17 protein-coding genes and 1 pseudogene (2 of these 18 cut by a window edge) are annotated in these 57671 nt (G+C 74.0%); 13 read left to right on the forward strand and 5 right to left on the reverse strand.

Translation table 11 applies throughout. The features are described 5' to 3' along the window. Positions 1 to 9231 (forward strand): annotated as a pseudogene (locus tag RVR_RS38800) (SDR family NAD(P)-dependent oxidoreductase); its annotated part reaches 12762 nt to the left of the window's first position; the annotation flags it as partial. Between the two features lie 342 nt (positions 9232 to 9573). Beyond that, complete coding sequence (locus RVR_RS35945) at positions 9574 to 10344, forward strand: 4'-phosphopantetheinyl transferase family protein (RefSeq protein WP_430393206.1); 771 nt, start codon at positions 9574 to 9576, stop codon at positions 10342 to 10344. Positions 10345 to 10461: 117 nt separating this feature from the next. On the opposite strand, the gene RVR_RS35950 is transcribed toward RVR_RS35945, so the two are convergent. Then, complete coding sequence (locus RVR_RS35950) at positions 10462 to 11220, reverse strand: thioesterase II family protein (protein ID WP_202238187.1); 759 nt, start codon at positions 11218 to 11220, stop codon at positions 10462 to 10464. Between the two features lie 443 nt (positions 11221 to 11663). Here RVR_RS35950 and RVR_RS35955 point away from each other — a divergent pair, with 443 nt between their 5' ends. The 4 genes from RVR_RS35955 to RVR_RS35970 all read left to right on the forward strand — a co-directional run bounded on the left by RVR_RS35955 (position 11664) and on the right by RVR_RS35970 (position 19012). After that, positions 11664 to 13400, forward strand: a complete 1737-nt coding sequence (locus RVR_RS35955; RefSeq protein ID WP_202238188.1) for an ABC transporter ATP-binding protein — start codon at positions 11664 to 11666, stop codon at positions 13398 to 13400. After that, positions 13397 to 17194: an ABC transporter transmembrane domain-containing protein gene (locus tag RVR_RS35960; RefSeq protein WP_202238189.1), complete on the forward strand. Its 3798-nt coding sequence runs from the start codon at positions 13397 to 13399 to the stop codon at positions 17192 to 17194. Before RVR_RS35955 ends, RVR_RS35960 begins: the two co-directional genes overlap by 4 nt. 308 nt (positions 17195 to 17502) lie before the next feature. After that, a complete protein-coding gene (locus RVR_RS35965; RefSeq protein ID WP_202238190.1) occupies positions 17503 to 18072 on the forward strand; it encodes a phosphatase PAP2 family protein in 570 nt (189 codons plus the stop codon). Further along, positions 18065 to 19012, forward strand: coding sequence for a decaprenyl-phosphate phosphoribosyltransferase (locus RVR_RS35970; protein ID WP_202238191.1), 948 nt, complete (start codon positions 18065 to 18067; stop codon positions 19010 to 19012). Before RVR_RS35965 ends, RVR_RS35970 begins: the two co-directional genes overlap by 8 nt. An 83-nt stretch (positions 19013 to 19095) precedes the next feature. Here RVR_RS35970 and RVR_RS35975 read toward each other — a convergent pair whose 3' ends face one another. Further along, positions 19096 to 19779 carry a response regulator transcription factor gene (locus RVR_RS35975; RefSeq protein ID WP_202238192.1) on the reverse strand — a complete coding sequence of 228 codons (684 nt, stop codon included), beginning with the start codon at positions 19777 to 19779 and terminating at the stop codon, positions 19096 to 19098. A 186-nt stretch (positions 19780 to 19965) separates the two neighbouring features. Then, a complete protein-coding gene (locus RVR_RS35980) occupies positions 19966 to 20850 on the reverse strand; it encodes a hypothetical protein (protein ID WP_202238193.1) in 885 nt (294 codons plus the stop codon). A gap of 423 nt (positions 20851 to 21273) precedes the next feature. Between RVR_RS35980 and RVR_RS35985 the strand changes: the two genes are divergently transcribed. Next, complete coding sequence (locus RVR_RS35985) at positions 21274 to 22188, forward strand: transcriptional regulator (RefSeq protein WP_202238194.1); 915 nt, start codon at positions 21274 to 21276, stop codon at positions 22186 to 22188. Between the two features lie 162 nt (positions 22189 to 22350). Here RVR_RS35985 and dprE2 read toward each other — a convergent pair whose 3' ends face one another. Both dprE2 and dprE1 read right to left on the reverse strand, forming a co-directional pair. After that, entirely contained in the window at positions 22351 to 23106 is a 756-nt protein-coding gene (gene dprE2 / locus RVR_RS35990) for a decaprenylphospho-beta-D-erythro-pentofuranosid-2-ulose 2-reductase (protein ID WP_202238195.1), read from the reverse strand. 76 nt (positions 23107 to 23182) lie between these two features. Beyond that, complete coding sequence (gene dprE1, locus RVR_RS35995) at positions 23183 to 24526, reverse strand: decaprenylphosphoryl-beta-D-ribose oxidase (protein WP_202238196.1); 1344 nt, start codon at positions 24524 to 24526, stop codon at positions 23183 to 23185. A 267-nt stretch (positions 24527 to 24793) separates the two neighbouring features. Between dprE1 and RVR_RS36000 the strand changes: the two genes are divergently transcribed. The 6 genes from RVR_RS36000 to RVR_RS38805 form a co-directional block, all read left to right on the forward strand. Beyond that, positions 24794 to 25273 carry a cold-shock protein gene (locus RVR_RS36000; protein ID WP_202238197.1) on the forward strand — a complete coding sequence of 160 codons (480 nt, stop codon included), beginning with the start codon at positions 24794 to 24796 and terminating at the stop codon, positions 25271 to 25273. 270 nt (positions 25274 to 25543) lie between these two features. Next, positions 25544 to 25768, forward strand: a complete 225-nt coding sequence (locus RVR_RS36005) for a DUF5988 family protein (RefSeq protein ID WP_237405175.1) — start codon at positions 25544 to 25546, stop codon at positions 25766 to 25768. Positions 25769 to 26421: 653 nt separating this feature from the next. After that, complete coding sequence (locus RVR_RS36010; protein ID WP_237405176.1) at positions 26422 to 27315, forward strand: ParB/RepB/Spo0J family partition protein; 894 nt, start codon at positions 26422 to 26424, stop codon at positions 27313 to 27315. 113 nt (positions 27316 to 27428) lie between these two features. Continuing rightward, positions 27429 to 28331, forward strand: coding sequence for a metallophosphoesterase family protein (locus RVR_RS36015; RefSeq protein ID WP_202238199.1), 903 nt, complete (start codon positions 27429 to 27431; stop codon positions 28329 to 28331). A gap of 831 nt (positions 28332 to 29162) precedes the next feature. Continuing rightward, positions 29163 to 43751, forward strand: a complete 14589-nt coding sequence (locus RVR_RS36020) for a type I polyketide synthase (protein WP_202238200.1) — start codon at positions 29163 to 29165, stop codon at positions 43749 to 43751. Positions 43752 to 43793: 42 nt separating this feature from the next. After that, on the forward strand, positions 43794 to 57671 hold the 5' portion of the coding sequence (locus RVR_RS38805) for a type I polyketide synthase (protein WP_202238201.1). 5571 nt of this gene lie beyond the right edge of the window; the window shows 13878 of its 19449 coding nt (coding positions 1–13878); it begins with the start codon at positions 43794 to 43796; the stop codon falls past the right edge of the window.

Genomic DNA, 57671 nt, shown 5'->3' on the forward strand with positions numbered 1-57671 from the left:
TGGAGGCGTGGTGACGAGGTGTTCGCCGAGGTCGCGCTGCCGGAGGCGGCGGCCGCGGACGCGGGCGGGTTCGGGGTGCATCCGGCGCTGCTGGACGCGGCGCTGCACCTGTCCGAGCTGGTGCTGCCGGAGGGCCGGGCGGGAGAGGTGCGGTTGCCGTTCGCCTGGACGGGCGTGGACCTGCACGCGTCCGGCGCGAGCGTGCTGCGGGTGAAGCTGTCCTCCGACGGCGCCGGGGGTCTGGCGCTGGTGGCGGTCGACGGTGCCGGCTCGCCGGTGGTCTCGGTGGATTCCCTGGTGCTACGGCCGGTCGCCGCCGGCGCGTTGGGCGGAGCCGCCCCCGTGGTGCGGGACGGGCTCTACGGGGTCGAGTGGGTGCGGACGTCCGCCGCCACGGAGCCGGTCCCGTCCTCGGTCGCCGTCGTCGGCACCGGTCTGGACGAGGTGGACGGTGCGGCGTGGTACGCCGATCTCGGGGCGTTGGTGGCTGCGGTGGGGTCGGGTGCGGGGGTGCCGGACGTGGTGGTGGTCGCCGCGGGGGTCGGTTCGGCTCGTGGGGTGACGGCGGGTGTGCTGGGTGTGGTGCAGGGGTGGTTGGGTGCGGTGGGGTTGTCGTCGTCGCGGTTGGTGGTGGTGACGCGGGGTGCGGTGTCGACGGGTCCGGGTGAGGGTGTGGTGGATCTGGCGGGTGCCGCGGTGTGGGGGTTGGTGCGTTCCGCGCAGTCGGAGGAGCCGGGGCGTTTCGTGCTGGTCGATGCGCCTGGTCTCGGGGCGGGGGCTCTCGGGGTGCTGGTGGATGCGGTGGCCTCGGGTGAGCCGGAGGTGGCGGTCCGGGGTGACGCGGTGCTCGCGCGGCGCCTGGTGCGCCCGGCGGGCGGCCTGGTGCTGCCCGCGCGGGACGGTGCGACGGGCTGGCGGCTGGACGCGGAGCGGCCCGGCACCCTGGAGGGGCTGGCGATCGTGGAGCGCCCGGACGGCGGACACACCGTGGAGCCCGGTGAGGTGCGGATCGCGGTGCGTGCCGCCGGGGTCAACTTCCGCGACGTCGCGGTCGCGTTGGACCTGGCGCGGGTGCCCGGTGCCGGCATCGGCAGCGAGGTCGCCGGTGTGGTCGCCGAAGTCGGCGCGGATGTGACCGGGTGGGCGGTCGGGGACCGGGTGATGGGCATCGTGGAAGGCGGGTTCGCCGACCACGTCGCGGTGGACGCGCGGGCGTTGGCGGTGGTTCCGGCGGGGTGGTCGTTCGCGCGGGCGGCGGGTGTGCCGGTGGGGTTCTCGACGGCGTGGTACGGGTTGGTGGATCTGGCGGGGGCGCGGTCGGGGCAGCGGGTGCTGATTCATGCGGCGACGGGTGGGGTGGGGATGGCGGCGGTGCAGATCGCGCGTCATCTGGGGTTGGAGGTGTTCGCGACGGCGAGTCCGGGGAAGTGGGGCGTGCTGGCGTCGATGGGTATCGACGAGGCGCACATCGCGTCGTCGCGGGACGCGGGGTTCGAGGAGAAGTTCTCCGGTGGCGTGGACATCGTGTTGAACGCGCTGGCGGGGGAGTTGACGGACGCGTCGCTGCGGTTGCTGCGTGGTGGCGGGGTGTTCCTGGAGATGGGCAAGACCGATCTACGGGACGCCGAGGACATCGCCACGCGGTACGAAGGAGTCCGCTACCGTGCGTTCTCCACGGGTGAGGCGGGCGCGGAACGCCTCGGGGAGATCCTGGCCGAGGTCAACGGCCTCCTGGTGGACGGCGTGTTGGCGGGGGTCCCGGTGCGGTGTTGGGATGTGCGGCGGGCGGTGGACGCGTTGCGGTTCATGAGCCAGGCGCGGCATGTCGGGAAGATCGTGTTGACGGTTCCGGCGCCGGTCCGCGCTTCCGGGACGGTGCTGGTGACCGGTGGGACGGGGATGATCGGTGGCCGGGTGGCGCGTCATCTGGTCGAGACCGGTCGTGCCGGTCAGGCGGTGCTGGTGAGTCGTTCGGGTCCGTCGGCTTCCGGGGTGGCGGAGTTGGTGGCGGGGTTGGCGTCGGCGGGTGCGGACAGTCGGGTCGTCGCGTGTGACGCGGCGGACCGTACGGCGTTGGCGGGTCTGCTCGGGGGGCTGTCCGGGGATCGTCCGGTGACGTCGGTGTTCCATTCGGTGGGGGTGTTGGACGACGGGGTGATCACGTCGCTCGACGCGGGTCGGGTGGACGCGGTGATGCGTCCGAAGACGGACGCGGCGTGGAACCTGCACGAGCTGACGGCCGAACTCGACCTCGATCTGGACGCGTTCGTGCTGTTCTCGTCCGCCGCCGCCACCTTCGGCACCGGCGGTCAGGCCAACTACGCCGCCGCCAACGCCTACCTGGACGGCCTCGCCGCCCGGCGCCGCGCCGACGGCCTGCCCGCCGTCTCGCTGGCGTGGGGCTTCTGGGCCGAGGCGAGCGGCATGACCGGTCACCTCGACACCGGCGACAAGGACCGGCTGGGCCGCGACGGCATCGGCGCGATGAGCAACGGCGACGGGCTGGCCCTGCTGGACGCCGCGCTCGAACGGGACGAGGCCCTCTTCGTCCCGGCCGTGCTGGACCTCGCGGGCGTGCGCGCCGCGGCGGCGCGCGGCGAGCAGGTCCCGGCGCTCTGGCGCGCCCTCACCGGCGCGACCGGACCGGCCCGTCCGACCGCCGGTGGTGCGGGCGGAGGCACCGCAGCAGCGGCCGGCGGGACCCTCGCGGACCAACTCGCCCGGCTGACCGTCGCCGAGCAGGAGCGGGCCCTGCTGGACCTCGTCATGGCGCACGCCGCCGCCGTCCTCAACCTCGGCACGGCGAGCACCGCCCTCGGCCCCGACCGCGCCTTCCGCGACGTCGGCTTCGACTCGTTGACCGCGGTCGAGTTGCGCAACCGGTTGAACGCGGCCGCGGGTCTGCGGTTGCCGTCCACGTTGGTCTTCGACTATCCGACGCCGGTGCTGCTCGCGGGGTTCCTGCGGGTGTCGCTGGTCGGTGACACGGTCGACACGGCCACTGCGGCTGCGGAGCCGGCGGTTCCGGGCGGCGCGCCGGCGGCGGGTGCCGACGGAACCCCCGAACCGGTGGCGATCGTGGGCCTGGGCTGTCGCCTGCCGGGCGGTGTGGACAGTCCGGAGGACTTCTGGGCGGTGCTCTCCGAGGGCCGGGACGTGATCGGCGCGTTCCCCGACGACCGGGGCTGGGACCTGGAGGCGCTGTACGACGAGGATCCGGATCGGGTGGGTCGGTCGTATGTGCGGGAGGGTGGGTTCGTCGAGGACGCGGGGGGTTTTGACGCGGGGTTCTTCGGGATCGCTCCGCGTGAGGCGTTGGCGATGGATCCGCAGCAGCGGGTGTTGTTGGAGGTGGCGTGGGAGGCGTTGGAGCGGTCGGGTATTGATCCGGGCGGTCTGCGGGGTTCGCAGACGGGTGTGTTCGTGGGCGGGGCGGCGTCGGGCTACGGTGCGGATCTGCCGGAGGACGCGGCCGCCGAGGGATACCTGATGACGGGCACCGCGGCCAGCGTGCTGTCCGGCCGGCTCTCCTACACCCTGGGGCTGGAGGGCCCCGCGAGCACCGTCGACACGGCGTGCTCCTCCTCGCTGGTCGCCCTGCACATGGCCACCCAGGCGCTGCGCAACGGCGAGTGCTCGCTCGCCCTCGCCGGCGGCGTCACGGTCCTCGCGGTGCCCGACACCGTGGTCGACTTCTCCCGGCAGCGCGGGCTGGCGCCCGACGGCCGCAGCAAGGCGTTCGCCGAGGCGGCCGACGGCATGGGTATCGCGGAGGGCGCGGGCATGCTCGTCGTCGAGCGGCTGTCGGACGCCCGGCGCAACGGCCACCCGGTGCTGGCGGTGGTGCGCGGCAGCGCGGTGAACCAGGACGGCGCGTCGAACGGCCTGACGGCCCCGAACGGTCCGTCCCAACAGCGGGTCATCCGTTCCGCGTTGGCGAACGCGCGGCTGACCGCCGACCAGGTGGACGTGGTGGAGGCCCACGGCACCGGCACGAAGCTCGGTGACCCGATCGAGGCGCAGGCGCTCATGGCGGCCTACGGCCAGGGGCGTCCCGAGGACCGTCCGTTGCTGCTGGGTTCGGTGAAGTCGAACATCGGGCACACCCAGTGGGCCGCGGGCGTGGCCGGCGTGATGAAGATGGTGCTGGCGCTGCGGCACGGCGAGTTGCCGCGGTCGCTGTACGCGGAGGAGCCGTCGTCGCGGATCGACTGGTCGGCGGGGGACGTGCGGCTGCTGGACGAGGCGGTGGAGTGGCCCGCGAACGGTGAGCGGGTGCGGCGGGCGGGTGTGTCGTCGTTCGGGATCAGTGGCACGAACGCACACGTGATCATCGAGGAGGCGCCGTCGGAGGCCGGGGCAGAGGTGGCCGAAACCGCTCCCGGGGTGGTGTCGGGTGTGGTGCCGTGGGTGGTGTCGGGGCGTTCCGAGGGGGCGTTGCGCGCGCAGGCGGGGCGGTTGCGTGAACTGATGGTGGCGAAGGCGGAGTTGGCGGCGCGGGATGTGGCGTGGTCGTTGGCGGTGTCGCGGTCGGTGTTCGCGCATCGTGCGGTGGTGGTGGGAGACGGTGGTCTGGCCGGGTTGGGTGCTGTGGTGGCGGGACAGCCGGCGGCGGGAACCGCTGTGGGTGTGGTGCCGGCGGTGGGTGTGGGTCGTTCGGTGTTCGTGTTTCCGGGTCAGGGTGCGCAGTGGGTGGGGATGGGGCGTGAACTGCTCATGTCCTCAGCGGTGTTCGCGGCGCGGTTCGCGGAGTGTGGTGGGGCGTTGGCGCCTTATGTGGAGTGGTCGTTGGAGGAGGTGCTGGGTGATGCGGTGGCGTTGGAGCGGGTGGATGTGGTGCAGCCGGTGTTGTGGGCGGTGATGGTGTCGTTGGCTGCGGTGTGGGAGGCGGCCGGAGTACGGCCGGATGCGGTGGTGGGGCATTCGCAGGGGGAGATTGCTGCGGCGGTGGTGGCGGGGTTGTTGTCGGTGGAGGACGGTGCGCGGGTGGTGGCGTTGCGTTCGTTGGCGTTGCGGGCGCTGGCGGGCAAGGGCGGCATGGTGTCCGTCGCCCGGTCCGCAGGGGAGGTGAAGGAGCGGATCGCGGAGTTCGGAGATCGGTTGTCGGTGGCGGTGGTGAACAGTGCCGAGGCGACCGTGGTGAGTGGTGATCCCGAGGCGCTGGGGGAGTTGGTCGCCGGGTGTGAGGGCGAGGGGGTGCGGGTGCGGCGGCTTCCGGTGGACTACGCCTCGCACAGTGCTCAGGTGGACGGCCTGCGGGAGGAGATCGTCCGGGCACTCGATGAGGTGGCGCCTTTGGTCGACGGGTCGGGGGTGCCGATGTTGTCGGCGATGTCGGGGGAGTGGCTGGGTGCCGCGGATCTGGGTGCCGGGTACTGGTTCGACAGTCTGCGGGCGCCGGTGGAGTTCGACCGGGCGGTGCGCACGTTGGCGGAGGCGGGCCACGGGGTGTTCGTGGAGATGTCGGCTCACCCGGTGTTGACCGGTGCGGTGACGGCGACGTTGGAGGACGCCGGTGTGGCCGCTCCGGTCGTGGTGGGGTCGTTGCGGCGTGACGAGGGCGGACCGGAGCGCCTGTTGACGTCCATGGCCGAAGCCTGGGTGCAGGGCGTCGAAGTGGACTGGGCGGCGGTGATCGGTTCGGGCGAGCGGGTGGACCTGCCGACGTACGCCTTCCAGCACCAGCGCTACTGGCCGAAGGCGGGCGTGGGCGCGGGCGACATGGCGTCCGCCGGGCTGAGCAGCCTCGGCCACCCTTTCCTGCTGGCTTCGGTCGAGCTGGTGGGGGACGGCGGCCTGGTGACGACGGGCCGGCTGTCGTTGCGCGGCCAGTCGTGGCTGGCCGACCACGCGGTCGGCGACACGGCGCTGCTGCCGGGCACCGCGTTCGTGGAGATGGCCGTGTCCGCCGGCGAGGCCGTCGGGTGCGGCCGGCTGGACGAACTGACGCTGGAGGCACCGCTCGTGCTGCCGGACGGCCCGGTCCAGGTGCAGGTGGTGGTGGGGGCGGACGAGGGCGGCGTGCGCAGTGTCGAGGTGCACAGCCGACCGTCCGGCGCGGACACCGGTGCGCCGTGGACCCGGCACGCGAGCGGCATCCTGTCGGCCGCCGCCGCGACCGCCCCGGGCTTCGGCGATCTGGTGGTGTGGCCGCCGCGTGACGCGACGCCGCTCGCGGTGGACGGCTGGTACGCGCGTCTGGCAGCCGAGGGATACGTGTACGGGCCGGTGTTCCAGGGCATGCGGGCGGCCTGGCGGCGTGGTGACGAGGTGTTCGCCGAGGTCGCGCTGCCGGAGGCGGCCGTCTCGGACGCGGGCGGGTTCGGGGTGCATCCGGCGCTGCTGGACGCGGCGCTGCACCTGTCGGGCCTGGTGCTGCCGGAGGGCCGGGCGGGCGAGGTGCGGTTGCCGTTCGCGTGGACGGGGGTCGATCTGCACGCGTCGGGCGCGAGCGTGCTGCGGGTGAGGCTGTCCCCGGACGGTGCGGGCGGGCTGGCACTGCTCGGAGCGGACCCGACCGGTGCGCCGGTGGTGTCGGTGGAGTCCCTGGTGCTGCGGCCGGTCGCCGCCGGCGCGTTGGGCGCAGCCGCCCCCGTGGTGCGGGACGGGCTGTTCGGCGTCGAGTGGACGCCGGTCACCCCGCCCGCGGCCGCGGAGGAGCATGCCGCGACGGTGGCCGTGATCGGACCGGACGTGCTCCGGATCGCGGACGCGGAGGTGGCCGCGGACGTTGCCGTGTACGAGGACCTTGGCGGGTTGGTGGCTGCGGTGGGGTCGGGTGCGGGGGTGCCGGATGTGGTGGTGGTGGCCGCGGGGCCGGGTTCGGCTCGTGGCGTGACGGCGGGTGTACTGGGCTTGATGCAGGGGTGGTTGGGTGCGGTGGGGTTGTCGTCGTCGCGGTTGGTGGTGGTGACGCGGGGTGCGGTGTCGACGGGTCCGGGTGAGGGTGTGGTGGATCTGGCGGGTGCCGCGGTGTGGGGGTTGGTGCGTTCCGCGCAGTCGGAGGAGCCGGATCGTTTCGTGCTGGTGGACCTGCCGGACGGGGACGCGCTCGGCGTGGGACCGCTGGTGGCCGCCGTGGCGTCGGGTGAGCCGGAGGTGGCGGTCCGGGGTGACGCGGTGCTGGCGCGGCGCCTGGTACGTCCTGACGCGGGGTTGCGGCTGCCGGAGGGTGGTGGTGCGTGGCGGGTGGAGGTGGAGCGTCCGGGGACGCTGGAGGGTCTGGGTGTGGCCGGGTACCCGGAGGCCGGGGCGGCACTCGCGCCGGGGGAGGTGCGGGTGGCGGTGCGTGCCGCGGGGGTCAACTTCCGCGACGTGCTCATCACGCTGGGCATGTATCCGGGCGCGGCGTTGCTGGGCAGTGAGGTCGCAGGTGTGGTGACCGAAGCAGCGCCGGACGTCGACGGGTTGGCGGTCGGGGACCGGGTGATGGGCATCGCCGCGGGCGGCTTCGCCGACCGGGTCGTGGTCGACGCGAGGACGCTGGTCGCGATGCCGGACGGCTGGTCGTACGCCCGGGCCGCCGCCGTGCCGGTGGGGTTCTCGACGGCGTGGTACGGGTTGGTGGATCTGGCGGGGGCGCGGTCGGGGCAGCGGGTGTTGATCCATGCGGCGACGGGTGGGGTGGGGATGGCGGCGGTGCAGATCGCGCGTCATCTGGGGTTGGAGGTGTTCGCGACGGCGAGTCCGGGGAAGTGGGGCGTGCTGGCGTCGATGGGCATCGGCGACGACCACATCGCCTCCTCGCGGGACGCGGGGTTCGAGGAGAAGTTCTGCGGTGGCGTGGACATCGTGTTGAACGCGTTGGCGGGGGAGTTGACGGACGCCTCTTTGCGGTTGCTGCGTGGTGGCGGGGTGTTCCTGGAGATGGGCAAGACCGACCGCCGCGAGCCCGAGCAGGTCGCGGCCGCCCACCCCGGCGTCACCTACGTGCCGTTCGAGACCGGCGAGGCGGGCCCCGACCGGATCGGCGACATCCTCGGCGAGGTGGGTGCCCTGCTGGCGGAGGGTGCCATGAGCCCTGCTCCGGTGCGGTGTTGGGATGTGCGGCGGGCGGTGGACGCGTTGCGGTTCATGAGCCAGGCGCGGCATGTCGGGAAGATCGTGTTGACGGTTCCGGTGGCTCCCCGGGCGTCGGGGACGGTGCTGGTGACCGGTGGGACGGGGATGATCGGTGGCCGGGTGGCGCGTCATCTGGTCGAGTCGGGGCGTGCCGGTCGGGCGGTGTTGGTGAGTCGTTCGGGTCCGTCGGCTTCCGGGGTGGCGGAGTTGGTGGCGGGGTTGGCGTCGGCGGGTGCGGACAGTCGGGTCGTCGCCTGTGACGCGGCGGACCGCAACGCGTTGGCGGGTCTGCTCGAAGCGACGCGGGTGACGTCGGTGTTCCACTCGGTCGGTGTGTTGGACGACGGGGTGATCACGTCGTTGGACGCGGGTCGGGTGGACGCGGTGATGCGTCCGAAGGCGGACGCGGCGTGGAACCTGCACGAGCTCACGGCTGAACTCGACCTGGACCTGGACGCGTTCGTGCTGTTCTCGTCGGCCGCCGCCACCTTCGGCGGTCCCGGTCAGGGCAACTACGCCGCCGCCAACGCCTACCTGGACGGCCTCGCCGCCCGGCGCCGCGCGGACGGCCTGCCCGGGGCGTCCCTGGCCTGGGGCTTCTGGGCCGAGGCGAGCGGCATGACCGGGCACCTGGACGCCGGTGACAAGGGCCGGATCGGCCGCGACGGCATCAAGGCGATGAGCACCGACGACGGCCTCGCGCTCCTGGACGCCGCCCTCGGCCGCGACGAACCCCTGCTCGTCCCGGCCGTGTTGGATGTCGCGGGTGTGCGTGCCGCGGCGGCGCGCGGCGAGCAGGTCCCGGCGGTCTGGCGCGGCCTCGCGGGCGGCGCGGTGCGGCCCTCCGCCGGCGGCGCGCACCGGGCGGGCGCCGCGGCCGGCACCGGAGGCGGCCCCGGAGGCGAGGACGGCGCGGCCCTGACGCTGGCGCAGCGGATCGCGCCGCTGTCCCCGGCCGAACAGGACAAGCTCCTGCTCGACCTGGTCCTGGCACACGCGGCGCCCGTGCTCGGCCACGGTTCACCGGACGCCGTACGGCCGGACCTGACGTTCCGCGAGGCCGGCTTCGACTCGCTGGCCGCCGTCGAGCTGCGGAACCGGCTCAACGCCGCCGCGGGTCTGCGGCTGCCCTCCACGCTGGTCTTCGACTTCCCCACCCCGGTCGCGCTGGCCGCACACCTGCGGGGCAAGCTGGTACGGCAGGAGACCGCCGCGGGCTACACCTCCGCGCTCCGGGAACTCGACCGGTTGGAGGCGGTGCTCGCGGCGACCGGCGGGGCCGACGGGCTCGGCGGGCTCGACGCGGACGGAGACGACGGGGAGGGCAGGTCCGCACTGGTGACACGTCTGGAGGCGATCGTCCAGAGCCTGCGGGGCGGGAGCGCCGAGGCGGGAGGCGGGCCGGCGAACGGGTCCGCGGCCGCCGACGCCGCTCGGGCGAGGAAGCTCGCCGAGGCCACCGACGAGGAGATATTCGACCTCATCGACAACGAGTTGGAGTTCTAGGACGCCATGGACGACATCGCGCGGCCGCCGGCCGCCCCTCCCGGACCGCAGCCCGCCCCCGCACCGGCGCCCGCCAGTGCCCCCGCACCGGCGCCCGCCGGGCTGATACGGGACCTGCTGCCGTCCTGCGCGGTGTCGGTGGACCTGTTCGGCGACGTCCTGGACGGTGAGCGGCACCCCGAGGCGCGGCTGTTCCCCGAGGAGGAGGCGGCGATCGCGAAGGCGGTCGACAAGCGGCGCCGCGAGTTCACCACCGTACGGTTCTGCGCCCGGCGCGCGCTGGCCGGGCTCGGGTACGGCCCGGTGCCGTTCGTCCCCGGCGAGCGCGGCGCGCCGAGCTGGCCGTCCGGTGTGGTCGGGAGCATGACCCACTGCGACGGGTACCGGGCCGCGACCGTCGCGCCCGGCACGGAGGTCGCGTCGCTCGGCATCGACGCCGAGCCGGCCCTCCCGCTGCCGCAGGGCGTGTTCGACGTGGTGACCATCGAGGCGGAGCACGGGCGGCTCGACGCGCTCGCGCGCACCCGCCCCGACGTTCCCTGGGACCGGCTGCTGTTCTGCGCCAAGGAGGCCGTCTACAAGGCGTGGTTCCCGCTCACCCGGCGCTGGCTCGGCTTCGAGGAAGCCCATGTGACACTCCGTGAGGACGGCGGGTTCACGGCGCGGCTGCTCGTTCCCGGACCGACGGTCGGCGGCCGGCAACTGGACGGGTTCACCGGCCGGTGGCTGGTGCGCGACGGCATCGCGGCCACCGCCGTGGTCGTGGCGCACCCGTAGGCCGCCCGGGCCCGAGCGGCAGGGACAGCAGGAAGGGCCGCGGCCCGCGACCTCCCGAAGGAGGCACGCGGGCCGCGGCCCGTGCCCGGACATCCCGGGCGCCGTCGCGTGCCGCGACTACTGCACCGGGGCGGAGCGCCCGCTCAGGTGCCCGCGCAGCAGCGCGATGATCGGTGCGATGTGCTGGCTGAGGAAGAAGTGCCCGCCCGGGTACACCTCGAACTCGAAGCCGCCGGTGGTGTGCGCCTCCCACGTCCTGGCCTCGTCCAGCGTGGTCTTGGGATCGTTGTCGCCGGTCAGCACGGTGATGGGGCTGCTCACGGTCACCGACGGGTCGCAGCCGTAGAGCTCGGCGACCTGGTAGTCGGCGCGCAGCGCCGGCAGCGCGGCCCGCATCAGCTCCTCGTCTTCAAGCAGGACGGACACGGTGCCCTCGCCCGCCCGCAGTTCGGCGATCAGACCGGCGTCGTCGAGCCGGTGCAGCGCCTCGTCCCGGTGGGTGGACGGCCCGCGGCGCCCGGACGCGACGATCCGGGCCGGCGGCCGCCCGCCCGCCTCCAGCCGGCGGGCCACCTCGAACGCGAGGATGGCGCCGAGGCTGTGGCCGAACAGCGTCAACGGAAGATCGTCCTCCGCCGCCAGGATCTCCGCCACCCGGTCGGCGAGCACGGACATCTCGGTGATCGGCGGCTCGCTGCGGCGGTCCTGGCGGCCCGGGTACTGCACGGCGACGACGTCGAACTCCTTGCCGAGCGCCAGCGACACCGGGCGGAAGTAGGGCGCCGACCCACCCGCGTGCGGGAGGCAGACGAGGCGCGCGGTGGGGGCCTGTGCGGGCACGTAGCGGCGGCACCATTGATTTTCCACGGATGACATGCTGCTCCATCGTCGGGTTCGGCTGTCCGCCGCAAGATAACAAGGCGGTGGACGGCGGCACACCCGGCAGTTGGCCGGAGATCATCGCCCCCGCGTGCGGATCGGAGCGGACCGCGCAGCTCACGGCCGTGCCACCGGGCCGCCGTGGCGCCGCAGTTGAACTTCGAATGTCCGGGACCGTGCCGCACCCCGCGACGGCGCGGCCCCCGGACCCGCGCGGCAGCGGCACCCGTCCGACCGCCGACGCGGCAGCGGTTGAACACGGGGCCAGATCAGGGCAGGTCATCGTACGATCAGTGCGCCCGGTCGGGCAGGGGCGCGGCGCGGGATCGATCGCCGGGTAACGGCACTCCTACGGCTGTTCGCCCCCTCTCGCATGTGGATCGCGACGTGGACGAGCGCTGCCCTGCGGCGTTCGCGGACTGCGGAAGGAGACGTCTGCCATGGCCGTGGTCCGGCTGCTGCGCGGGTTCCTCCGGCCGCACGCGCGCGGCCTCGCGCTGATCGTCGCGCTGGTCGCGGTCCAGGTCGCCGGCAACCTCTACCTTCCCGGCCTCAACGCCGACATCATCGACGACGGCGTGCTGGTGGGGGACGGCGGCCACATCTGGCGCGCGGGCGCGGTGATGCTCGCCGTCGCGCTCGCGGTCAGCCTCGCCGCGTCCCTCGCCGTCCACGTCGCGTCGCGGGTGTCCATGGCGGTCGGCGCGTCGGTGCGCGAGACCGTCTACCGGCGGGTGCTGGCGCTGTCCGAGCAGGAACTGGGCCGTTTCGGCATCCCCACACTGGTCACCCGCAACGTCAACGACGTGCAGCAGGTGCAGCTCTTCCTGCAGATGGCGCTCAACCTCCTGCTCCTGTCGGTGGCCACCGGTGCCGGCGCCCTGGTGATGGCCGTCTGGTACGGCCCCCGGCTGTCGCTGCTGGTGGTGGCGACGCTGCTGGTCATGGCGGTGATCGTCGGGATCATGCTGCTGCTGGTGGTGCCGCTCTTCCGGTCGGTGCAGGACAAGATCGACCGGCTGAACCGGCTGGTGCGCGAGCAGATCACCGGCGCCCGCGTCGTCCGCGCCTTCCTGCGCACCGGCGACGAGGCCGCGCGCCACCGCGAGGTCAACGACGACATGACCCGCACCGCGCTGCGCGCCAACCGGGTCTTCGCCGTGGTGCTCCCCGCGGTGCTCGGCCTGGTCAACCTGACCAGCGTCGCCCTGACCTGGTTCGGCGGCCGGCTGGTCGGCTCGGGCACGATGTCCGTCGGCGATCTGACGGCCTTTCAGGTCTACATCCTCCAGGTGCTGCTCTACATGGGGATCGGGGTCAGCGTCGTCATCCTGCTGCCCCGGGCGGTGGCCGGCGCCGAGCGGATCACCGAGGTGATCGAGGCGCGCCCAGGCACCGCCGACCCGGCCCGGCCGGTCACGCCCGCGACGGCCACCGGCACCGTGGAGTTCCGCGACGTGTCCTTCGGCTACCCCGGCGCCCGGCGTCCCGCGCTCACCGGTCTGACCCTCACGATCCGCCCCGGGCGCACCACCGCCGTCGTCGGCCGTACCGGCAGCGGCAAGACCACCCTGCTCCACCTCGTCCTGCGGTTCTGCGAGGCGACCGGCGGCACCGTCGCGGTGAACGGCACCGACGTCCGGCAGCAGGCCGCCGAGGAGCTGTGGGCCGGGATCGGCCTGGTGCCGCAGACCGCGTTCCTGTTCGCCGGCAGCGTCGCGGAGAACCTGCGGATGGCCCGGCCCGACGCCACCGACGAGCAACTGTGGCACGCCCTTGAGGTCGCCCAGGCCCTGGAGTTCGTCGCCGCCATGCCCGGCGGGCTCGACGCGCCGATCGAGCAGGGCGGGCGCAACGTCTCCGGCGGGCAGCGCCAGCGGCTGGCCATCGCCCGCGCGCTGCTGCGCCGGCCCCGCCTGTACGTCTTCGACGACTGCTTCTCCGCGCTCGACCCGGCCACCGAGGCGCGGCTGCGCGCCGCCCTGCGGGCCGAGACCGGCGACGCGGCCGTGCTGGTCACGACGCAGCGCGCGGCCACCATCACGGCCGCCGACGACATCGTGGTGCTGGACAACGGCACGGTCGCGGGACACGGCAGCCACGCCCGGCTGATCGAGAGCTGCGCGCCGTACCGGGAGATCGTCATGGCGCAGCCGGACGCCGGGGCCGCCGCGTGAACACCCCGGCCGGAGGCGCCGCGGCCCCGGACACCCCCGCCGGCCTCCCGCCCCTGCCCGAGGGCCCGACCGTACCCGCCACCTCCGGCGTACCCGCCACCTCCGTGGGGGCGGCCGGGAGCACGGGCAGCCCTGAGCGTGCAGGAGGCGACGACGGCCGCCCCGACCTCCCCGCCGCCCCCGCGCCCGGCACCTCGGGGCGGTCGGTCCGCTCCGTCCTCCTGGCCGGCGAACGCCTCCGGCTGTTCCTCGTCGCCCTCTTCGGCACCGGCTCGGTCGCCTGCCTCGTGGCCGGCCCGATCCTGCTCGGCACCGCCACGAACATCCTCTTCAGCGGCGTGATCGGCGCCCGCCTGCCCGCTGGGCAGAGCAAGGCCCGGGCGGTCGCCGACCTGCGCGCCCACGGCCACGACCACCTCGCCGCGATGGCCGCGACGATGGACGTGGTGCCCGGCGCCCCGGTGGACCTCGGCCGGCTCGGCCGGGTGCTGCTGGCGGCGGCGGGCGTGTTCCTGCTCGGCGCGCTGCTGGGCTGGGCCCAGAACCACCTGATGGCCGGGGTCGCCATGCGGGTGGTGCACCGCCTGCGCGAGGCGGTCACGGCCAAGCTCCACCGGCTGCCGCTGCGCTACTTCGACCGCCACCCGCACGGCGAGATCCTCAGCCGCGTCACCAACGACATCGACAACGTCACCACCGCCCTCCAGGAGGGCCCGAGCCCGCTGCTCACCTCGGTGCTGACGGTGCTCGGGCTGCTGGGCGTGATGTTCTGGCTCTCCCCGGTGCTGGCCGTCGCCTCCCTGGTGAGCATCCCGCTGCTGATCGCGGCCCTGCTCGCGCTCGCGCGGCGCGCGGCCACCTGGTTCGCCCGGCAGTGGAAGCTCACCGGCGAGCTGAACGCGCTGGTCGAGGAGGGGCACACCGGGCACGCACTGGTCCTCGCCTTCGGGCGGCGGGCGGTGCGGATCGCCGAGTTCGGGCGCCGTAACGACGCGCTGCGCGAGGCGGGGTTCCGCGGCCAGTACCTGTCCGGGCTGACGCTGCCCACGGTGCTGTTCGTCGGCAACCTCAACTACGTGGTGATCGCGGTGCTCGGCGGCTACCGGGTGAGCACCGGCGCGATCTCGCTCGGCGTGGTCCAGGCGTTCATCCAGTTCTCCCGGCGCTTCACCCTGCCGGTCGCCCAGGTCGCCGGACAGGTCGGCCTGATCCAGTCCGGGCAGGCGTCCGCGGCCCGCGTCCTCGAACTGCTCGACGAGCCCGAGGAGCCCGCCACCGGCACCGCCACCGCGCGGCCCACCGAGCCGTACGGCCCGGGCCGCGGCCCCGGCGGCCACCGGGTGGAACTGCGCGGCGTGTCCTTCCGCTACGAGCCGGACCGGCCGCTGATCGAGGACCTCAGCCTGGTCGCCGAGCCCGGCACCACCGTCGCGATCGTCGGCCCGACCGGCGCCGGCAAGACCACCCTGGTCAACCTGCTGATGCGCTTCTACGAGGCCGACGGCGGCAGCATCCTGCTGGACGGCACCGACTACCGGGACCTGACGAGGGAACAGGTCCGGCGGCGCTTCGGCATGGTGCTCCAGGACACCTGGCTGTTCGCCGGCACCATCGCGGAGAACATCGGCTACGGCCGCCGCGACGCGACACGCGAGGAGATCGTGGCCGCGGCGAGGTCCGCCCACGTCGACGACTTCGTCGGCTCGCTGCCCGACGGCTACGACACCGCCCTCGACGAGGACGCGTCGGTGCTCTCCGCCGGACAGCGCCAACTGCTCACCATCGCCCGGGCGTTCCTCGCCGACCCGGGGGTGCTCATCCTCGACGAGGCGACCAGCAGCGTGGACCTCAGCACCGAGGCGATGATCCGCGACGCGATGGACAAGCTCCGGCACGGCCGGACTGGCTTCGTCATCGCGCACCGGCTGTCCACGGTGCGCGACGCGGACCTCATCGTCGTCATCGACGCGGGCCGCGTCGTCGAGCAGGGCACGCACGACGAACTCCTGGCCCGGCGCGGTGCCTACCACCACCTGCACGCCGGCCAGTCGGTGGACCGGACGGAGGTCCCACAAGAAAGGTGCTCGATGCCGACATCCGATGCCCCGCAGTCGCCGCCGCGGGAGGAACCCGCACCGCGGCCGGCGACGGCCCAGCCGACCGCGCCGCCCGAGAGCGCGCCGCCGTCGGCTGCGGCCGCGGCCGCGCAGTCCGTGGCGACGGCGACCGCCCTGCCCGACGCCCCGCCGCCCGAGACCGCGGCACCGCGTGACGCCGGCCCGCGGGCGGCCGGTCCGGCCACCGGCAGGCGCGAGCCCGAAGCACTCGACCGGCGGGTCGTCTGGGTCTCCGTGGCCGTCTTCGCCCTGCTCCTGGGGCTCGCGAGCCGCTACGGCTACTTCGTCGACGAGCTGTACTTCCTGGACACCCTGCACCACCTGTCCGCCAGCTACGTCGACCAGCCCGCGCTGGCGCCGCTGCTCATGCGGGTGGAGGTGGCCTTGTTCGGCACCTCGGTCACCGCGATCCGCGTCCTTCCGGCGCTCGCCGCGGCGGCCACCGTACTGGTCGGCGGCCTGACCGCACGCGAGTTCGGGGGCACCCGCCGCGCCCAGTTCGTCACCGCGCTCGGTGTCGGCACCATGCCGGTGCTGCTCTCCAGCGCCCACGTCGCCAACACCACCTCCTACGACCTGCTCGCCTGGGCCGCGTTCGCGCTGGTGGCCCTGAAGGTCGAGCGCACCGGCGAGCAGCGCTGGTGGCTGGCCGGGGGAGTGGTGCTCGGCCTCGGCATGACCGACAGCCGGCTCATCGCCTCCTTCGCCCTCACCCTCGTCATCGGGCTGCTGATCACCGGCGGCCGCTCCCTCGTGCTCAACCGCTGGGCTCTGGCCGGCGGCGTGATCACGGTGCTCTTCGCCCTCCCCGACCTGTGGTGGCAGACCCGGCACGACTGGGCCGGCCTCACCTTCACCCACACCCTCAACCAGCAGAACGGCGGCGCCGGCAACATCTCCACCTGGATCATCGGGCAACTGCTGCTGGTGACCCTCGCCCTGCTGTGGGTGTGGATGGTCGGCGTGCGCCACATGTGGCGCAGCGGCAACCCGATGTGGAAGGCGCTGATCTGGTCGTACGCCATCCTGTTCGTGCTGTTCGCCGCCACCACCGGGGCACGCATCTACTACCTGGCCGGCGCGTACGTCTTCCTGCTCGCCGCCGGCGCCGTCGCCCTCGACGGCTGGCTGGAGGTGCGCCGACGGCGCATCGTGCTGACCGCCGCCTCCGTGGTGACCACCGCGCTGATGCTCGTCGTGGGCCTGCCGCTGCTGCCGGTGAACGACATCGGATGGACCTACGGCGTCAACCGCAACCTCGGAGACACCGTCGGCTGGCCGCAGCTCGTGGCGTCGGTCGACACCGCGTGGCACGACCTGCCGGCCGAGCAGCGCGCCTCCGCCGTGATCTACACGCAGAACGACGGCGAGGCCGGCGCCATCAACCACCTCGGCAGGGACCTGCCGACGGCGGTGAGCGCCCAGAACACCAACTGGTGGTGGGGGCCGGGCAACCCGAAGGCGACCACGGTGCTGGCCGTCGTGCCCGGGCCGGTCGGCGGGAAGGGCTACGCGGCCGACCTGCGCAAGGACTTCGGCAGCGTCCGCGAGGTCGGCCGACTCAGCAACCCCTACGACATCCACAACAAGGAGTACGGCGGCCACATCTACGTGTGCACCGACCCGCGCGAGCCGTGGGGCGAGCTGTGGAAGTCGCTGCTGCACTACGCGACATGACCGGGCGCGGCGGCGGTCCGGGCGGGCACCGGTCCACCCGTACCGCCGCCGACTCCCGTGCGCCCGGGCCCCGTTGGGCGGAGCCCCCGCGCACCGGGACCCGTGGACCGGAGCGCGGCGGCCGAGCCGGCCGACGCGCCGACCCCACGACGTCCTGATCCCACGACGTTTCGACCCCCGTCACCCCTGCCTCGGCCCTTCCAGGCCACCACGCTCCACCGGCCCCCTCCCCGGCTCCGCGCCGGGCGGGCCCGTCCCGACCGCCTCCGGGCATCCGCGCACGACGAACCCCCGAAGGAGCGCACGCGATGGAAGTGTCAGGGCCGGGGCCCGCGCCGGGCCCGGCGGACGACCCGCGCCGGCCGCTCGCCGCGGCCGACCGCCGCCTGCTCGCGGCCGCCCGCGCGCTCGGCGACGTATCGCCGGTGGCCCGGGCCGCCCGCGGGCTGTCCACGGCAGGCGACCACGGCGCCGTGTGGCTCGCCGCCGGCCTGGCCGCGGCCGCCCTCGACCCGCACCGGCGCGGCCCGTGGCTGCGCGCCACCGCGCTGGTGGCCGGCGCGCACCTGGGCAGCATGGCGGTCAAGCGGATCGTCCGCCGGCCCCGGCCCGAACCGCCGGGCGGCCCGCTGGTCCGCACCGCCGGACGCCACAGCTTCCCCAGCTCGCACGCCGCCTCCGCGGCGGCCGCGGCGGTCGCCTTCCGCTCCCTGGCGCCCTGCCCGCCCGCCGTGGCGGCGGCGGCCCTGGGGATGTGCGCCTCGCGGCTGGTCGTCGGCGTCCACTACCCCTCGGACGTCCTCGCCGGTGCCGCGTTCGGCGCGGTCGCCGCGACCCTCGGCCGAACCTGGGCGACGGGCGAGGCGCGCCATGGCTGAGCCCAGGACCACCGCGGCACTCGACCACCCGGCCCGGCCGGGCCAGCGGTTCGTGCGCAACTCCCCGCTGACCGGGCTGCTGCGCACCGCCCGCCCCCGGCAGTGGGTGAAGAACGTCCTCGTGCTCGCGGCACCCACCGCCGCCGGGCGGACCTTCAGCACGGGCGTGCTGCTGCACCTCGTCGAGACGTTCGCGCTGTTCTGCGTGGCCTCCTCGGCCGTCTACCTCGTCAACGACGCGCAGGACGTCGAGGCCGACCGCGCCCACCCGACCAAGCGCCACCGCCCGGTGGCCGCCGGCCGGGTGCCGGTGCCGCTCGCCTACGGGGCCGGGGGCGCCCTGGCGGCCGCCGCCCCCCTCGCCACCGCCCTGCTCTGCAACGCCCCGACGGCACTGGTGCTGGCCGCCTACGTGGTCATGCAACTGCTGTACTGCTTCCGGCTGAAGCACGTACAGGTGGTGGACCTCGTGGTGGTCACCACCGGGTTCCTGATGCGCGCGGCGATCGGCGGACCGGCGACCGGCGTCCCGCTGTCCCGCTGGTTCCTGATCACCACGGGCTTCGGCGCACTGCTGATGGTCTCCGCCAAGCGCTACTCGGAGCTGACCGCCCTGCGCGGCGACGCGGCCCGCAGCCGCGCCCTGCTCGCCTCCTACACCGCCGGCTACCTGCGCTTCGTGTGGCAACTCGCGGCTGCCGTCGCGGTGTTGAGCTACTGCCTGTGGGCCCTGGAGGCACCGCCCGCGCTGCCCCGGGACACCCTGCTGTGGCGGCAGCTGTCCATCATCCCCTTCGTGCTCGGGGTGCTGCGCTACGCGATGTTCGCCGACCGCGGCGAGGCCGGCGCGCCCGAGGACGTCGTCCTGCGCGACCGCCCGCTACTGGTGACCGCGGCGGTGTGGGCGGCGCTGTACGGCCTGACGCTCGCCAGGATCTGACCGGCCGGGCACGGCGGAGGGATCGCCAGTGGACGCCGGAGGAAGGCCCCCCGGGGCCCCTGGGAAGCCCCGCCGGACAGGTCCTAGACGAGGCCGCGGCGGCGGGCGTAGCTCCTCGCCGCGGCGCGGTCACGGGAACCGGTCTTGAGGAAGATCCGGTTGATGTGCGACTTCACGGTGTGCTTGCTCAGGAAGAGCCGGTCGGCGATCTCCGGATTGGTCAGCCCCTGCGCGATCAGCGTCAGGATCTCCGCCTCGCGCCGCGTCAGGCTGTCGGTCAGCACCGGTTCCCCGGCGGCGGGCACCGGGGCCGGCTGCGCCGGGACGCCGCCCGACGCGACGTCGAGGAGCGCCGCCTGCACGCGCGGATCGAACACGGCGAGCCCGTCGGCGGCCGCCGTCAGGGCGTGGGCGATGTCGGTGCGGTCCGCGTCCTTCGTGAGGTAGCTGCGCGCGCCGGCCCGCAGCGCTTCGAGCAGCGAGGCGTCGTCGAGGTAGCTGGTGAGCACGACGACCGCCACCTCGGGATGGTCCGCCGTGAGGATCCGGGTCGCCTCGATGCCGCCGAGCCCGGGCATGTGCAGGTCGAGCAGGATCGCGTCCGGCCGGTGCTCGGCGACCTTCGCCACGGCCTCCCGGCCGTCGGCGGCGGACGCCACCACGTCGATCTCGGGGAGCGCGCCGAGGAGGGCCACCAGCCCCTCGCGCACGCTCGCCTGGTCGTCGGCGACCACGATGCGCACAGGTCCGCCGGGCACGGGCTTCATCGCTCGCTCTCTCCGGGCTCGGGTAGGGGGAGTTGGCAGCTCGGCGGACCGATCCGCGTGCTGCCCCGAACGCCCAAGCCGAGGCTACCGCGTAGCGGCCCCGGTGTTCACGGATCGCGGTCGGACCGTACGACCTGTGTCACTGGCGGGCCCACGTGACGCGGGCCCGAACCCGCCCCCCCGCTCCTACCGGTCGCGGAACCGGCCCCGGTCGCGCCGGCCGCGCCCCCGGTCACCGCCGAGCAGGCCGCCGCCGCCGAGGAGCCCCCCGCCGTCCAGCAGGCCGCCGCCGCGGCCGCCGCGCCCGCGGTCGCCGTCGCGGCCCCGGTCGTACCGCTCCCGGTCGTAACGGTCCCGGTCCGGTTCGTAGCGGTCACGGTCGTACCGGTCCCGCTCGTAGCGGTCGCGGTCGTACGACGCGGCGCGCTCGCGGTCGTACCGCTCGCGGTCGTCGCGCTCCCGGTCCGCGCGCTCGCGGTCGTAGCGCTCCTGCTCGTAGCGGTCGCGTGCGTACCGGTCCCGGTCGTAACCCCCGCCGGGGGCACCGCCGTTCGCCGCGCCGCCGAGCAGGTCGGACAGCAGGCCGCCGCCGCCACCGCCCTCCGGGGCGAAGGGGATGCCCATCGCCATGGCGCGCGGCACGATGACCGCGGCCTGGCCGAGACGGTTCACGCCCAGGCTGAAGAGCAGCGTCGAGGTGGACGCGGCGATGTGCGCGTCCATCGAACCCGCCACCGCCATCACGACCAGCCGCCAGCCGATCAGCGCCGCCCACAACCACAGCCAGCGCATCGGGAGTTGGGCCCACAGATAGCCGCCCCGGGACTCCAGCCGGGTGCAGGCACCGAAGGCGCAGCCGATCAGCGCCGAGCCCGCGGTGCCGATGATCAGGCAGGTGATGTCGACGGCCTGGAGATGGGCGTGCGCCAGGTGCAGGTCGGTGAAGCCCACCACGGTGAGTACCAGGGGCAGCACCACCGCGCGCTTCGCGCGCAGCAACTCCCCCTGTACCTGCCGGAAGATGACGTAGGCGACGATGCCGACGACGAGCAGGACCTCGGTCGCGGACACGGATCAATTCCTCCCATCGGAGCCCGCTCCGAAGCCGGACGGGCGACGGGCGACTCGTGCCACCGGCGCGGAAGAGCGCCGACGCGGCGCACGCCGACCCGTCGGCAGCCGACGAGCCGGGCGGCTGCGTGCGGGCCGGATGACGGCGTATCCGCCGGATGACGGCGTACGTGCCGACAAGCAGAGTCTACGGTCGGTGCCGGTGCTGAAGTCCGCCGTTCGAGGGTCGAGTTGCGGTATGAGATCTTGAACGCACCGGTACTAGTACCGGAGCATGAGTATCCGGGCTCGCCCGGCGTACATAAACTTCACGCCGGTACGAGATCTGCTCCCGCCGCACGACGGGAGCCCACAGCGCCGGGCCGCGCACAACGCCGCCTGGACGCTGGTGTACGCGCAATCTACGATCGGGGGATCGCGGACATGTCAAACACCCATGGCCTGATGGCGGCGGGGCTTCTCGAAAGGGAAGCGGAACTCTTCGACGGAACCAGCGAGGAAGCGTTCCTGTACGCCGTGCGGGACCACGTCGGCCATGGCTATCCGCTCTCCCAGACGGGCCGGCGGGCCGCGGCCAAGCGCATCATCGCCTCCCACCCGCACCTGTCCGACCGCGCGATCGCCCAGATCGCCGGGCTCGGCGCGAAGACCGTGGCCGCGCTGCGCGGCCGCTCCGACGACCAGGCGCCCGCCGTGGAGGCCCGGGTCGGCCGGGACGGCCGGGTGCGGCCGGTCAACGGCGCGGCCGGCCGGCTGCGCGCGGCCGAGCTGCTGGCCGAGCACCCGCACGCCTCGCTGCGCGAACTGGCCCGGATGGCGGGCGTCTCGCCGGCGACGGTCAGCGACGTGCGCAAGCGGCTGAACGCCGGACTCGGCCCCGTGCCCGGTCGGCAGGCGGCCGGCCGGGACCGGGACCGCGTCGGCCCCGCGGACCGGCGGTCCGCGCGGCGCGGCGCCGAACCCGCGAGCCGCACCGGCGGTCCGGGCCGGGCACCGGCGTCCGCCCCGGCCGAGTGGGCGCGCCCGGCCGGCGCCGCCCGTCCGACGCGGCAGCCGCACCCCTCCCGGCCGGGCGCGCCCGCCGACCCGATGGCCGTGAACGCGGCGGCGATGCTGCTGACGAAACTGGCCCGGGACCCGTCGCTGCGCCAGCACGACACGGGGCGACGGCTGCTGGTGCTGCTCCAGTCCTGCACCACGGGGGCCCGCGACCTCAACGACCTCGTCGAGGTGGTGCCGCCGCACTGCACGAACCACATGAAGCAGCTCGCCCACCAGGTCGCCCAGATGTGGCTGGACTTCGCCCGGGAGCTGAACCAGCCCGGCGCCGTGGGCTGAGCACCGCCCGCCGTCCCCGCCCGCCGCACGGCCGGCCCGCCCTCGCGGGCGCGGCCGGCCGGCCCCGAGCCGTCGCCCCGCGTCCGCGTCCCGCGGCGCGGGGGCGGGCCGTATCGCGCCGCACCCGGGGTGCGGGGTCCGGCCCGCCCGGATCGGCCCCTGTCAGAGGGGGATACGGCGGAACAGCGGGCGCGGCAGGTGGCGCATCCCCGACATGACCAGGCGCAGCGCGCCCGGTACCCACACCGTCTCGCTGCGCCGCCGCAGGCCCGCCACGACCGCCTCGGCCACCGCTTCGGCGGTCGTGGCGAGCGGAGCCTCCTTCATGCCCGCGGTCATCCGGGTCCGGACGAAGCCCGGGCGGACGACCATCACGTGCACCCCGTAGCCGTGCAGCGCGTCGCCGAGTCCCTGGGCGAAGGCGTCCAGCCCGGCCTTCGACGAGCCGTAGATGAAGTTGGAGCGCCGGGCCCGCTCGCCCGCCACCGACGACAGCACCACCAGGGAGCCGTGGCCCTGCGCGCGCAGCGCGTTCCCGCAGACCAGCCCCGCCGACACCGCGCCGGTGAAGTTGACCTGCGCCACGCGGGAGGCGGCGGCCGGGTCGGCCTCGTCGCGCTCCTGGTCGCCGAGGACGCCGAAGGCCATCAGCACGCAGTCCACGTCGCCCTCGGCGAACACCTTGCCGAGCGCCTCCTCGTGCGTCTCCGGCCGGGCGGCGTCGAAGGGGACGACGGTCACCTCCGCGCCCAGCCCGGTCAGTTCGGCCGCCGCCTCCCGCAGCCGGTCGGACGCACGGCCGGCGAGGTGGACGCGGCGGGTGCGGCGCGCGACCAGCCAGCGGGCGACGGCCCGGCCGATGTCGGACGATCCGCCGAGGACGAGCAGGGACTGGGGGGCGCCGAACGCGTCCTTCATGACGGGCACTCCTGCATGACGGGGTACTGCATGACGGGGTACTCCTGATCAGGGGTCAGAGGTCCGGCGGCGGGGTTCAGAGGTCCAGCCGGCGGGCCAGGTCGGACACCAGGACGCCGTCCGGGTCGACCTCGGAGCGCAGCCGCCGGAAGTCGGCCAGCCGCGGGTACATCGCACCGAGCAGTTCCGGCCGCAGCCGGGAGTCCTTGGCGAGGTAGACCCGGCCGCCGGCGTCCGCGACCGTCTCGTCCAGGGCGTCGAGGAAGCGGTCGAGGCCGGGCAGGCCGGCGGGGATGTCGAGCGCGAGGGTCCAGCCCTCCCGCGGGAAGGACAGCCAGCCGGAGCCGCCGGGCCCGAACCGCTTGAGCACCGCCAGGAACGCCGGGTACTTGCGCTCGCTGATCCGCCGTACGATCGCGCGCAGCACGTCCGCACGCTCCGGACCGACCACGAACTGGTACTGCACGAACCCGGGCCGACCGTAGATCCGGTTCCACTCCGGCAACCCGTCCAGCGGGTGGAAGAAGGCCGGGATCGACTGGAGTTCGCCGCGGCGCTCGCGCGGGGCCCGGCGGAACCACAATTCGTTGAACACTCCCACGGTGGACGGTCGCAGCAGACCGCCGGGAATGCCGCGCGGAGCCGCCGGCAGCGAGGGGGTGCGGAACGCGAGCGGGTCGCGCCGGTCCTTCGGCCGCAGGTCGGACAGGCGCGCGTGGTCGCCCCGGGTGATGACGGAGCGGCCGAGCGCAGCGCCCCTGGCCAGCAGGTCGATCCACGCCACCGAGTAGCGGTAGCGGTGGTCGGTGGCCGCCAGGCGCGCCATCAGGTCGTCCAGGTTCGCCGCGCGTTCGGTGTCCACCCGCATCCTGGTGGTCTCCACCGGAAGCAGCCGCAGGGTCGCGCCGAGCACCACCCCGGTCAGCCCCATGCCGCCCGCGGTGGCCTCGAAGAGCGCGTCACCGGGCGAGACCGTGCGGACGCCGCCGTCCGGCAGCAGCAGCTCCATCGACTCGACGTGCCGGGTGAACGCCCCGCTGACGTGGTGGTTCTTGCCGTGGATGTCGGCGCCGACCGCTCCGCCGACCGTCACGAACCGGGTCCCGGGGGTGACCGGCACGAACCAGCCCAGCGGCAGCAGCACGTGCATCAGTCGGTGCAGGCTCACCCCGGCGTCGCAGACCACCAGACCGCGCTGCGCGTCGATCGAACGGATCCGGTCGAGGCCGGTCATGTCGAGGACGGCGCCGCCGGCGTTCTGCGCGGCGTCCCCGTAAGCGCGCCCCAGGCCCCGCGCCACCGCGCCGCGCGGTCCGGCCTGCGCCAGCGCGCGCACCGCCTCCTCGCGGGTACGCGGCCGCAGCACGCGGGCCGTGGTCGGCGCGGTGCGCCCCCAACCGGCAAGTGAACGGACAGGCATGGCTGCGACCGTACCAGCGCGCCGGGGGAGTACCGAGCGGTGAAGGCGGCGGCCGCACTTGGCCGTTTCCGGAGATCCGATTTCCGCTGCCGGGCGGCGTGTTCAACTGCATCGGTGGGCCGGCGGACGCGTCGCTAAAATCCTCACCAATGTGTCAGGCGAGGTGTCTGACCACTGGTGATCTCCGTGTGGTGTCGATGGCCGTCGGAATTCAAAGGGATTCGTCGGCGACATGACGCGTGGAATCTCAGTCATGGGGGTAAGAGGATGGCTGTTGGTCGGGTGGTCCGGTTCGACGGGATGCGCGGGTACGGCTTTATCGCGCCGGATCGTGGTGGGGATGATGTGTTCCTGCACGTGAATGACCTGCTCTTTCCGGAGTCTTCCGTGCGGTCGGGTCTGGCGGTGGAATTCGAGGTCGAGGACGGCGGGCGCGGACTGAAGGCTTCCGAGGTGCGGATCGCGCCGGGAGCGGCGCAGGCGGCGGAAGGCGCGCCCGCGCGGGCGGGGATACCGGGGCCGCGCACACCGGTGGCGCCCGAGGTCCCGGTGGGCGATGCGGGCAGCACGGCACCCGCCGGGGACGTCCAGGAGAAGACGTGCGACCTGCTCAGCGCGGCGGAGTACGGCGGCGAGGTGACCGAACTGCTGCTGGCCTCGGCGCCGGAGCTGACCGGACGGCAGATCGTCGCCGTAAGGGAGAGCCTGGTGGCCTTCGGCAGGCAGCAGGGCTGGGTGGAGGACTGACCCGCCCGCCGGCGCCGCCGGCACCACCGATCCCTCCGGTACGAACAGCGGGCTGAAAGACCGTACGAACGGGTGCCGCGCGCACCCGTGTTCGGACCAGGGCCGGGTGCGCCCGTCGCACCCGGCCCTTTCTGTTGGCCGGCGGGCGGGACGACGGCCCGCCGGTGGGGAATCACCGGGCGGTCTCCGCGGGCGGTCGCGCGCGGAGACCGCCCGGCACACTCCCGGAGCAAGTGCGGAAACGGCAATGTCCAGAGAGTGAGGATGATCATGCGGTCGAATGCTGTTCCCAACGTTTTCCTCAGCGGCGGTTCCAGCCCGTACCTCGGTGAGCGGGACCGGTTGCGCTATCTGCCGGACCTCACCGTGGACGCGGTGAAGGTGCTCTGCGGGAACCGCTACGAGCACTTCGAGGCGAACACCGAGACCACCGTCATCGACGACCGCGAGTTGCGGGTCTTCGAGTGGACGCGCTGTACCTACGTGGCGGAGTAGCGGCGGCACCGGACCCGCATTCCGCACCGGCTTCGACGGGGCGTCTGTTTCAGGTGCCACCCGGTGCGTACGCGCCACCGCCGATCCCCTCCGGAGGAAGCCGCGCCGACGACGGCGAACCGGTCACACGGCCGACGGCCCGTGTGCCCGGTTCGGCTGCCCGGTTCGGGCAGAGCTGTTCAACTGAGCCGTCACCACGGTTGAACAGGTTTTCGACGGTGAGCAGGGGTCGGCGCCCGGGGGGTCCCCGCCCGGTCGGCCGCCTCCCGGACACGCACGGCTCATGCCGACGCCGACAAAGTCCGGTTCTGCACGGCTCCGCCGACTACCCGCCGTGTTCGCCGCCCGCCGGCGCCCGGTGAGTCCTGCGAGGTATCGAGGGAAGAGTTCCGAGTACCTGGTTTGCGAGGTTTCGCCTTCCGGCCACGAATTCGTAAACGTGGCCGGAAGCTTCCCTAGTAGAGTGCGGGCTGTTAGCCTGGCACGGCCCGCAACAATCATATACCTGCCCGGATTTGACGGAGGGTTGCTGCCTTTTTGCTGCAGAATTTTCGGCGTAGTCGTCATGGGGGTGCAGTATGGGCGATGTTGCCCAGAGTGTAATACGCGCTGAAGCGGATGAATTGCACGACAGACAATCGAATATCGTTTCAGTGCCCATCGTACAGGTTCTTCCGGGCGACTCGCCCCGTTTGGAGGGCGAGGACAAGACCCACGTCTTAAGGCTCGCGGCAGTGGAGACCCAGCTCCCGCCGATCATGATCGACCGGCGGACCATGCGGGTGATCGACGGTATCCACCGTCTGATGGCGGCATCGATCAAGGGCCAGAGCTACATCGACGTCGAGTTCTTCGACGGAAGTCGCGAGGACGCGTTCCTCAAGGCGGTTGAGGCGAATGTCGAACACGGTCTCCCGCTGACGCAGGCAGATCGTACCGCGGCCGCGCTCCGCATTCTCAAGTCCCACCCGAACATGTCGGACCGGGCCATCGCGAAGTCCACCGGACTCGGCGCCCGGGCGGTCGCGGAACTGCGCCGCTCCTCGGAATCCGTGCCGAAGCTGAATTTCCGGGTGGGCCGCGACGGAAAGGTCCGGCCGCTGGACGCGGCGAAAGGACGGCTGCGCGTGGCGGAACTCATCAAGGAGAACCCGGAGGCGTCCCTGCGCCAGGTGGCCCGCAGGGCCGGGGTCTCGCCGGCGACGGCGCTCGACGTGCGGCGGCGGCTGGAACGCGGGGAGAAACCCGTGCCGAGCCAGGGCGGCACCGCGACCTGCGAGACGGTGACCCCGAGAGATCCGCTGCCGGGCGTCACGCTCGAAAAGCTCATGCGCGACCCCTCGTTGCGCCAGAGCGAACTCGGGCGGCGGCTGCTGCGGATGCTCAAGGAGAACGTGGTCGGCGGGCAGGACATGACCGACATCGTGGCGTCGGTGCCCTCGCACTGCATCGACCTCGCCATCCAGCTCTCCCGGCACAACTCCCGCATCTGGGAGGACTTCGCCCAGGAGCTGAAACGGCGGTCGCAGGCACTGAGCCCGGAGTAGGACACGGTCGGCGGGGGTGACGGCGCAGGCGCCGCGCCGTCACCCCCGCCGACCTGTCCTTCCCCGACGGCCCGTCCTTCCCCGACGGCCCGCGGTGTGTGATGCTGCGTCGGATGCCTCTCAACTCAGAATCGCCTCCGCGCCTCCTGGCCCTGAGCGACATGCACGTGGGATATCCGGAGAACCGCGCCCTCGTCGAGAACCTGCGCCCGGAGGTCCCGGGCGACTGGCTGATCGTCGCCGGCGACGTCGGCGAACTGTTCGCCGACATCGAATGGGCGCTGGGCGTGCTCGTCGAGCGCTTCGCCAAGGTGATCTGGGTGCCCGGGAACCACGAGCTGTGGACCCACGGACGCGACACCGTCGACTGGCGCGGCGAGGAGCGCTACCGCCGCCTCGTCGAGATGTGCCGCCGCCTCGGCGTCGTCACCCCCGAGGACCCGTATCCGGTCTGGACCGGTCCGGGCGGCCCCGTCACCGTCGCGCCGCTCTTCCTGCTCTACGACTACTCCTTCCGGCCCGCCGGGGCCCGCACGAAGGAGGAGTCGCTGGCCATCGCCTACGACACCGGCATCGTGTGCAGCGACGAGTCCCTGCTCCAGCCGGACCCGTACGAAAGCCGCGAAGCCTGGTGCTGGGCGCGTGTCGAGGAGACCGAACGGCGCCTGAAGGAGTTGGACGCCGGCCACCCGCTGGTGCTCGTCAACCACTGGCCGCTGGTGCGGGAACCGACCCGCATCCTGCGCTACCCGCAGTTCGCCCAGTGGTGCGGCACCGACCGGACCGCCGACTGGCACACCCGCTTCAACGCCCTCGCCGTCGTCTACGGGCACCTGCACATCCCCCGGACCACCTGGCACGACGGCGTACGGTTCGAGGAGGTCTCGGTCGGCTACCCGCGCGAGTGGCGCCACCGCGCCGACCGGCCCAGCATCCCCGACCATCCCGCCATCCCGCGGCAGATCCTGCCGGTCCCGGCGGCGCCCGCACCGAGCGGCACCGGCGTCTTCCGGTGAACCGGGCGGGCGGCCGAACCGCCGCCCGCCCCCGCATACGGAAAATCCGGGAAATCGGTGCGCGCCGCGCGCGGAATAGCGCGGTCGCGCGTCACCGGCCTTCGCCGCGTTTTCGAATCGGCCGCTGACGAACCCTCACTACGCGCGGCCAACTGCTGCACTCGTGCAGTTGGACAGCGCCATCCCAGGTGGCCGGGCGTTCCCGCCGCGCAGGGCCAAGCCCTCAGGTCAGACCGGTTGCACGGCCCGGGGTCCGCCGGTTAGCGTTCCCTCGCCCGGTGAACCTGTCGCAGAGGACATCTCCGAAACGCATTGCACCGCCGATATCGGCACATGCGTTCTCGCGTGAACCGGAAGCGGGACCGGAGATGTGAATTCCCGACCGCGCCTGTGGCCGCCGCCGAACCGGCCCGTTCGGTGAGCGACGCCATTCAGGCGCGGTCGTTCTTCCGTGTCGCGTACGCATGACTGAGATCTGAGGGGGCGTCTGCCGTCATGGCTTGTTCGGGGTGCTCAGCGGCGGCCGACGGCGGTGCGTCGCACTCCTCGCCGCCCCGGGCCGCCGCGCCCGCCGCGGTGACGGGCATGCGCGTCACCCCGCCCCGGCACGGCTCCCGACCCGACGGCCTCCGCTCCGGAGCGGCCTCCCGGCACGACGGCCGACGCGGCTGCGCACACGGTTCCCGGCTCCGGGTCCGCCCGCGACCCGGCAGCGGCGAGCGTTGAGCCGGCCCGGCGGCCGCCGCGCGCGCGACCCCCGCCCACCACGGCGGGCCCTCCACGCCCCGAGCACCCGGCACATCCTTGCCACCAGGGAAACGGCGATGACACATGGCTGACGAAGACAAGCTCCGCGACTACCTCAAGCTTGTCACCACCAACCTCCGCCAGACCCGCCAGCGGCTGCGCGAGGTCGAGGAGCAGAGCCAGGAGCCGATCGCGATCGTCGGCATGGGCTGCCGCTTCCCCGGCGACGTCCGCGGCCCCGAGGACCTGTGGCGGCTGGTCGCCGACGGCACCGACGCCATCACCGGTTTCCCCACCGACCGCGGCTGGGACCTCGACGCCCTGTACGACCCCGACCCCGACCACCCGGGCACCTCCTACTCCCGCCACGGCGGGTTCGTCCGCGGCATCGCTGACTTCGACGCCGGCTTCTTCGAGGTCAGCCCGCGCGAGGCGCTGGCGATGGACCCGCAGCAGCGCATGGTGCTGGAAGTGTGCTGGGAGGCGTTCGAGCGCGCCGGCATCGACCCGGAGTCGCTGCGCGGCTCGGCCACGGGCGTGTTCGTGGGCGCGTTCTCCTCCGGCTACGGCGCCGACCTGCCGGTCGAGGCCGAGGGCGCCGAAGGGCATCTGGTCACCGGCACCGCCAACAGCGTGCTGTCCGGGCGGGTCGCCTTCAGCCTCGGCCTGGAGGGACCGGCGGTCACCGTGGACACGGCCTGCTCCTCCGCGCTGGTCGCCCTGCACCTCGCGTGCCGGGAGCTGCGGTCCGGCGAGTGCTCCCTCGCGCTGGCCGGCGGCGTCACGGTGATGGCGAGTCCGTCGGTGTTCGTGGGCTTCTCCCGCCAGCGCGGCATGTCCGTCGACGGCCGCTGCAAGTCGTTCGGCGCATCCGCCGACGGCTCGGGCTGGTCCGAGGGCGCGGGCATCCTCCTGCTGGAGCGGTTGTCGGACGCGCGGCGCAACGGCCACGAGGTCCTGGCGGTGGTGCGGGGCAGCGCGATCAACCAGGACGGCGCGTCGAACGGGCTCACGGCGCCGAACGGCCCGTCCCAACAGCGGGTGATCCGGGCCGCGTTGGCGAACGCCCGGGTCGAGGCGGCCGACGTCGACGTGGTCGAGGCCCACGGTTCCGGAACGGTGCTGGGCGACCCGATCGAGGCGCAGGCGCTGCTGGCCACCTATGGCCAGGACCGGCCGGAGGGCCGTCCGCTGCGGCTGGGGTCGGTCAAGTCGAACATCGGGCACCCCCAGTGCGCCGCCGGTGCGGCGGGCGTGATCAAGATGGTGATGGCCCTTCGCCACCAGGTGCTGCCGAAGACCCTGCACGCGGACGAGCCGTCGCCCCACGTGGACTGGTCGGCCGGCTCCGTCCGGCTGCTGACGGAGTCCGAGCCGTGGTCGGCGGAGGACCGGCCCCGGCGCGCGGGCGTGTCCGCGTTCGGGATCGGCGGGACGAACGCGCATGTGGTGTTGGAGGAGGCGCCGGCGGTCGAGGGCTCGGCTGTCGAGGTCGTGGGGGTGGTGGACGGTGGTGGGGTGCCGTTGGTGTCGGGTGTGGTGCCGTGGGTGGTGTCGGGGCGTTCGGTGGAGGGGCTTGGGGCGCAGGCGGGTCGGTTGGGTGCGTTCGTGGCCGACCGGCCGGGGGTGGATGTCGCGGATGTGGCCTGGTCGCTGGTGTCGTCGCGCGCGGCGTTCGAGCGCCGGGCCGTGGTGTGGGGCGGGGAACGTGCGGAGCTGGTGGCGGGGCTGGGCGCGGTGGCGTCGGGGGAGGCTCGTTCGGGTGTGGTGTCGGGTGTGGTGTCGGGTGTGGCGGGTGATGTGGGTCGGGTGGTGTTCGTGTTCCCGGGTCAGGGGGCGCAGTGGGTGGGGATGGGGCGTGAGTTGGCGTCCTCGTGTGGGGTTTTTGCGGAGCGGTTGGCGGAGTGTGGTGTGGCGTTGGCGCCGTGGGTGGGGTGGTCGTTGGAGGACGTGATTGGGGGTGTGGAGGGTGCTCCGGGGTTGGAGCGGGCTGAGGTGGTGCAGCCGGTGTTGTGGGCGGTGATGGTGTCGTTGGCGGCGGTGTGGGAGGCGGCGGGGGTGGTGCCGGATGCGGTGGTGGGGCATTCGCAGGGGGAGGTGGCGGCGGCGACGGTGGCGGGGATGCTGAGTTTGGAGGACGGCGCGCGGGTGGTGGTGGTGCGGTCGAAGGGGTTGTCGGGGTTGGGGGCGCGGGCGGGGATGGTGTCGGTGGTGATGCCGGAGGCGGCCGTGCGCGAGATCTTGGAGCCCTGGGGGGAGCGCCTTTCCGTTGCCGCGGTGAATGGTCCTGCGGCGACGGTGGTGTCGGGTGGTCTGGAGGCGTTGGCGGAGTTCGAGGGGGAGTTGGCGAGGCGGCGGGTGATGCGGTGGCGGGTGTCGGATACGGATTTTGTGGCGCATTCGGTGTTGGTGGAGCCGTTGGAGTCGTTGTTGGCGGGGGAGTTGGCGGGGATTCGGCCGGTGTCGGGTCGGGTGCCGTTGTTCTCGACGGCGGAGTCCCGGTGGATGGACGGTGCCGAACTGGACGCCGGTTACTGGTTCACCAATGTGCGGCGGACGGTGCGGTTCGCGGACGCGGTGAGGGGGTTGGTCGAGAGCGGGCATCGTGCGTTTGTGGAGGTGTCGCCGCAGCCTGTGTTGGGTGGGGCGGTTGAGGAGACGGTGGGGGATGCGGGTGGTTCGGGTGTGGTGGTGACGGGGACGTTGTCGCGGGAGGGTGCGGGTGGGGAGCGGTTTGTGGCGTCGTTGGCGGCGTTGTGGGTGGCGGGTGGTCCGGTGGATTGGCGGGCAGTGGTGGGTGGTGGGCGGCGGGTGGAGTTGCCGACGTACGCCTTCCAGCACCAGCGGTACTGGCCGAGGCCCGCGGACGCGACCGTCGCGGCGGCCCCCGGGGACACGGCGGGTGCCTCGCCCGCCGAGACGAAGTTCTGGGCCGCGGTCGAGCGCGGCGACCTGGACGAGTTGGCGGGCACGCTCGCGGCGGCCGAGCGGGAGCGGCTGGCCGACCTGCTGCCGGTGCTGGCGTCCTGGCGGCAGCGCGAGCGCGACCACTCCGCGGCCGACGCGTGGAGGTACACCACGGAGTGGGTGCCGGTGGCCGAGCCAGCCCCCGCCCGCCTGGCGGGCACCTGGCTGCTCGTCACCACCACGGGGCAGAACGTCTCCCCGAACGCTGGGGAGGGCGAAGGGGAGGGCGAGGACGCGACCGGGACGGCGGCGGCGTGCGCCGAGGCGCTGGAGCGCCACGGCGCACGTGTGGTCTCGGTGACCGTCGAGCCGGAGCGGCTGGAAAGGGACGTGCTGGCGGCCCGGTTCAGGGACGTCGTCGCGGACACGGGCCCGGTCGCGGGTGTGGTGTCGTTGCTGGGTTTGGTGGAGGGGGTGGTGCCGGGGTTGTCTGGGGTTTCGGTGGGTGTGTTGGGTGCGCAGGTGGTGGTGCAGGGTTTGGCGGATGCCGGGGTGGGTGCGCCGGTGTGGTTGGTGACGTGTGGTGCGGTGGCGGTGGTGCCGGGTGAGGTTGTGGTGCGTCCGGTTCAGTCTCTGGTGTGGGGTTTGGGTCGGGTGGCGGGGTTGGAGGTGCCGGAGCGGTGGGGTGGTGTGGTGGATCTTCCGGTGGTGTGGGACGGGCGGGTGGGCGCTCGGTGGGTGGGGGTGTTGGCGGCGGGGGTTGAGGATCAGGTGGCGGTGCGTGTGTCGGGGGTGTGGGGTCGGCGTCTGGTGCGGGCGGCGCGTCCGGTGCGGCGTGGTGCGGGGTGGGTGCCGTCGGGGACGGTGTTGGTGACGGGTGGTACGGGGGCGATCGGTGGTCACGCTGCGCGGTGGTTGGCGGGGCGGGGTGCGCCGCGTGTGGTGTTGGTGTCGCGGTCGGGTCCGGGTGCGGTGGGGGTTGCCGGGTTGGTTGCCGGGGTGGCGTCGGCGGGTTCCGCGGTGGAGGTGGTGTCCGCTGATGTGTCCGATCGTTCCGGTCTGGAGGGGTTGTTGGGTCGGATCGGGGCTGGTGGTCCGGGGCTGTGCGGTGTGCTGCACACGGCCGGGTTGGTGCAGAACACGCCGTTGGAGGAGTCGTCGGCGGCGGAGATGGCGGAGGTCCTGGCGGCGAAGGCCGAGGGTGCCCGGCTGTTGGACGAGTTGACCGCGGGCCTCCCGTTGGAGCAGTTCGTGGTGTTCTCCTCGATCGCGGCGACCTGGGGAAGTGGCGGTCAGCCGGCCTACGCGGCGGCGAACGCGTACCTCGACGCGCTGGCGGAGCATCGTCGGGGCCGAGGGCTGCCGGCCACCAGCGTGGCGTGGGGACCCTGGGACGGCGGCGGCATGACCGATGCCGAGATCGGCGGGCACCTCCGGCGCCGGGGTCTGCGGCTGATGGACCCCGCGCTGCTGGTCGGTGCGCTGGCGACGGCGGTCGACGCGGGCGAGGGCCCGGTCACCGTCGCCGACGTGGACTGGGCGACGTTCGCGCCCCCCTTCACGCTGCGGCGGCCGAGCCCGCTGCTGTCGGGCGTCCCGGAGGCCGTACGCGCTCTCGCCGAGGCGGCGGGCAGCGAGGACACCGGGACCGGTGCCGCAACCGGCACGCCTCTCGAACAGCGGCTCGGCGGACTGTCCGCGGGCGACCAGAGCCGTCTGCTCACCGACCTGGTGCGTACCGAGGCGGCCGCCGTACTCGGCCACGCCTCGCCCGACGCCATCGAACCGGGCCGCGCGTTCAGCGAACTCGGCTTCGACTCGCTCACCGCCGTGGAACTGCGCAACCGTCTCGCCCGGACGACCGGGCTCCGGCTGCCGGCCACCCTCCTGTTCGACCATCCCGCTCCCGCGCCGCTCGCGGACTTCCTCCGCACCGGACTGACCGGCGTCCCGGGCACCACCGGCGTGGACGGCGCGCTTCCCGAGGCGCAGGCGGCCACGGCCGACGAGCCGATCGCGATCGTCGCGATGAGCTGCCGGTTCGCCGGCGGGGTCCGCGGTCCCGAGGAGCTGTGGGACCTGCTGGCGTCCGGGGGCGACGCGATCGCCGGCTTCCCCACCGACCGCGGCTGGGCGACCGACGAGCTGTACGACACCGATCCCGACCGGGCCGGGAGCCTCTACGTCCAGGGCGGCGGATTCCTCCAGGGGGCGACGGAGTTCGACCCCGGGTTCTTCGGGATCAGCCCGCGCGAGGCGCTGGCGATGGACCCGCAGCAACGCCAGGTGCTGGAGGCGTCCTGGGAGGCGCTGGAGCGCGCCGGGATCGACCCCGCCGGGCTGCACGGCAGCAGGACCGGCGTGTTCGTCGGCGCGTCCCCCTCCGGATACGGCTACGAGACGGAACTGCCCGCCGAGTTGGAGGGACACGCGCCCACCGGCATCGCCGCGAGCGTGCTGTCCGGCCGGGTGTCCTACACCCTCGGGCTGGAGGGCCCCGCGGTCACGGTGGACACCGCCTGCTCGTCGGCGCTGGTCTCGCTGCACCTCGCGTGCCAGGCGCTGCGCTCCGGTGAGTGCTCCCTCGCACTGGCGGGCGGCGTGGCGGTGATGGCCAGCCCGGTGTGGTTCGTGTGGATGTCCCGGCAGCGCGGGCTCGCGCCGGACGGGCGGTCCAAGGCGTTCTCGGCCGAGGCCGACGGCATGGGCATGGCCGAGGGCGTCGGCATGCTGGTCCTGGAGCGGTTGTCGGACGCGCGGCGCAACGGGCACGACGTGCTGGCCGTGGTGCGGGGCAGCGCGGTCAACCAGGACGGCGCGTCGAACGGCCTGACGGCGCCCAACGGCCCTTCCCAACAGCGGGTCATCCGCGCCGCGTTGGCGAACGCGCGGGTCGGCGCGTCCGAGGTGGACGTGGTGGAGGCGCACGGCTCGGGAACGGTGCTCGGCGACCCGATCGAGGCACAGGCGATCATCGCGACCTACGGCCAGGACCGGCCGGACGACCGGCCGTTGTGGCTCGGTTCGGTGAAGTCGAACATCGGCCACACCCAGCAGGCCGCGGGCGCCGCCGGCGTGATCAAGATGGTCCTCGCGCTGCGGAACCGGGTGTTGCCGCGGACGTTGCACGCGGAGGAGCCGTCGCCGCATGTGGACTGGGCGTCGGGTGCGGTGCGGTTGTTGAACGAGCCGGTGGAGTGGCGGTCGGAGGGCCGGCCGCGGCGGGCGGGTGTGTCGGCGTTCGGCATGAGCGGCACCAATGCGCACGTGATCCTGGAGGAGCCGCCCGCCGACGTGCCGCCCGCCGACGCGCCGGTCGGCGCCGACGTGCCTGTCCCCGCGGGCCGCGAGGACGGCGCCGCCGCCGTGGAGCGGGCTCCGCGCGGTCCCCTCGTGTCGGGTGCGGTGCCGTGGGTGGTCTCGGCACGGTCGCGGCAGGCGTTGGTCGCGCAGACGGACCGGCTGGGCGCGTTCGTGTCCGGCCGCCCGGAGGCGGCGCCCACCGACGTGGCGTGGTCGCTGGCGACCGCCCGTTCGGTCTTCGAGCACCGGGCGGTCGTGATCGGCGGTGGCGCGGAGGAGCTCGCGGCCGGCCTGGCCGCCGCCGCGGACCAGCCCGGCGCGGAGATCGTGGTGCGGGGGGAGCGGGGGCCGTCGGTGGTGGGTGGGGTGGTTCCGGCCGGTGGTGGGGGTCGGGTGGTGTTCGTGTTCCCGGGTCAGGGGGCGCAGTGGGTGGGGATGGGGCGTGAGTTGGCGTCGTGTTGTGGGGTTTTTGCGGAGCGGTTGGCGGAGTGTGGTGTGGCGTTGGCGCCGTGGGTGGGGTGGTCGTTGGAGGACGTGATTGGGGGTGTGGAGGGTGCGCCTGGTCTTGAGCGGGCTGAGGTGGTGCAGCCGGTGTTGTGGGCGGTGATGGTGTCGTTGGCGGCGGTGTGGGAGGCGGCGGGGGTGGTGCCGGATGCGGTGGTGGGGCATTCGCAGGGGGAGGTGGCGGCGGCGACGGTGGCGGGGATGCTCAGTTTGGAGGATGCGGCGCGGGTGGTGGTGGTGCGGTCGCGTGCGTTGTCGGGGTTGGACGCGCGGGCGGGGATGGTGTCGGTGGTGATGCCCGAGGCCGCCGTACGGGAGATCTTGGAGCCCTGGGGGGAGAGCCTTTCCGTTGCTGCGGTGAATGGTCCTGCGGCGACGGTGGTGTCGGGTGGTCTGGAGGCGTTGGCGGAGTTCGAGGCGGAGTTGGCGAAGCGGCGGGCGATGCGGTGGCGGGTGCCGGACACCGACTTCGTGGCGCACTCGTCCTTGGTCCGGAGCCTGGAGCCGGTGCTCGCGGCGGAGTTGGCGGGGATACGGCCGGTGTCGGGTCGGGTGCCGCTGTATTCGACGGCGGAGTCCCGGTGGATGGACGGTGCCGAACTGGACGCCGGTTACTGGTTCACCAACGTGCGGCGGACCGTGCGGTTCGCCGATGCCGTGGAGGTGCTGGCGAGCGAGGGGCACCGTACGTTCATCGAGGTGTCGCCGCATCCGACGCTGGAGGCGGGCATCGCCGACACCGTCGATGCCATGGACGACGTCCCGGCCCCCGTCATCAGCGGGACCCTGCACCGTGAGTCCGCCGGCGCCGTCCAGATCCTCACGGCGCTCGCCCGTATCCACACGCGTTCCGCCACCGTCGACTGGGCGGCCGTGCTCGGAGCGGGCGAGCGCGTCGACCTGCCGACGTACGCCTTCCAGCACGAGCGGTTCTGGACGGCCATGGCGGCACCCGCGGCTCCGGTCGCGGCGACCGGGGGCGACGGCGCCGTCTCACCGGTCGAGGCACGCTTCTGGGCGGCCGTCGAGGCCGGTGACCTGGGTGAACTGGCCGCGACGCTGGCGACCGACGGAGAGCGGCCGCTCCGCGAGGTGCTGCCCGCCCTCGCGTCCTGGCGGCGCGCGGAGCGCGACCGGTCCGCCACGGACGCCTGGCGGTACAAGGTCGAGTGGGTGCCGGTCGGCGAGGCGCACGCGCCCCGCCTGTCCGGCACGTGGCTGCTCGTGGTGCCCGCGGCCGACGCGGTGGCCGACCTGCCCGCCACCGCGTCCGGCCTCGCGGCGGACTGCGCGCGGGCGCTGGCCGAGCACGGTGCCCGTGTGCTGACCGTCACCGCCCCGCCGGGCCGCTCGGACCGGGGAGCCCTGGCCGGCCTGCTCGCGGAGTCGCTGCCGGAGGGCGGCGAAGGCACCGTGCTCGGCGAGATCGCCGGCGTGGTGTCGTTGCTGGCCCTCACCGGGGGCACGGCGGCGGGCTTCGGGAACGGCGCGAACGGCGTCCCGGCCGGTCTGTCGGCGTCGCTGGGACTGGTGCAGGCCCTGGGCGACACCGGGATCGAGGCGCCGCTGTGGACGGTGACGTGCGGCGCCGTCGCGGTGGCTCCCCGTGAGGCGCTGACCGGTCCCGTCCAGGGACTGGTCTGGGGCCTGGGCCGGGTCGCGGCGCTCGAACACCCGCAGCGGTGGGGCGGTCTGGTCGACCTGCCGCCGACGCTGGACGGCCGGACGGGGGCACGCCTGGCCGCGGTGCTGGCGGAGCGCGCCGAGGACCAGGTGGCGATCCGCGCCGCCGGGGTGCTGGGCCGCCGCCTGGCGCGGGCGCCCCGCCCGTCCGCCCGCGCTCAGTGGACGCCGTCGGGCAGCGTCCTGGTGACGGGCGGCACCGGGGCGATCGGCGGGCACACCGCCCGCTGGCTGGCCGAACGCGGCGCACCCCGGCTGGTGTTGACGTCCCGATCCGGCCCGGAAGCGGCCGGAGCCGCTGAACTGGCCGCCGCAGTGGCGGAGTCGGGAACCCCGGTCGAGGTGGTGGCCGCGGACGTCGCCCGTCGCGAGCAGGTCGCCGGGCTGCTGGACCGGATCGCGTCCACCGGCCCGGAACTGTGCGGGGTGATCCACTCGGCGGGTGTGATCGACGACGGTCTGCTCGACGGGATGGACGAGGCCCGGCTCGCCGGTGTGCTCGCCGCGAAGGCGGCCGGCGCGGCCTGGCTGCATGAGCTGACCGCCGACCTCGACCTGGAGCGGTTCGTGCTCTTCTCCTCCGCGGCGGCGACGTTCGGCGGTGCGGGGCAGGGCAACTACGCGGCGGCGAACGCGTACCTGGACGCGTTGGCGTTGTCGCGTGCGGCCTCCGGCCGGCCCGCGCTGTCGGTGGCCTTCGGCGCCTGGGCCGGGGGCGGGGTGGCGGAGGCGAACGAGGCGGTGCGGCAGCGGTTGCGGCGCGGCCCGCTGCCCGGCATGGACCCGGCGCTCGCGACCCGCGCGCTCGCCCAGGCGGTGGACGGCCCGAGCGGCCTCATCGCGCTGATGGACGTGGACTGGACCCAGTTCGCGGCCGTGCCCGGCGCCGCCGAGGCGCCCTTCGTCCGGGACCTCCCCGAACTGGCGGCCGTGGTGGGCGCCGCCGCCGCGGCAGCCGATCCGTCCGGCGCCGGGCACCGCCCCGCGGCCGCCGGCGAACTCGCCGACCGGCTGGCGGGCACGAACCGCGCCGGCCGGGACCGGATACTCGTCGACCTGGTCCGGAGCGCGGTCGCCGAGGTGCTGGGCCACAGCGAGCCCGCCTCGATCCCCGTCGACCGGCCGTTCAGCGACCTCGGCTTCGACTCCCTGACCGCGCTCGAACTCCGCAACCACGTCGCCCGCACCACCGGCCTGCGCCTGCCGGCGACCGTCCTGTTCGACCACCCCACCCCCGAGGTGCTCGCCAGGCACTTGCGCGAGGAGATCGCCGGCGACGCGGCGGACGGGCCGGGCACCGACCGGAGCGCGGAGGAGCAGCCGCCGCCCGCCCCCTCGACCCCGCCGGCCGACGACGACCCGATCGCCATCGTGTCGATGGGCTGCCGCTACCCGGGCGGCGTCACCGGCCCGGACGACCTGTGGGAGCTGATCGCGTCGGGCACGGACGCGATCTCCGGACTGCCGCGCGACCGCGGTTGGGACGTGGAGGGGCTCAACGACGCCGGTCCGCACGGCGACGCCTACATCCGCACCGGCGGGTTCGTGCGCGACGTCGACCGGTTCGACCCCGGGTTCTTCTCGATCAGCCCGCGCGAGGCGCTGGCGATGGACCCGCAGCAGCGGCTGCTGCTGGAGACCTCCTGGGAGGCGCTGGAGCGCGCCGGCATCGACCCGACCGCCCTGCGCGGCACCCGTACCGGGGTCTTCGTCGGCGGCTACATGTCCGGCTACGTCGCCGACCCGTACGCCGCCCTCCAGTCGTCCGGCGAGCTCGCCGACCGCGGGCTGGAGAGCCACCTGCTGAGCGGGAACGCGACCAGCGTCCTGTCCGGTCGGCTGTCCTACACCCTCGGCCTCGAAGGGCCGGCGGTGACCGTCGACACCGCCTGCTCGTCGTCGCTGGTCGCGCTGAACATGGCCACCCAGGCGCTCAGGTCCGGCGAGTGCACGCTCGCGCTGGCCGGCGGCGTGACGATCATGGCGGCGCCGAACTGGTTCGGGTTCGCGTGGGAGCGCCAGCCGGGACAGGCGGCCGACGGGCGCTGCAAGGCGTTCTCGGCGGACGCCGACGGCATGGGCATGGCCGAGGGCGCCGGCGTGCTGGTCCTGGAGCGGTTGTCGGACGCGCGGCGCAACGGCCACGAGGTGCTGGCCGTGGTCCGCGGCATCGGCGTCAACCAGGACGGCGCGTCGAACGGCCTGACGGCGCCCAACGGCCCCTCCCAACAGCGTGTCATCCGCGCCGCGTTGGCGAACGCCCGGCTGTCCGCCGCCGACGTGGACGTGGTGGAGGCGCACGGCACCGGTACGGAGCTGGGCGACCCGATCGAGGCGCAGGCGATCATCGCGACCTACGGCCAGGGCCGACCGGCCGACCGGCCGTTGTGGCTCGGTTCGGTCAAGTCGAACATCGGGCACAGCCAGTGCGCGGCCGGTGTCGCCGGCGTCATCAAGACCGTGATGGCGCTGCGGAACCGGGTGCTGCCGCGGACGTTGCACGCGGAGGAGCCGTCGCCGCATGTGGACTGGGCGTCGGGTGCGGTGCGGTTGTTGAACGAGCCGGTGGAGTGGCGGTCGGAGGGCCGGCCGCGGCGGGCGGGTGTGTCGGCGTTCGGCATGAGCGGCACGAATGTGCACGTGATCCTGGAGGAGCCGCCCGCCGACGCGCCGGTCGGCGCCGACGCGCCCGCCGACCGGAACGTGCCGGACGGTGCGGACGCCACGCGGGACAGGGCGCCGTTGGTCTCGGGCGCCGTGCCGTGGGTGGTGTCGGGCCGCTCGGCGGACGGACTGGCCGCGCAGGCGGCACGGCTGGCCGCATTCGTCGCGGAGGAGGAGGGCCAGGAGAACGTCGGCGTCACCGACCTCGCCTGGTCGCTGGTGACGACGCGTGCGGCCTTCGACCACCGGGCCGTGGTCGTCGGACCGGAGCGCGCCGACCTGCTCGCGGGGCTGGACGCCGTGGTGCGGGGGGAGCGGGGGCCGTCGGTGGTGGGTGGGGTGGTTCCGGCCGGTGGTGGGGGTCGGGTGGTGTTCGTGTTCCCGGGTCAGGGGGCGCAGTGGGTGGGGATGGGGCGTGAGTTGGCGTCGTGTTGTGGGGTGTTTGCGGAGCGGTTGGCGGAGTGTGGTGTGGCGTTGGCGCCGTGGGTGGGGTGGTCGTTGCTTGATGTGATTGGGGGTGTGGAGGGTGCTCCGGGGTTGGAGCGGGCTGAGGTGGTGCAGCCGGTGTTGTGGGCGGTGATGGTGTCGTTGGCGGCGGTGTGGGAGGCGGCGGGGGTGGTGCCGGATGCGGTGGTGGGGCATTCGCAGGGGGAGGTCGCGGCGGCGACGGTGGCGGGGATGCTGAGTTTGGAGGACGGCGCGCGGGTGGTGGTGGTGCGGTCGCGTGCGTTGTCGGGGTTGGACGCGCGGGCGGGGATGGTGTCGGTGGTGATGCCCGAGGCGGCCGTGCGGGAGATCTTGGAGCCCTGGGGGGACAGCCTTTCCGTTGCCGCGGTGAATGGTCCTGCGGCGACGGTGGTGTCGGGTGGTCTGGAGGCGTTGGAGGAGTTCGAGGGGGAGTTGGCGAGGCGGCGGGCGATGCGGTGGCGGGTGCCGGACACCGACTTCGTCGCCCACTCGGCGAGGGTCGAGAGCCTGGAGCCGTTGCTCGCGGCGGAGTTGGCGGACATCCGTCCCGCGTCCGGCCATGTGCCGCTCTACTCGACGGCCGAGTCCCGCTGGATGGACGGCACCGAACTCGACGCGGCCTACTGGTACACGAACGTCCGCCGGACGGTGCGGTTCGCCGACGCCGTCGGCGCGCTCGCGGAGGAGGGGCACCGCGTCTTCGTCGAGATCGCGCCGCAACCGGTGCTCGGGTCCGCGGTGTCCGAGACGATCGAGGAGTCCGGTGCTGCCGCCGGGGTGGTCGTGACCCCCACGCTGCTGCGCGAACGGGCGGGCGCGGAACAGATGTTGGCCGCGTTGGCGTCCGTGTACGTCGCGGGGGCCCCGGTCGACTGGGCGGCCGTGCTCGGAGGCGGCCGCCGCGTGGAGCTGCCGACGTACGCCTTCCGGCGCCAACGGTTCTGGACCTCCGCGCCGGACGGCGGTGCCCCGGCGGCGGCCGACGGGGCCGCCTCCCCGGCCGAGTCCCGCTTCTGGACCGCGGTCGAGGGCGGCGACGTCGCGGCGCTCGCCGACACGCTGGCCGTCGACGCGCCGGACCACCTCGCCGAGCTGCTGCCGGCGCTGGCGTCCTGGCGGCGGCGCGAACGGCGGCAGTCCGTCACCGACGGATGGCGGTACACCTCCGACTGGGTCCCGCTGCCCGACACCGGCCCGGCCCGCCTCAGCGGAACCTGGCTCGTGGTCGCCCCGGCCGGGGACCCGGTCCCCGCAGCCGTTCGGGCGAACGCGTACGTCCGGGCGCTGGAGGGACACGGCGCGCACGTGGTGCGGATCGACCTCGGTCCGGACGCGCTGGACCGGGCGACGATCGCCGAGCACCTCGTCACGGCCCGGGCCGAGGCGGGAGGGGAACCACCCGCCGGGGTGCTGTCGCTGCTGGGCCTGGTGGAGACACCGGTGCCCGGGTCGGCCGGGGTCCCGTTCGGGGCGCTCGGCTCCCAGGCGCTGCTCCAGGCGCTCGGTGACGCAGGTGTCGGCGCGCCGGTGTGGATGGTGACGTGCGGTGCGGTCGCCACCGTCTCCGGCGAGGCGGTGCCGGCGCCCGTGCAGGGACTGGTGTGGGGCCTCGGCCGGGTGGCGGCGCTGGAGGTGCCCGAGCGCTGGGGTGGTCTCGTCGACCTCCCGCCCGTACCGGACCGCCGGGCGGACGCACGGTTGGTCGCGGTGCTCGCCGCCGGCGACGAGGACCAGGTGGCGGTCCGTCCGTCCGGAACGCTGGCACGCCGCCTGGTACGGGCGCCGCGTCCGACGGTCCGCGAGGGCGCGTGGATGCCGTCGGGGACGGTGCTGGTCACAGGCGGCACCGGGGCGATCGGCGGGCACACCGCGCGCTGGCTTGCGGGGCGGGGCGCGCCCCGGGTGGTGCTGACCTCCCGGTCGGGCCCCGGCGCGGCACACGTGCCCGCACTGGCCGCGGAGCTGGCCGGGGCCGGAGCGTCGGTCGGCGTGGTGGCGGCGGACGCGGCGGACCGGAACGGGCTGGCCGGCCTGCTGGGGCGCCTCCAGGTCAACGGTCCGGCCTTGTGCGGTGTGCTGCACACGGCCGGGTTGGTGCAGAACACGCCGTTGGAGGAGACGGACGCGGCGGAGATGGCGGAGGTGCTGGCGGCGAAGGCCGAGGGTGCCCGGCTGTTGGACGAGTTGACCGCGGATCTCCCGCTGGAGCAGTTCGTGGTGTTCTCCTCGATCGCGGCGACCTGGGGCAGCGGCGGTCAGCCGGCCTACGCGGCGGCGAACGCGTACCTCGACGCGCTGGCGGAGCACCGTCGGGGCCGAGGACTGCCGGCCACCAGCGTGGCGTGGGGGCCCTGGGACGGCGGCGGCATGACCGACGCGGAAGGCGGCCGGCACCTCGAACGCCGGGGTCTGCGGCTGATGGACCCCGCGCTGCTGGTCGGCGCGCTGGCGACGGCGGTCGACGCGGGCGAGGGCCCGGTCACCGTCGCCGACGTGGACTGGGCGACGTTCGCGCCGCCGTACACGCTGCGGCGGCCGAGCCCGCTGCTGTCCGGCCTCCCCGAAGTCACCCGCGCGCTCGCCGAGACCGACGAGGAGCAGGCCGCCACCCCGGAGGGCGGAGCCGAACTCCGGGCGCGGCTGGCCGGGTTGGCGGTGTCCGAGCAGGAGCGGGAACTGACGGACCTGGTCCGGGCCACGGCCGCCCCCGTGCTGGGGCACAGCGACCCGCAGGCCGTCGAACCGGGCCGCGCGTTCAGCGAACTCGGCTTCGACTCGCTCACCGCCGTGGACCTGCGCAACCGGCTCGCCGAGGCCACCGGCCTCAACCTGCCGGCGACGCTGCTGTTCAACCACCCCACCCCCGCGGCGCTCGCCGCCCACCTGCGGACGTCCCTGGTACAGGCGGAACCGGCCGGCTCCGCGCCGGTGCTCGCCGAACTCGACCGGCTGGAGTCGATGCTCGACGAGGCGGCCGGCGCGAGCGACGAGGCGGCGGCGATCACGGCGCGGCTGGAGGCCGTCGTGTCCCGCTGGAAGGGGGCCCAGGAGAAGAAGGACGACGCGAGTGTGGCCGACCACCTCGAATCGTCCACCGACGAGGAAGTCTTCGACTTCATCGGCAAAGAGCTTGGCATTTCATGAGGGCGCACATGGGCACGGGAACTCTTCGGCGAGGTGGCACTAGTGAGTGACGAGAAGCTGCGGTACTTCCTGAAGAGGGTCACGGCCAACCTGCACGAGACCCGGCAGCGGTTGCAGGAGGTCGAGGCCGCGGCCGGCGAGCCGATCGCCGTGGTGTCCATGGGCTGCCGCTACCCGGGCGGAGTGGGCAGCCCGGAGGAGCTGTGGGACCTGGTCGCCTCGGGCACCGACGCGGTCGGGGCCTTCCCGCAGGACCGCGGCTGGGACGTCGAGGGGATGTACGACCCCGACCCGGACCGCGTCGGCGCCTCCTACGTACGGGCGGGCGGATTCGTCTACGGCGCGGGTGACTTCGACCCCGGCTTCTTCTCGATCAGCCCCCGCGAGGCGGCGGCGATGGACCCGCAGCAGCGGCTGCTGCTGGAGACGTCGTGGGAGGCGCTGGAGCGCGCCGGACTCGACCCGACCGGGCTGAGCGGCTCCCGCACGGGTGTCTTCGTCGGCGCCTCGACCTCCGGCTACGGATACGGCGAGGGCGTACCGCCCGAGCTGGAAGGGCACCTGGCGACGGGTACGGCGTCGAGCGTGATGTCCGGCCGGATCTCCTACCTGCTCGGGCTGGAGGGCCCGGCGGTCACCGTGGACACCGCCTGCTCCTCCTCCCTGCTGGCCATCCACCTCGCCTGCCAGGCGCTGCGCACCGGCGAGTGCACGATGGCGCTCGCCGGCGGTGCCACCGTCATGACCACCCCGACCGTGTTCGTGTGGACCAGCCGGCAGCGGGGCCTGGCGGCGGACGGCCGGTGCAAGGCGTTCTCGGCGGACGCCGACGGCATGGGCATGGCCGAGGGCGCCGGCATGATCCTGCTGGAACGCCTCTCCGACGCCCGCCGCAACGGCCACCCGGTCCTCGCGGTGATCCGCGGCAGCGCGATGAACCAGGACGGCGCGTCGAACGGCCTGACCGCGCCCAACGGACCCTCCCAGGAGGGCGTGATCCGCGCGGCGCTGGCCAACGCCCGCCTCGGCACGGGCGACGTGGACGCCGTCGAGGCGCACGGCACCGGTACCGCGCTGGGCGACCCGATCGAAGCCCAGGCGCTGCTGGCCACCTACGGTCAGGACCGCCCCGAGGACCGGCCGTTGTGGCTCGGCTCGTTCAAGTCGAACATCGGGCACGCGCAGCAGGCGTCGGGTGTCGCGGGCGTCATCAAGATGGTGCAGGCGCTCCGGCACGAGGTGTTGCCGCGGACGTTGCATGCGGAGGAGCCGTCGCCGCACGTGGACTGGGCGTCCGGCGGGGTGCGGTTGCTCAACGAGCCGGTGGAGTGGCGGTCGGAGGGCCGGCCGCGGCGGGCGGGTGTGTCGGCGTTCGGCATGAGCGGCACGAACGTGCACCTCATCCTGGAGGAGCCGACCGCCGCGACCGGGGGCGGAAGCGCGGACACGTCGGCCGGGGACGGGGAAGGCGCCGACCCGGCCGAGGCGGTGAGTGCGCCGGAAGACGGCGCGAGCGCACCCGAGGGAGACGCGGCCGACGCGGTACGGCGGCCCCTCGTCACCGGGCTGACGCCCTGGCCGGTGTCGGCCCGTTCCGTGCCGGGCCTGTCCGGGCAGACGGCACGGCTGGCGGCACACGTGGCGGCCCGCCCCGAGCTGGAACCGGCCGATGTGGCACGGTCGTTGGCCACGACCCGGACCTCGTTCGAGCACCGGAGCGTGGTCATCGGCAGCGGCCCGGCGGAACTGGCGGCTGCCCTCGGCGCGGCGACCGAGCGGCCCGGCAAGGAGATCGCGGTCCCCGGCGAACCCGGACAGGTCACGTTCGTGACCTCGGGTGTGGCGGGTGATGTGGGTCGGGTGGTGTTCGTGTTCCCGGGTCAGGGGGCGCAGTGGGTGGGGATGGGGCGGGAGTTGGCGTCGTGTTGTGGGGTTTTTGCGGAGCGGTTGGCGGAGTGTGGTGTGGCGTTGGCGCCGTGGGTGGGGTGGTCGTTGGAGGACGTGATTGGGGGTGTGGAGGGTGCTCCGGGGTTGGAGCGGGCTGAGGTGGTGCAGCCGGTGTTGTGGGCGGTGATGGTGTCGTTGGCGGCGGTGTGGGAGGCGGCGGGGGTGGTGCCGGATGCGGTGGTGGGGCATTCGCAGGGTGAGGTCGCGGCGGCGACGGTGGCGGGGATGTTGTCGTTGGAGGATGCGGCGCGGGTGGTGGTGGTGCGGTCGCGTGCGTTGTCGGGGTTGGACGCGCGGGCGGGGATGGTGTCGGTGGTGATGCCCGAGGCGGCCGTGCGGGAGATCTTGGAGCCCTGGGGGGACAGCCTGTCGATTGCCGCGGTGAATGGTCCTGCGGCGACGGTGGTGTCGGGTGGTCTGGAGGCGTTGGCGGAGTTCGAGGCGGAGTTGGCGAAGCGGCGGGCGATGCGGTGGCGGGTGCCGGACACCGACTTCGTGGCGCACTCGGCGAGGGTGGAGGGTCTGGAGCCGTTGCTCGCGGCGGAGTTGGCGGGGATACGGCCCGTCTCCGGTCGGGTTCCGCTGTATTCGACGGCGGAGTCCCGGTGGATGGACGGTGCCGAACTGGACGCTGGTTACTGGTTCACCAACGTGCGGCGGACGGTGCGGTTCGCCGACGCGGTGGCCGCCCTCGCTGGCAGCGGGCACCGTACGTTCATCGAGGTGTCGCCGCATCCGACGCTGGAGGCGGGGGTCGCCGACACCATCGACATGCTCGACGCGCCGGGCACCAACCCGCCCGTCGTCGCCGGGACCCTGCACCGGGACTTCCCGGCCGCCATCCAGATCCTCTCGGTCCTCGCCCGCGCCTGGACACGCGGGGTCAAGGTCGACTGGGCCGCGGTCACCGGGCCCGGCCGTGCCGTGGACCTGCCGACGTACGCCTTCCAGCGCGAGCGCTACTGGTACGGGCCGCAGGACCAGCTCGGCCGGGCCGCGTCGGGCCCGCGCCCCGCGAGGGGCGCCGACGGGGGCGGGTCCTCCGCCGCGGAGGCGCGGTTCTGGGCGGCCGTGGAGGGCGGTGACCTGGGGGAGCTGGCGGAGACGCTGGCGGTGGACGGGGAGCGGTCCTTCCGCGAGGTGCTGCCGGCTCTCGCGTCGTGGCGGCGTGAGGAGCGGGAGCAGTCGGTCACGGACGCGTGGCGCTACACGGTGGACTGGGCGCCGATCGGGGACGTGGACGGCGCCCGCCTGTCGGGGACGTGGGTGGTGGTGTCGCCGTCGCCCGACGCGGCGGCGGCCGGTGGAATGTCCGGTCTGGCGGCGGACTGCGCACGGGTGTTGGGCGAGCACGGTGCCCGGGTGGTGCGGGTCGAGGCGGGTGCCGGTGAGGTCGGCCGGGAGGCACTGGCGGTGCGGGTGCTGACCGCGCTGTCGGAGGCGGGGGAGCAGGAGCCGGCCGGTGTGCTGTCGCTGCTGGCGCTCGCCGGGGACGCCGGGACGGCCGCTTTCGCGGAGGGCCCGAGCGGTGTTCCCGCCGCGCTGTCGGGGTCGTTGGGGTTGGTGCAGGCGCTGGGCGACGCGGGGATCGGCGCGCCGCTGTGGACGGTCACGCGAGGGGCGGTGGCCGCGGGTCCGGACGACCACCTGACCGACCCGGTGCAGGGCCTGGTGTGGGGCCTGGGCCGGGTGGTGGCGCTGGAACACCCGGAGCGCTGGGGCGGGTTGGTCGACCTCCCGGTCGTGCTGGACCGGCGTGCGGGCGGGCGGCTGGCCGGGGTGCTGGCGGGGTGCGACGAGGACCAGGTGGCGATCCGTGCCGCCGGGGTGCTGGCGCGTCGTCTGGTCCGTGCGGCGCGTCCGGCGCGGCGTGACGGTGCGTGGGTGCCGTCGGGGACGGTCCTGGTGACGGGTGGCACGGGCGCGATCGGCGGGCACGTGGCGCGGTGGCTGGCCGAACGGGGCGCCCCGCGGGTCGTGTTGACGTCGCGGTCGGGCGCGGGTGCGCCCGATGTGGCCGAACTGGCCGCCGCGGTAGCGGAGTCGGGCACTGCCGTCGAGGTGGTGGCCTCGGACGTCGCCCGACGCGGGCACGTGGAAGCGGTCCTGGATCGGATCGGGGCGAGCGGTCCGCGGTTGTCGGGGGTCATGCACACGGCGGGTGTGATCGATGACGGTCTGCTGGACGGGATGGACGAGGGTCGGCTTGCCGGTGTGCTGGCGGCGAAGGCCGCGGGTGCGGCGTGGTTGGACGAGTTGACTTCCGATCTCGACCTTGAGCGGTTCGTGCTGTTCTCCTCCGCGGCGGCGACGTTCGGTGGTGCGGGGCAGGGCAACTATGCGGCGGCGAACGCGTACTTGGACGCGTTGGCGTTGTCGCGTGCGGGTTCCGGGCGTGCCGCGTTGTCGGTGGCGTTCGGTCCGTGGGCCGGGGGTGGGGTGGCGGAGGCGAACGAGGCGGTGCGGCAGCGGTTGCGGCGTGGTCCGTTGCCGGAGATGGATCCGGTGCTGGCGATGAACGCGTTCGCCCGGGCTGTGGACGGGCCGGGCGGTCTGGTCGCGGTGATGGACGTGGACTGGACCCAGTTCGCCGCCGCGGTGCCGGGAGCCGCCGACATCCCCTTCCTGCGGGACGTCCCCGAACTCGTCGCGGCGGCCACCGCGGCAGCGGCCGCTGCCGCCGCGGGGCAGCCCGGCGCGGGGGCCGGCCCGGTCGGTGCCGCCGATCTGGCCGCCCAGCTCACGGGCGCCACCCGCGCGGAGCAGGAGCGGGTGCTCACCGACCTCATTCGCGTCGCCGCGGCCGACGTGCTGGGCCACAGCGCCCCGGCCTCCATCCCCGCCGACCGGCCGTTCAGCGATCTGGGCTTCGACTCGCTCACGACGCTGGAGATGCGCCAGCAGATGAGCGCCCTCACCGGACTGCGACTGCCGGCCACCCTGCTGTTCGACTACCCCACTCCCGAAGTCCTGGCGGGCTTCCTGCGCAGCGAGCTGGGCGTTCCGGCGGCGGGCGGTGACGTGGCCCCCGCCGTGGCCGAGCCCGCCGCGGCCGGCTCCGGGGCGGACGGTGCCGCGCTCGGCGAACCGGTGGCGATCGTCGCGATGAGCTGCCGCTACCCCGGCGGCGTGACCGCACCGGAGGACCTCTGGGACCTGCTGGAAGCAGGCCGCGACGCCATCGGCGGCTTCCCCGAGGACCGCGGCTGGGACACCGGGGAACTGGACGACGGGACGGGCGGCTCGTACCGGCGGGCCGGCGGGTTCGTCCACGACGCCGGCGACTTCGACCCCGCCTTCTTCTCGATCAGCCCGCGCGAGGCCACCGCGATGGACCCGCAGCAGCGGCTGCTGCTGGAGATCGCCTGGGAGGCGTTGGAGCGGGCGGGCATCAACCCCCGCAGCCTGCGCGGCAGTTCGACCGGCGTGTTCGCGGGCGGCGCGTTCAACGGCTACGGCATCGGCGCGCAGTTCCGCGGCGACGTGGAGCAGGGCCTCGAAGGCCACCTGGTCACCGGCACCTCCACCAGCGTGCTGTCCGGCCGGCTGTCCTACGTGCTCGGGCTGGAGGGTCCCGCGGTCACCGTCGACACCGCGTGCTCCTCCTCCCTCGTCTCGCTGCACCTCGCCTGTCAGGCGCTGAAGGCGGGGGAGTGCGACCTCGCGCTCGCCGGCGGTGTCACGATCATGGCGATGCCCGGCGACGTGGTGGGCTTCTCCCGCCAGCGCCAGATGGGTCTGGCGGCGGACGGCCGGTGCAAGGCGTTCTCGGCGGACGCCGACGGCATGGGCATGGCCGAGGGCGCGGGCATGCTGGTCCTGGAGCGGTTGTCGGACGCGCGGCGCAACGGCCACGAGGTCCTGGCGGTGGTGCGGGGCAGCGCGATCAACCAGGACGGCGCGTCGAACGGGCTCACGGCGCCGAACGGCCCGTCCCAACAGCGGGTCATCCGGGCCGCGTTGGCGAACGCGCGGCTGTCCGCCGCCGACGTGGACGCCGTCGAGGCCCACGGCACCGGTACGGAGCTGGGCGACCCGATCGAGGCGCAGGCGCTGCTGGCCACCTACGGCCAGGACCGGCCGGAGGGCCGGCCCCTCCTGCTGGGGTCGGTCAAGTCCAACATCGGCCACAGCCAGTGCGCCGCCGGAGCCGCGGGCGTCATCAAGATGGTGCTGGCCCTCCAGCACCAGACCCTGCCCCGCACCCTGCACGCCGACGAGCCGTCCCCGTACGTGGACTGGTCCGCGGGGGCCGTCGAACTGCTCAACGCGCCAGTGGAGTGGACCGCCGGGGACCGCCCGCGCCGCGCCGGCGTGTCGTCCTTCGGGATGAGCGGGACGAACGCGCATGTGGTGTTGGAGGAGGCGCCGGCGGTCGAGGGCTCGGCTGTCGAGGTCGTGGGGGTGGTGGACGGTGGTGGGGTGCCGTTGGTGTCGGGTGTGGTGCCGTGGGTGGTGTCGGGGCGTTCGGTGGAGGGGCTTGGGGCGCAGGCGGGTCGGTTGGGTGCGTTCGTGGCCGACCGGCCGGGGGTGGATGTCGCGGATGTGGCCTGGTCGCTGGCGACCTCCCGTGCGGTCTTCGAGCACCGGGCGGTACTGGTCGGCAGCAGCCGGGACGAGTTGGCTGCGGGCGCGGACTCGGTGGTCTCCGGCACGTCGCGTTCGGGTGTGGTGTCGGGTGTGGCGGGTGATGTGGGTCGGGTGGTGTTCGTGTTCCCGGGTCAGGGGGCGCAGTGGGTGGGGATGGGGCGTGAGTTGGCGTCCTCGTGTGGGGTTTTTGCGGAGCGGTTGGCGGAGTGTGGTGCGGCGTTGGCGCCGTGGGTGGAGTGGTCGTTGGAGGACGTGATTGCGGGAATTGAGGGGGCTCCGGGGTTGGAGCGGGCCGAGGTGGTGCAGCCGGTGTTGTGGGCGGTGATGGTGTCGTTGGCGGCGGTGTGGGAGGCGGCGGGGGTGGTGCCGGATGCGGTGGTGGGGCATTCGCAGGGTGAGGTGGCGGCGGCGACGGTGGCGGGGATGTTGTCGTTGGAGGATGCGGCGCGGGTGGTGGTGGTGCGGTCGCGTGAGTTGTCGGGGTTGGACGCGCGGGCGGGGATGGTGTCGGTGGTGATGCCCGAGGCCGCCGTACGGGAGATCTTGGAGCCCTGGGGGGAAAGCCTGTCGATTGCTGCGGTGAATGGTCCTGCGGCGACGGTGGTGTCGGGTGGTCTGGAGGCGTTGGCGGAGTTCGAGGGGGAGTTGGCGAGGCGGCGGGTGATGCGGTGGCGGGTGTCGGACACGGATTTCGTGGCGCATTCGGCGTTGGTGGAGCCGTTGGAGTCGTTGTTGGCGGTGGAGTTGGCGGGGATTCGGCCGGTGTCGGGTCGGGTGCCGTTGTTCTCGACGGCGGAGTCGCGTTGGGTGGATGGCGCGGAGTTGGATGCGGGGTATTGGTACGCGAATGTGCGGCGGACGGTGCGGTTCGCGGACGCGGTGGTCGCTCTTGTGGGGAGTGGGCATCGTGCGTTTGTGGAGGTGTCGCCGCAGCCTGTGTTGGGTGGGGCGGTTGAGGAGACGGTGGGGGAGGTGGGTGGTTCGGGTGTGGTGGTGACGGGGACGTTGTCGCGGGAGGGTGCGGGTGGGGAGCGGTTGGTGGCGTCGTTGGCGGCGTTGTGGGTGGCGGGTGGTCCGGTGGATTGGCGGGCCGTGGTGGGTGGTGGGCGGCGGGTGGAGTTGCCGACGTACGCCTTCCAGCACCAGCGGTACTGGACCGCCACGCCGGAGAGCCGCACCCCGGCAGGCGGCGACGGCGCCCTCTCCCCGGCCGAGTCGGGTTTCTGGGCCGCGGTCGAGAACGGTGACTTGGCCGAGCTGGCGACGACCCTCTCCGTGGACGGGGAGCGCCCGCTCCGCGAGGTGCTGCCGGCGCTCGCGTCGTGGCGCCGCCAGGAGCGCGGCCGGTTCGCCACCGACGCGTGGCGCTACAGGACGGCCTGGGAGCGGCTGGCCGAGCCCGTCCCCGCCCGCCTGACCGGCACCTGGCTGGCGGTCGTACCGGCCGGGTCGGACGACGCCGACGGCGCGACCGGGCTGGTCGCGGACTGCGTGCGCGTGCTCGGCGAGCACGGCGCGCGCGTGGTGCGCGTCGAGGTCGGATCGGACGAACTGGACCGGGAGGCACTGGCGGTCCGGGTGCTCACGGCGCTGTCCGAGGCGGGGGAGACCGCACCCGCGGGTGTGGTGTCGTTGCTGGGTTTGGTGGAGGGGGTGGTGCCGGGGTTGCCTGGGGTTTCGGTGGGTGTGTTGGGTGCGCAGGTGGTGGTGCAGGGTTTGGCGGATGCCGGGGTGGGTGCGCCGGTGTGGTTGGTGACGTGTGGTGCGGTGGCGGCGGTGCCGGGTGAGGGTGTGGTGCGTCCGGTTCAGTCTCTGGTGTGGGGTTTGGGTCGGGTGGCGGCGTTGGAGGTGCCGGAGCGGTGGGGTGGTGTGGTGGATCTTCCGGTGGTGTGGGACGGGCGGGCTGCTGCGCGGTGGGTGGGGGTGTTGGCGGCGGGGGTTGAGGATCAGGTGGCGGTGCGTGTGTCGGGGGTGTGGGGTCGGCGTCTGGTGCGGGCGGCGCGTCCGGTGCGGCGTGGTGCGGGGTGGGTGCCGTCGGGGACGGTGTTGGTGACGGGTGGTACGGGGGCGATCGGTGGGCATAGTGCGCGGTGGTTGGCGGGGCGGGGTGCGCCGCGTGTGGTGTTGGTTTCGCGGTCGGGTCCGGGTGCGGTGGGGGTTGCCGGGTTGGTTGCCGGGGTGGCGTCGGCGGGTTCCGCGGTGGAGGTGGTGTCCGCTGATGTGGCCGATCGTTCCGGCCTGGAGGGGTTGTTGGGTCGGATCGGGGCTGGTGGTCCGGCTTTGTGTGGTGTGCTGCACACGGCCGGGTTGGTGCAGAACACGCCGTTGGAGGAGACGGACGCGGCGGAGATGGCGGAGGTGCTGGCGGCGAAGGCCGAGGGTGCCCGCCTGTTGGACGAGTTGACCGCGGGCCTCCCGCTGGAGCAGTTCGTGGTCTTCTCCTCGATCGCGGCGACCTGGGGCAGCGCCATGCAGCCCGCGTACGCCGCCGCGAACACCTACCTGGAGGCCCTGGCGGAGCATCGTCGGGGCCGGGGGCTGCCGGCCACCAGCGTGGCGTGGGGGCCCTGGGGCGGCGGCGGCATGACCGACGCCGAGGGCGGCCGGCAGCTCCGGCGGCGCGGTCTGCCGGTGATGGACCCCGCGCTGCTGGTCTCCGCGCTGGCGAGCGCGATCGACACCCGTGAGGACCACCGGACCGTCGCTGACGTCGACTGGGCGACGTTCGCGCCCCCGTACACGCTGCGGCGGCCGAGCCCGCTGCTGTCCGGCCTCCCCGAGGTCGTCCGCGTCCTGGCCGCGGCCGAGGAGGAGCAGGCCGGGTCGGCGGAGGGCGGCGCCGAACTCCGCGCCCGGCTGGCCGGGTTGGCGGTGGCCGAACAGGAGCGTCTGCTGACCGACCTGATCCGGGCCACGGCCGCCCCCGTGCTGGGGCACAGCGGCCCGCAGGCCATCGAGCCGGGCCGCGCGTTCAGCGACCTCGGCTTCGACTCGCTCACCGCCGTGGAACTGCGCAACCAGCTCACCCAGGCCACCGGGCTGCGGCTGCCGGCCACCCTGCTCTTCGACCACCCCACCCCCGCCGTCGCCGCGAGGTTCCTGCTCGCGGAGCTGACCGGCGCGGTCGGTGACACGCCCGAGGTGCCCGTGACGGCCGCGGCGGCGGGCGAGCCGATCGCCGTGGTGGCGATGGGCTGCCGCTATCCGGGCGGGATCACGAGCCCGGAGGAGCTGTGGGACCTGGTGGTCGCCGGCACCGACGCGGTCGGGGCCTTCCCGCAGGACCGCGGCTGGGACGTCGAGGGGATGTACGACCCCGACCCGGACCGGGTGGGGTCGTCGTACGTGCGGACAGGCGGATTCGTCTACGGCGCGGGCGACTTCGACCCGGCGTTCTTCGGGATCAGCCCGCGCGAGGCGCTGGCGATGGACCCGCAGCAGCGGCTGCTGCTGGAGACCTCCTGGGAGGCGCTGGAGCGCGCCGGCATCGACCCGGGGGCGCTGCGGGGCAGCTCCACCGGCGTGTTCGTCGGGGCGTCCTCCTCCGGCTACGGGTTCGACGGCGGCCTGCCCGCCGAGCTCGAAGGCCACCTGTCCACGGGGATGGCGTCGAGCGTGATGTCGGGGCGGGTGTCCTACCTGCTCGGTCTGGAGGGCCCGGCGGTCACGGTGGACACCGCCTGCTCGTCGGCGCTCGTCGCCCTGCACCTGGCCTGCCAGGCGCTGCGGTCCGGCGAGTGCACGATGGCGCTGGCCGGCGGCGTCACCGTCATGGCCACCCCCACCGTCTTCATCCTCACCAGCCGGCAGCGGGGCCTGGCGGCGGACGGCCGGTGCAAGGCGTTCTCGGCGGACGCCGACGGCATGGGCATGGCCGAGGGCGCGGGCATGCTGGTGCTGGAGCGCCTGTCGGAGGCGCGCCGCAACGGTCACCCGGTCCTCGCGGTGATCCGCGGCAGCGCGATGAACCAGGACGGCGCGTCGAACGGCCTGACCGCGCCCAACGGCCCCGCCCAGCAGCGGGTGATCCGGGCCGCGCTGGCCAGCGCGCAGGTCGGCGGAGCGGAGGTCGACGCCGTCGAGGCGCACGGCACCGGTACCGCGCTGGGCGACCCGATCGAGGCGCAGGCGCTGCTGGCCACCTACGGCCAGGAGCACCCGGACGACCGGCCGCTGTGGCTCGGCTCGCTGAAGTCGAACATCGGGCACGCGCAGCAGGCGTCGGGCGTCGCGGGCGTGATCAAGATGGTGCAGGCGCTGCAACACCGCCTGCTGCCGCGGACGTTGCACGCGGAGGAGCCGTCGCCGCATGTGGACTGGGCGTCGGGTGCGGTGCGGTTGTTGAACGAGCCGGTGGAGTGGCGGTCGGAGGGCCGGCCGCGGCGGGCGGGTGTGTCGGCGTTCGGCATGAGCGGCACCAATGTGCACGTGATCCTGGAGGAGAGCCCCGCGGGCCCGGCGGCCCCCGCCGACGGAGACGACCCCGCAGTCGAAGGACCGGCCGTGTCGGCCCTCGAACCGGCCCTCGAACCGGCCGTCGCCGGTGGGGAGTACGGGAGCGCGTCCGCCCCGCATCGGCCGCTCGTGTCGGGCGCGGTGCCGTGGGTAATCTCGGCCAGGTCCGCGGAGGGCGTCGTCGCCCAGGCGGCCCGGCTGCGCGACGCCGTGGCTGGCCGGTCCGAGGAGGATGCCCCTGACCTCGCCTGGTCGTTGGCGACCTCCCGTTCGGTCTTCGAGCACCGCGCGGTGCTGGTCGGACGCGACTGGTACGAGCTGACCGCGGGCGTGGACGCCGTCGCCTCCGGTCGGCCCTGGCCGGGACTGGCGTCGGGTGTGGCAGCGGACATGGGTCGGGTGGTGTTCGTGTTCCCGGGTCAGGGGGCGCAGTGGGTGGGGATGGGGCGTGAGTTGGCGTCGTGTTGTGGGGTGTTTGCGGAGCGGTTGGCGGAGTGTGGTGTGGCGTTGGCGCCGTGGGTGGGGTGGTCGTTGGAGGACGTGATTGCGGGGGTTGAGGGTGCTCCGGGGTTGGAGCGGGCTGAGGTGGTGCAGCCGGTGTTGTGGGCGGTGATGGTGTCGTTGGCTGCGGTGTGGGAGGCGGCGGGGGTGGTGCCGGATGCGGTGGTGGGGCATTCGCAGGGTGAGGTGGCGGCGGCGACGGTGGCGGGGATGTTGTCGTTGGAGGATGCGGCGCGGGTGGTGGTGGTGCGGTCGCGTGCGTTGTCGGGGTTGGGGGCGCGGGCGGGGATGGTGTCGGTGGTGATGCCCGAGGCGGCCGTGCGGGAGATCTTGGAGCCCTGGGGGGAGAGCCTGTCGATTGCTGCGGTGAATGGTCCTGCGGCGACGGTGGTGTCGGGTGGTCTGGAGGCGTTGGCGGAGTTCGAGGCGGAGTTGGCGAAGCGGCGGGCGATGCGGTGGCGGGTGCCGGACACGGATTTCGTCGCCCACTCGGCGAGGGTCGAGAGCCTGGAGCCGTTGCTCGCGGCGGAGTTGGCGGACATCCGTCCCGCGTCCGGCCATGTGCCGCTCTACTCGACGGCGGAGTCCCGGTGGATGGACGGTGCCGAACTGGACGCCGGTTACTGGTTCACCAACGTGCGGCGGACCGTGCGGTTCGCCGATGCCGTGGAGGTGCTGGCGAGCGAGGGGCACCGTACGTTCATCGAGGTGTCGCCGCATCCGACGCTGGAGGCGGGGGTCGCCGACACCATCGACATGCTCGACGCGCCGGGCACCAACCCGCCCGTCGTGAGCGGCACGTTGCACCAGGAGAGCAGCGGCGCGGCGCAGATCCTGACGGTCCTGTCGCGTGCCTTCGCGCGCGGCGTCGCCGTCGACTGGGCCGCCGTGCTCGGCGGCGGGCAGCGGGTGGACCTGCCGACGTACGCCTTCCAGCGCGAGCGCTACTGGTACACCTCGCAGCCGCCGACCGGCGTCGTCCGAGGCGGCGACGGCGCGGTTCCCCCGGGCGAGGCGCGGTTCTGGGCGGCCGTGGAGGGCGGTGACCTGGGGGAGTTGGCGGCGACGCTGGCGGTGGACGGGGAGCGGTCCTTCCGCGAGGTGCTGCCGGCTCTCGCGTCGTGGCGGCGTGAGGAGCGGGAGCAGTCGGTCACGGACGCCTGGCGCTACACGGTGGATTGGGCGCCGGTCGGGGAGCCCGACACGGCGCGGCTGTCCGGCACGTGGCTGCTGGTGGTTCCTGCGCCTGACGGCGAGCGGGGCGGCGCGGACCCTCTCGCCGCCGCCTGCGGGCAGGTGCTGGGCGAGCACGGCGCCCGGGTGGTACGGATCGAGGTGGCACCGGAGGAACTGGCCCGGGACGCGCTGGCGGTGCGGGTGCTGACCGCGCTGTCGGAGGCGGGGGAGCAGGAGCCGGCCGGTGTGCTGTCGCTGCTGGCCCTCGCCGGGAGCACCGGCGGCCGGTTCGCCGACGGTTCCGGCGCGGCCCCCGCCGGGCTGTCGGGCACGCTCGGCGTGGTGCAGGCGCTGGGCGACGCGGGGATCGGCGCGCCGCTGTGGACGGTGACGTGCGGGGCGGTCGCGGCCGCACCCGGCGAGACGTTGGAGAACGCCGCTCAGGGCATGGTCTGGGGCCTGGGCCGGGTGGCGGCGCTGGAACACCCCGAGCGCTGGGGCGGACTCGTGGACCTGCCGCCGGTGCTGGACCGCCGTGCCGGCGCGCGGCTGGCCGGGGTCCTCGCCGGCGGCGACGAGGACCAGGTCGCGGTCCGACCGGCCGGGGTGCTCGCGCGTCGTCTGGTCCGTGCGGCGCGTCCGGCGCGGCGTGACGGCGCGTGGGTGCCGTCGGGGACAATCCTGGTGACGGGCGGCACGGGTGCGATCGGCGGGCACGTGGCCCGGTGGTTGGCCGAACGGGGCGCGCCGCGGGTCGTGTTGACGTCGCGCTCCGGGCCGTCCGCCGCGGACGTCGCCGAACTCGCCGCCGCCCTGGCCGGATCGGGTACGGCCGCCGAGGTCGTGTCCGCCGACGTGGCGGCGCGCCACCAGGTGGCCTCCCTGCTGGACCGGGTCGGGGCGAGCGGTCCGCGGTTGTCGGGGGTCATGCACACGGCGGGTGTGATCGATGACGGTCTGCTGGACGGGATGGACGAGGGTCGGCTTGCCGGCGTGCTGGCGGCGAAGGCCGCGGGTGCGGCGTGGTTGGACGAGTTGACTTCGGATCTCGACCTGGAGCGGTTCGTGCTGTTCTCCTCCGCGGCGGCGACGTTCGGTGGTGCGGGGCAGGGCAACTATGCGGCGGCGAACGCGTACTTGGACGCGTTGGCGTTGTCGCGTGCGGGTTCCGGGCGTGCCGCGTTGTCGGTGGCGTTCGGTCCGTGGGCCGGGGGTGGGGTGGCGGAGGCGAACGAGGCGGTGCGGCAGCGG

The organism is Streptomyces sp. SN-593, from assembly GCF_016756395.1.
In the GTDB taxonomy this organism is placed as follows: domain Bacteria; phylum Actinomycetota; class Actinomycetes; order Streptomycetales; family Streptomycetaceae; genus Actinacidiphila; species Actinacidiphila reveromycinica.

Coding starts and splice junctions, on each gene's coding strand:
- dprE1 (WP_202238196.1), bottom strand. CDS start 24,526: ATGCCTGTCCGTTCACTTGCCGGTTGGGGGCGCACCGCGCCGACCACG.
- RVR_RS36020 (WP_202238200.1), top strand. CDS start 29,163: ATGGCTGACGAAGACAAGCTCCGCGACTACCTCAAGCTTGTCACCACC.
- RVR_RS35970 (WP_202238191.1), top strand. CDS start 18,065: ATGGCTGAGCCCAGGACCACCGCGGCACTCGACCACCCGGCCCGGCCG.
- RVR_RS35985 (WP_202238194.1), top strand. CDS start 21,274: ATGTCAAACACCCATGGCCTGATGGCGGCGGGGCTTCTCGAAAGGGAA.
- RVR_RS35950 (WP_202238187.1), bottom strand. CDS start 11,220: ATGTCATCCGTGGAAAATCAATGGTGCCGCCGCTACGTGCCCGCACAG.
- RVR_RS36000 (WP_202238197.1), top strand. CDS start 24,794: ATGGCTGTTGGTCGGGTGGTCCGGTTCGACGGGATGCGCGGGTACGGC.
- RVR_RS35945 (WP_430393206.1), top strand. CDS start 9,574: ATGGACGACATCGCGCGGCCGCCGGCCGCCCCTCCCGGACCGCAGCCC.
- RVR_RS36005 (WP_237405175.1), top strand. CDS start 25,544: ATGCGGTCGAATGCTGTTCCCAACGTTTTCCTCAGCGGCGGTTCCAGC.
- RVR_RS35955 (WP_202238188.1), top strand. CDS start 11,664: ATGGCCGTGGTCCGGCTGCTGCGCGGGTTCCTCCGGCCGCACGCGCGC.
- RVR_RS36015 (WP_202238199.1), top strand. CDS start 27,429: ATGCCTCTCAACTCAGAATCGCCTCCGCGCCTCCTGGCCCTGAGCGAC.
- dprE2 (WP_202238195.1), bottom strand. CDS start 23,106: ATGAAGGACGCGTTCGGCGCCCCCCAGTCCCTGCTCGTCCTCGGCGGA.
- RVR_RS35965 (WP_202238190.1), top strand. CDS start 17,503: ATGGAAGTGTCAGGGCCGGGGCCCGCGCCGGGCCCGGCGGACGACCCG.
- RVR_RS35975 (WP_202238192.1), bottom strand. CDS start 19,779: ATGAAGCCCGTGCCCGGCGGACCTGTGCGCATCGTGGTCGCCGACGAC.